Source organism: Streptomyces sp. NPDC001599 (genome assembly GCF_042893535.1).
GTDB lineage: Bacteria > Actinomycetota > Actinomycetes > Streptomycetales > Streptomycetaceae > Streptomyces.
Genome location: NZ_JBIAVA010000001.1, coordinates 1 through 54,605 on the forward strand (window position 1 = coordinate 1; position 54,605 = coordinate 54,605).

The window sequence follows — 54,605 nt, forward strand, 5'->3', positions numbered from 1 at the left end:
ATGCCGTTCCAGCCGCCGGTGCCGATCTCGGTGCGGGAGCTCTTCGAGCCGACGTTGGGTCCGTGGTAGAGCCACAGCTTCCCCGTCGACACCTCCACGGCCACGAGGTCGCCCTTGCTGTCGCCGGTGAACTCACCGGCCGTCAAAGACGTCATCCCCGGATCCGCGGGCACGACGACATCGTCGACCACGGACTTGTTGCGCACCGGCAGGAAGGTGCCGTAACCCGAGAAGTAGGGGTAGGGGATCTCGCGGTGGTGCACGCCGCTCGACGTGAACTCGTAGCCGATGTAGCTGGTGTGGGAGCTGTTCGCCCACTTCTCGAAGAGGACGACGTGGCCGTTGGCCCCACTGTTGTCGTTGAGCAGCGCGTCGCCGGCCTTCAGTTCTCCCTTGGAGATGGACTCGATGACGCCCGCACCGGCGAACGTGTCGGTGGTCAGCGAGCTGCTGAGGTGCCACGCCATCGACACGTACCCCGAGCAGTCGGTGCGGTACCCGTTGTGGCTGCCGGTCCAGCTGTAGTCGAGGCCGATGCCGACCCAGGTCTTGGCCCGGTCTATGACCTCGCTGCGGGTGATCGTGGGACCGGCCGCGGCGGCCGAGAAGGAGGACTTCATGCCCGGTACCGGCGTCACCGGGCCCTGGCCGGGGCTGGCCTGGTGCTCGGCCGAGGCGCCGGCCCCCGGCGGCACCGGTGCGGCGTTGGCGAAGCCCGTACCGACGGAGAGCAGGCCGCAGGAAAGGGATGCGGTGATGGCGAGCGAGAGGGAGACGGAGCGGACGGAACGGTGTGCGGGCATGGAGAATCCTTGGAAAGGGTGATGGATGGTGGTGATCCGTAGCGCGGAGCGGGCAGGCGTCAGTTGACTCCGGAGATGCCATATCGCTTCAGCAGGGCGGAGTTGCCCACGTCCGAGATCAGCCCAGCGGCCTGGGCGGCGGCTCGGTCGGAAGAGGCGGCCGCGATGAACAGCACGACGACGAAGCCGTCGAACGTGCGGCACACCGTGATGTGTTCGAGCTGGTGCCACGGAGCGGCGTGGGCCCACAACAGGTCCTGGAGGGCATGGTCGTCACCGTGGCCCGGAGGCAGGTCCGTTGTCGTGGTCAGGTGCAGATGAACGAGGAACATGTCGCGTCGGTCTGCGTCGGCGTTCCCGCGGTGGCCCGGTCGGACCCGGGGCTGTCCCAGCCGATGTTGTCCAGCGGCATGGCGTCCCAGCCGATGCTGACACCGGCGAGGCCGGTGAGGCGTCCGGACGACAGGGTTTCAAGCGCCGCTCCCGTTGTCTCGTGACCGTGCGACACCGCGCCTGCTGAGAAGCCGCCCATCAGCAGAGCGGCGGCGGCCACGCTGAACACTGCAGCGCGGGAGACCTGAGCGGTGCGAGACATGACTACTCCTGTCGGCATGGATGCGGATGCCGTCCGCAGCGGTCTCATGGCCCCTCGCTGCTCCGGCGAACATCACTCTGCCCGGCTCGTGAGGCCGAGGGCAGGGGTACGCGCTGTCACCATCTGGCCTGGCATCTTGGTGCAACTTCCGCCGCTCAGACCCTTCCTCGACCGGCGACCCACGGTTGCGCGAATGTGGAGCCGATGCGAAGATCATGTGCCTGTAGTGCGGAACTCGGGGGCGTTCAGCTGCACTTGGGGGACACATGCTCGAAATGCTGGGGTTGGACTCAGAAGCGGAAACGGTTTACCAGCTCATGCTCTCCAGGCCTGGACTGGGAGTCCTGGACCTGTGCCGGGAACTGGAGCTGCCCGAGCCGGAAGTGCGCGCATGTCTCGACCGGTTGGCGGAACTCACGCTGCTGCGGGAGTCCCGGGAGGAGCCCGGCCGGCTGCGCGTCCTCAGTCTGGAAGTCGCCCTCGACGTGATGCTCCGAAGACAGGAGCAGGACGTGCTGAGGCAGCAGCAGCGTCTGACGGCCGCGAAGCTCGAAGCCGCCCGTGTGATAGCCGAGCGGGCCGAACGCCGCCCCCGGGACGACGGAACACCCGGCGCCGACGTGATGCTCGGACTCGACGCCATCCAGGAGCGCCTGGAACTGCTCGCGAAGGACCTGCGGGGCGAGTGTCTGGCCGTCATGCCGGGCGGTGCCCAGTCGCAGGCGAGTCTCGACGCCTCGCGCCCCCTGGACGAGGAGGCGATGAACCGCGGTGTCGAACTGCTGACGCTGTACCAGGACAGTGTCCGCAATGATCCGGCGACCCTGGACTACGCGCGCTGGATGTCCGAGGCGGGCGGCCAGGTACGCACCGCGCCTCTCCTGCCGCCCCGCTTCCTGGTCTTCGACCGCCGGATCGCCGTGGTGCCGCTGGATCCCGAGAACACCCGCCGCGGAGCCCTGTGCACGCGTGAGCCGGCGGTCGTCGCGACGTTGTGCGCACTGTTCTTCCAGGCCTGGGAGACCGCCGTCCCTCTGGGGAACGGACGCACCGGGTGCGGACTCACCACGAGTGAGAAACTGCTGCTGAAGTTGCTGGCGGGCGGCCTGACGGACGACGCCGCCGCCAAGAGGCTGGGTGTCTCGCTGCGTACGGTGCGACGGCAGATGTCCTCACTGATGGAGAGGCTCAACGCCAGAAGCCGGTTCGAGGCCGGCCTCAAGGCGGCGCAGATGGGGTGGATCTAGGGGGGCGCCGTTCGGATCTTGCCGGGGTCGCGTCAGCCGCGAGGCACCGTAGGCTGCGGCCGGCCTGATCCGAACGACACCCCTGGAGCGGCATCCGCGGCATCCGGAAAGGGCGGGACGGGGCCGCGAGACGACTGTCTCGGGGTTCGGGACGAGTCGTGGGCGCCCCCACCCGGCCCATTACGCTTCCCCCATGACCACGCTCTCGCCGTACGACTCGATGTCACCCGTCACCCGGGCCGCCTACCGGGCCAAGTCCGCCGCGGCCGACCTCGCGCCGCTGCCGCGGGCCGCCAAGGACGACGCGCTGCTCGCCGTCGCGGACGCGCTGGAGGTCCGTACGAGCGAGATCGTCGAGGCCAACGCCCAGGACGTGGCCAAGGCCCGCGCCGCCGGGACCAGCGAGGCCATCGTCGACCGGCTCACCCTGACCCCGGAGCGGGTCCGCGCCATCGCCTCCGACGTGCGCGACGTGGTCGCGCTGCCCGACCCGGTCGGCGAGGTCGTGCGCGGCTCCACCCTCCCCAACGGCATCGACCTGCGCCAGGTGCGGGTGCCGCTCGGCGTGGTCGGCATCATCTACGAGGGCCGGCCCAACGTGACGGTCGACGCCGCCGCCCTGTGCCTGAAGTCCGGCAACGCGGTGCTGCTGCGCGGCTCCTCCTCCGCCTACCGGTCGAACACCGCCCTGGTCCGGGTGGTCCGCGACGCCGTGGGCGGGGCCGGGCTGCCCGCCGACGCCGTGCAGCTGGTGCCCGGCGAGAGCCGGGAGAGCGTGCGCGAGCTGATGCGGGCCCGCGGCCTGGTCGACGTGCTCATCCCGCGCGGCGGCGCCTCGCTGATCAACACGGTCGTCCAGGAGTCCACCGTCCCCGTCATCGAGACCGGCACCGGCAACTGCCACGTCTACGTCGACGCGCACGCCGACCTCGACATGGCCGTCGACATCCTGATCAACTCCAAGGCACAGCGCGTCAGCGTCTGCAACGCCGCCGAGACCCTCCTGGTCCACCAGGACGTCGCCGCCGAGTTCCTGCCCCGCGCGCTGGCCGCGCTCGCCGAGGCCGGGGTCACCGTGCACGCCGACGAGCGGGTGATGGCCCACGCCAAGGACTCCGGCGCGAACGTCGTCGAGGCGACCCCCGAGGACTGGGAGACGGAGTACCTGTCGTACGACATCGCGGCCGCCGTCGTGGACTCCCTGGACCGGGCCGTCGAGCACATCCGGCTGTGGACCTCCGGTCACACCGAGGCCATCGTGACCACCTCGCAGCAGGCCGCCCGCCGCTTCACCCAGCTGGTCGACTCCACCACCGTCGCGGTGAACACCTCCACCCGCTTCACCGACGGCGGCCAGTTCGGCTTCGGCGCCGAGATCGGCATCTCCACGCAGAAGCTGCACGCCCGGGGCCCCATGGGGCTGCCGGAGCTGACCAGCACGAAGTACATCGTCACCGGCGACGGGCACGTACGGCGCTGACGCGGGCGCGCCGCGGGCCGCCCGCACGCGGCCCGCGGGGAGCACCGATCGGGGCATCTCACCCACCGGATGAATTTCCCCGCCGTCTGCCCAAAACGACCTCCCAGGTCTACTCTGGAGCCGTGCCGGAGGACGTGGGGGGCACGCCGTTCCCGGACGGCTGGGAGCCCGACGACGACCACGACCGCGGGGTGTCGGACGAAGAGTTCGCCTCCGTGGTCTTCGACGAGGCCTTCGTGACGGCGGCCGCGGTGCACGAGCCGACCGCCGTCGAGCGCCTCCTGGCCGCCGCGCAGGCCAGAGCCGAGGCCACCGAGGCCGAGGCCGCCCGCCGCGGCCGCAGCAGGGCCGATCGCTACGACGACGGGTACGGCGATTTCGGCCATGATCCCGACCTCGACGACCCGGACGACGACCGCGACCTCCTCGACCGCCCGTACGGCGCTCCCGCGGCCTACGGCAAGCAGGTCCGCTGGCACCGCCCCGTCGCCTGGCTGCTCGCCCTCGCCATGGGCATCGGCATGGTCGCACTGGCCTTCGTGGCCGTCTACCGGGGCGCGTCCTCCGGCGGCGGCCCGCAGCAGGTGCCGCCCCCCGCCTCCACCGGCCCGGAGCAGGGCGGCACCGTGACCCCCTCGGCCTCCGCCGACTACTCCCAGCCGGCCGTGTCGGTGATCCCGCGCAGTCCCTGAGCTGCCCCCGGAGGCGCCGGCAGGCTGTCCCAACTTGACCTGTGGCGGCGCGTTTACGCGACCTTCCGCAGACCCACTCTGAAGGTATGGCAGGGCTTGGCGGTCCGCCCGGAGGAACGCCCGAGGGCGCCCCCGGAGGCGGAGAGGACGAGTACCGATCCGTCGTCTTCGACGAGTCGTTCGTGCGCGCTGCCCGGCTCCAGGAGTTCTCCGCCCAGGAGCGCATCACCGACCACGCGCCCGCCGTACGCCGCCGCCCGCCCCTGCGCCGGGCCGGACTGTCCCGGCAGGCGCTGATCCTCGTCCTGCTCATCGTCGTCGCCTTCGGCACCGCCGTCTACATGGGCGTACGGCACCCCTACCAGAGCCCCGCCGGGCAGCGGGCGGCCGAGCCGGTGCGGATGACCGTCGTCCCGCTCGCCCCGCGGGAGAGGGTGCCCGGCGCCGACGACGCCGCGTTCCTGTACGCGCACAGCCCCGCCGCGCACTTCAGGACCGCGGCCCAGGGCATCCCGCTGCCGGGGGCCCGGCGCACGGCGCACTTCTCCGAGGACCAGGTGTTCAACGCGCTCACCACGGCCAAGAACTACATCGTCCGCTCGGCGCTCGACCCGGAGGTGCTCGGCGGCGAGGAGGTGCGCTCGGTGCGGGTGCTGCTGGACCCGGACCAGCTCCACCAGTTCGACGAGAGCTTCGAGAAACCCGCCTCGGACGGCCGGCACGCCCCCACGGGGTGGCTGGTCCGCTTCGACCCGGCCCGGGCCGAGCTGGCCGACCCCGGGATCCGGGTGGACGGGAGCCTGCGGGTCGTGGAGAGCGACACGTCCACCCTGGAGGTCACCGCCGACCACACCATGGTCTACGCGCTGCGGCCGGCCGACGACACCCGGGGCGAGGTGTCGCTGTTCACCCTCCGGCGCGAGCTGCAGTTCCGCTTCGACCGGGACGACCTGCGGCTGCACCAGACCCAGCTCGTGGCCTCCTACGTCCAGGCCGGGCCGCTCTCCTGCGCCGATGACGCGGCGAACCACCTCCGCCCGCTGCTGGCCGGCCAGGAGGCCGGGGCCGGCGTCCCCGTCGGCACCGACCCGTACACCTCGGACAACGCCACGGCGCTGTGCGGCAGCCTCGCGGAGAAGGCCCGGCCGAAGGTGTGAGCGGGGGCCGGGGTCAGGCGCCGTCGCGCGGGGAGCCGTCTCGCGGAGACTCCGGGCCGTCGCCACCGGACCCCTGGGGCCCCTCGGGTGCCTCGGGCCCCTCAGGGCCTGGCTGCCCCTCGGCCGAGCCGCCCCCGTCCCCGTCCTTGGGCGGCCTCGGCTGCGAGCCCGTGAAGCCGCCGAAGCCCCGGCGCATCCGGTCGCCGAGGTCGCCGGCACCGCCCGCGATGTCGTTGACCAGCTTCATCAGCGGGTCCTTGGAGCTGCGCACATGCGTGGCGTAGTGCGACGCCGACTCCCGGAAGGAGTCCCGCACCGAGGTGTCCTTGTCCTCGTCGCGGCGCGGGTAGTGGCCGTCCATGATCCGCTGGTAGTCCCGGGAGGCCGCCCACTTCTTCAGCTCGGCGGCCCGGACCGTGGTGAACGGGTGCGAGCGGGGCAGCACGTTCAGGATCTTCAGCACCGAGTCGCGCAGGTCGCCGCCCGCCTCGTACTCCTCGGCCTGCTCCAGGAACGCGTCCACGTTCATCTCGTGCAGGTGGTTGCCGCCCGCGATCTTCATCAGGCCCCGCATGGAGGCCTGGAGGTCCTGGCCGACCAGCAGTCCCGCGCGGTCGGCGGACAGCTCCGACTTGCGGAACCACTCGCGCAGGGCGGTCACGATCGCCATGATCGCTACGTTCCCCAGGGGGATCCAGGCGACCCGGACGGCGAGGGAGGTCAGGAAGAGCAGGATGGTCCGGTAGACCGCGTGCCCGGACAGGGCGTGCCCGACCTCGTGCCCGACGACCGCCCGCATCTCCTCCTCGTCGAGCAGCTCGACCAGACCCGTGGTGACGACGATGATCGGCTCGTCCAGGCCGATGCACATCGCGTTCGGAGTCGGGTCCTGGTTGACGTACATCGGCGGGACCTTCTCCAGGTCCAGGATGTAGCAGGCGTCGCGCAGCATGACGTTCAGATGGGCGAACTGCCGGTCCGAGACGCGCACCGAGTCGGACAGGAAGAGCAGCCTGAGGCTCCGCTCGGGCAGCAGACCGCTCAGCGCCTTGAAGACCGTGTCGAAACCGCTCAGCTTGCGCAGCGCCACCAGGGCACTGCGGTCGGCCGGATGCTCGTACGCCCGCGAGGAGATCCCGGGGAAGCGCCTGCGCTGCCTGCTCGGCACGTGCTCGTGCCCGTTGTGGTGGCCGTCGGACATCTCTTCCCCCATGCGCGTATGTGTGACCTGGACGTACGTATGGTCTTTGCGAACCCTTGTGCGGCCCTTTGCGCCCCCGGAGCCGGGCCCAGCCTAGGCGGAGATACCGTGGACGGGCAGTACGTCGAAGGAGTCCACGCCATGCAGCACATCCCCCACGCCGACTGGCTCGCCGGGGCCGCGACCGCCGCCGAGCAGCAGGGGCCGGGGAATCTGCTCCGGATCGTCCTGATCGTCATGGTGGTGGGCTGTGTGCTGACCGCGTGGTTCCTGCTGCGGGGGTACAAGCAGAAGGACGACTGAGGTGATCCGAAGGTTCCCCGGTCGCCCCGGTTCCCGCGCGCCCGCATACGATGAGCGGACGTCTTGTCCCGCCCACACCGGATAGGTCCTGCCGAAGATGAGCCTTCCCCTCAGCGCCGCCCAGTTCGTCACCCTCGCCGCCGAGGGCGGCGAGGAGCACGGTGGCAACCACGAGAGCCTCAGCCCGTACGTCACCGGCATCGGCGCGTTCGTCATCCTGCTGCTCCTGCTGTGGATCACCACCCGGTTCAACCGCGACCGCTGAGCCCGCGGCTCCGTGGGCGCGACCGGGTCACTCCGGGCGGGCCGGTAGGGTCTGCTCGCATGGGAGAGCACGACACGCCTACCGGCCCGGCGCACGCGCCGGCGCGCGGCACGCAGAACGCGGTGCCCGCCCGCGCCACCGGCCCGGTCAACGGTCCGGGCGACGGCCCGTCGGCGGGCAAGCGACGCCTGGGCGTCATGGGCGGCACCTTCGACCCGATCCACCACGGCCACCTCGTGGCCGCCAGCGAGGTCGCCGCGCAGTTCCAGCTCGACGAGGTGGTGTTCGTGCCGACCGGGCAGCCGTGGCAGAAGAGCCACCGCGCGGTCTCCGCGGCCGAGGACCGCTATCTGATGACGGTCGTCGCGACCGTCGAGAACCCGCAGTTCTCCGTCAGCCGCATCGACATCGACCGCGGCGGCCCCACCTACACCGTCGACACCCTGCGCGACCTGCGCGCCCTCAACCCGGACGCGGACCTGTTCTTCATCACCGGCGCCGACGCCCTCGCCCAGATCCTCACCTGGCGCGACAGCGAGGAACTGTTCTCCCTCGCCCACTTCATCGGCGTCACCCGGCCCGGCCACACCCTCACGGACGCCGGACTCCCCAAGGGTGGCGTCTCGCTCGTCGAGGTCCCCGCCCTCGCCATCTCCTCCACGGACTGCCGTGCGAGAGTCGCCAAGGGCGATCCCGTCTGGTACCTGGTGCCCGACGGAGTCGTGCGCTATATCGACAAACGCCACCTGTACCGCGGCGAGTGAGCCGAGAGGGGCACCGGTGAACGACGGATACGACGCGGGATACGGCGACGACCAGTACGAACTCGTCGGCTACGACGAGTACGGCCGCCCCGTGTACCGCCAGGCCCAGGGACAGGCTCAGGGGCAGGGGCAGCCTCCGGGGCAGGGCCACGCCCAGCCCGGCCACCAGCAGCAGTACGACCCCTATGCGCAGCAGCAGGGGCAGCAGTACGAACAACAGGGGCAGCAATACGGACAACCGGGGCAGCAGTACGGGCAGCCGGGGCAGCAGCAGTACGGCCGGCAGGGCTACGGCTACGACCCGTACGCCACCGGCACCCAACAGCCCGTCCAGCCGCCCTACGACCCCTACGGCTCCCAGGGCGGCTACGACACCGGTCAGCAGCCGGTCCAGCCGTCGTACGACCCGTACGGCCGGGCCGCGACCAGTGGCCACCAGCCCCGGGTCGCCGAGCAGACCGCCCACATCCCGCAGCAGGCGGGCCCGCCCGAGGAGCGGGAGCGCACGGACCCCGCCGAGGCGGCCGAACCCGGCGGGGACTACCGCACCGAGCAGTTCGCCTTCGTCGAGGAACCGGCCGGCGACTCCGAGGACGTCATCGACTGGATGAAGTTCACGGAGAACCGCACCGAGCGCCGCGAGGAGGCCCGCAGGCGCGCCCGCTCGCGCGTCGTCGCCCTGGTCGTCGTCCTGGCGCTGGTCGCGGTCGGCGGCGTCGGCTACCTCTGGTACGCCGGAAAGCTGCCCGGCCTGTCCTCCTCCGACGACAAGACCGGCGGCACCACGACGGCCGGCGCCCAGAAGCGAGACGTGATCGCCGTCCACCTGCACGACACCAAGGGCGGCGGCACCTCCACCGCGCTGCTCGTGAACAACACCACCACCAAGCAGGGCACCGCCGTGCTGGTTCCCAACGCGCTCGCCCTGACCGGTGACGACGGCAGCACCACCACCCTCGCCAAGTCCGTCGGCGACGAGGGCCCCGACGCCACCCGCACCGCCCTCGACTCCGCCCTCGGCACCGACATAGAGGGCACCTGGCGGCTGGACACGCCCTACCTCCAGATCCTCGTCGACCTGGTCGGCAACATCGACGTCGACACCGACGCCGACGTCCCCGACCCGGAGTCCAAGGACAAGGGCGCGGCCCCGCTCGTGCGCAAGGGCGAGGGCCAGACCCTCAGCGGCAAGATGGCCGTCGCCTACGCCACCTACAGCGCCAAGGGCGAGGAGGCGAACGCCCAGCTCCAGCGCTTCGGGCAGGTCATGCAGGGAGTACTGCGCAAGCTGTCCTCCGACCCGCAGGCCGCGACGACCACCGTCCAGACCCTGGGCATGATCCTCGACCCGCCGCTGACCGAGAAGGACCTCGGCACCTTCCTCGCCGGGCTCTCCGACCGCGCCAAGGGCGGCGACTTCAAGACCGCGCTGCTGCCCGTCCAGGACGGCGGCGGGCTCAGCGCCGAGGCCAGTGACAGCGTCGTCAAGGACGTCCTCGGCGGCACCGCCAAGAGCCCCGACAAGGACGCCGCCGTCAGCGTCTCCGTGCGCAACGCCACCGGCCAGGAGGACCGCACCGGCAAGGCCCGCGTCGTCCTCCTCAACGGCGGCTTCACCTTCGTGTCCGGCGGCACCGCCTCCGGCACCGAGGCCGCCTCGGAGGTCGTCTACGCCGAGGCCGCCGACAAGGAGAACGCCGTCCAGGTCGCCAAGACCCTGGGCCTGCCCACCGACGCCGTCTCCCAGGGGAAGGTCTCCGCGAACGCGCGGGTCTCGGTGGTGCTCGGCCAGGACTACAAGCCGGCGTCGTAGGGGGCGGAGCAAGTCGGCGCTGTAGGGGGCGGAGCGCGGCGGACGGTTTTCCGCGTGGGCCCGTGTCGGCGGTCGTGAGACCCTTGAGGTCAACCGACCGCCGACCCGAAAGCCAGGCAGTGACCGCGACCGACCGCTCCATCGAACTCATCAACGCCGCCGCCCAGGCGGCGGCCGACAAGCTCGCGCACGACATCATCGCCTACGACGTCAGCGACGTGCTGTCGATCACGGACGCCTTCCTGCTGGCGTCCGCGCCCAACGACCGCCAGGTCAAGTCGATCGTCGACGAGATCGAGGAGCGGCTGAACAAGGAGCTGGGCGCCAAGCCGGTGCGCCGCGAGGGCGACCGCGAGGCCCGCTGGGTCCTGCTCGACTACGTCGACATCGTCGTCCACGTCCAGCACAGCGAGGAGCGCGTCTTCTACGCCCTGGAGCGGCTGTGGAAGGACTGCCCCGAGCTGGAGCTGCCCGCCGACGCCAAGGAGACCCGCGGCAAGGCGGAGGAGCACGCGAAGCTCCAGGCCGCCGAGGAGGCGACGCGCACCGACGAGGACTGGCGATGAGCGCCACCGGCGAGGTGACGGCGGGCAGGCCGGGCCGCGGCCGCCGCGTCATCCTGTGGCGGCACGGCCAGACCGCGTGGAACGTGGAGCGCCGCTTCCAGGGCAGCACGGACGTCGAGCTGACCGAGACCGGCGTGAAGCAGGCCCGCCGCGCGGCCGGGCTGCTCCTGCACCTGAGGCCCGACGCGATCGTCGCCTCCGACCTCGCGCGCGCCGCGGACACGGCCGCCGAGCTGTCCGTGCTCACCGGCCTCGAGGTGACCCTGGAGGAGGGCCTGCGGGAGACCTACGCGGGCGTCTGGCAGGGGCTGACCCACGAGGAGATCATCGCCAGGTACGGCGACGAGTACGCGGCCTGGAAGCGCGGCGAGCCCGTGCGCCGCGGCGGCGGCGAGCTGGAGACCGAGGTCGCCGACCGCGCCGCCCCCGTGGTGCTCCGGCACGCCGAGAAGCTCCCCGAGGACGGCACCCTCGTCGTGGTCAGCCACGGCGGCACGATCCGCACCACGATCGGCCGCCTGCTCGGCCTGGAACCGCACAGCTGGGAGAGCCTCGGCGGCCTGACCAACTGCTGCTGGTCCGTGCTGGGCGAGGGCGCCCGCGGCTGGCGCCTGCTGGAGCACAACGCCGGCACCCTGCCGGAACCGGTGATCGGCGACGACGTCTGAACGGCGATTTCACTTTCCGGCAGGTCGCAGGCTAAAGTTCTTCTTGTTCGCCCCGCCGAGCGGAGCGGACGAGGAGCAGGACCATGCGGCTCGCGTCGCGTGGCACCAGGGGCTATAGCTCAGTTGGTAGAGCGCCTGCATGGCATGCAGGAGGTCAGGAGTTCAATTCTCCTTAGCTCCACAACCCACGGACGAATCCCGTCCCCTTCGGGGGGCGGGATTTTTCGTCTCCGCCCGCTTGAGCAACATGCGTCCCACGGGCGTATACGTCGGTGGGACTCCGTGTCCGGACCGGTACTGAGGCGTCGCTGACCGGGTCGGCCCGGCCGTGGCAGAATCAAACGGCCGGAAGGGGACCGCAGCCCGACGGGAGGGAGTGGCGATGCCTGGGAGCATCCTCGAGGAGGTCGGTCACCTCCTCGGCGGAGCGATGGCAAGGAACACGGTCACCCGCCTCAGCTGTCCTTCCTGCGGTTCCGGGCATGTGGCCCAAGTCCTCGGCGACAACGGCGGAATCTCTTACGTGTGCACGGCCTGCGGCCACAGCTGGAGCTGATCGATGGGTGCACACAGGCGGAAGTGCGATTGGTGCGGCAGCGGCACGCCCATCGTGCGCGACATGGAGCCGGTCAACCCCGACTACCAGTACTGGTGCGAGGAATGCGCGCGGGCGCTGATCATAAAGGGCGACCCCATCGAGACGTACCGTGAACTCGAGGGCGAGCCGATCTACGGCCGGCTGCTGGAGGAGCACTGCACGCTCAAACGCTTCTACTCGTTCGTGACGGCATAGGGTGAACCGGACGGAACGGAAACGATTTGGTGTTCGCCCCGGTGGACCGTGTAATGTTGGCGTCGCCGCCAGGGAGACCGGGCGGATGAAGGGCAAGGGGCTATAGCTCAGTTGGTAGAGCGCCTGCATGGCATGCAGGAGGTCAGGAGTTCAATTCTCCTTAGCTCCACAGTTCGATGGAACCCCCCGGATCACTGATCCGGGGGGTTCCATCGTGTGTCAGCGGCCGAGCGCCCGGCGGCCCCGGCCCTGGGACAGCACCGGAAGGTTGGTGCGCGAGGACGGCGCCTGCCCGCGGGTGTCCTCCTCGATGCGCAGCGCCAGCGCCGGACAGCGACGCACCGCACGCACCGCCTTGGCCTCCGCGAAGCGCGGCACCTCGGCCTGCGCGACGGTCGGGAAGCCGTCGGCGCCGAGCTGGAAGACCTCCGGGAGGATGTCCGCGCACAGCCCGTGTCCCCGGCACAGCGTCCAGTCGACGAAGATCTTCTGGCGGCTCGGGCCGTTCTCCTCCCCGCCGCCGGGGACGCCGGTCGGGGCCCTGCCCCCCTCGAAGAGCGGCAGAACGCCCTCCACGGGCCGGCCGCAGCCGTTGCCGAGGACGTGGGCGGCCAGGTCGTCCGTGAACGCCTTGACGGTCGACTCCAGGAACATCGCCGAGCCGTCCGGGTGCGAGCAGGCACCGCGCCGCTTCACGTTCTTCGCGACCTGCTTGACCGCCTCCAGGGCGGCCGGACCGCCGCCGTTCAGGATGTCCTCCAGTCCCCGCGCGGCGGCCGGCAGGCCCAGGTAGCAGGGGCCGCACTGGCCGGCGCTCTCCTCGGCCAGCCACTGCGCCACCCGCAGGGACTCGCCGAGCGGGCAGGTGTCCTGACCGATCGGCAGGATCGCGCCCGCGCCGAGCGAGCCGCCCACCTGCTGGAGCGAGTTGCGGGAGACGATCGCCTCGTCCACGGTCGCCGCGTCGATCCACTTGCCGTGGTAGCCGCCGGTCAGCACGCCCTGCGGCACCGGCGGAGCGCCGGCCAGTTGGAGGACGTAGCGCAGCGGCACGCCCGTCGGCACCTCGATCACCATCGGCCGGGCCACCGCGCCGGAGACGGTGAGCATCACGGTGCCCGGCTCGTCGTACAGGCCGGTGTTGCCGTAGCGCTCCGGGCCGATGCGGGCGGCGATGGCCAGCTGGGCGAAGGTCTCGGCGTTGGACAGCAGGGTCGGCGCGCCGCCCACGCCGCTCTTGGAGGCGCTCACCTTGCGGCCGGGCGGGATCGCCGGGCCGCCGTCGATGGAGCGGATCAGCGAGGCCGCCGCACCGGTCACCATGCGCACCGGATTGCGCTGCACGCGCGCGCGGAGGGCGGACCGGCGGCCGTTGCTCAGTCCGCGCTCGGCGAGGGCGGCCTCCATGGAGCGCTGCGTGGACTCGCGGGTGACCCCGATGACGAGGGTGCGGGCGCCCATCGCCTCGGCGCACAGCAGCGCGCCGTCCAGGATCAGGTGCGGGGCACGGTTGATCAGCACCGTGTCCTTGCGGCAGGCCGGTTCGTCCTCGCTGCCGTTGACGACCACGACCGGACGTACGCCGCGCTTGATGGCCGCCTCGGCGACCGAGCGCAGCTTCTTGTGGAAGGGGAAGCCCGCGCCGCCGCGGCCCTTCAGGTTGATGCGTTCGGAGAGCTGCGCGAGCTGCTCCCCGCCCATCGGTTCGAGCGGGCCGTGCACCTTGAGGTGCATCGGCAGATCAAGCCGCTCGACAAGGTCGAAGCCCGACGTGAGCTGGGGAAGCCCGACCACGCGGACCTCCGGGACGTCGGGCAGGGCCTCGTTCAATTCAAGCCTCCGGAAGGCGTGTTCCAAGGTTCACCGGAACCCGGTGCGTCGAAGTCGTGGGACGGCGACGGCGCACCGGGGGTTGGTTCGGGGGCGGGACCGCTGTTGTACGTGTCGCTGGGGTAGTACGTGTCGTAGACCGCGTTCGTCTCACGGGTGTCGTACACGTCACTCGAGCCGTAGCCCGAGGCGGGGGGCGCGGAGTACTGCGCGGAGTAGGCCGCGGAGTGGTCCGCCGCCTGTGTGGTGCCGTAGACCGGGATGGTGTGTCCGGTGTCGTTGAGCGGGTCGTAGACCGACGGGGGTGCCTCGCCGACCGGGGGCGGCGACGGTATCGGCCAGCTGCCTGAGGTGCTGCCGCCGCCGTCCACGACCGGCATCGCCTCGGTCGGCCGCAGGTCGGAGGGCAGCTGGGCGGAGGCGGCCGGGTCGGCCGTCAGCGGTGGCCGGCCCGCGCCCGAGGGGGCGGACACGGCACGGTAGGCCGCCGCGAAGCCGCTCGGGGGCTCCGGCGCGGTGAGGCGCTCCGCGGGCTCGTACAGCGGGGCGGACGGGGACGCGCCGCGCGACCGGGACCGCCCGGCGCGCCCGTAGCCGGGCAGGGCGGCGGTGGCCCTCGGCCGGCTCTCCGCCTCCTCCTCGTCCTCCTCGCGGGCGGGCCGCTCCCCGGTCCCGAGGAGACCGGCGATCCGGTCGGCGACCTTGCGCTTGACCGGGCGGGGCGCCGCGCGCAGCGCCAGGGCCGCCATGACGCCGACCACGGACAGGGCGTACAGGACCACGAAGACCGGCTTCGCGGCGCGACCCGCGTAGAGCCCGTGCAGCAGGGCCAGGCACCACGCCGGATAGGCCAGCATGTGCATGGCCCGCCAGCGGGCCGCCACGGGGGCGGGGGAGGCGAAGCGGTTGCGCAGGGCTCCGGTGACTCCCACGAAGATCATGAGCATGCTGGCCAGGGTGCCGAAGCCGATGAGGACGGCCCGGCCGCCGAACGCCTCGTCCTCCGTGGCCAGGAGCCCGAACGGGAGGACCGCGGCGACCCAGGTGGTGTGGTCCAGGACCAGCTTGACCACGATGTGCACCAGCAGGAAGACGACCGAGGCGACTGCGGTGGCCCGGTGCACCGCCTGGGCCAGGATCCGCTGCCGGGTGTCGAGGACGATCCGGTCCTGGGCGAGCAGACCCCAGATCACCGAGCAGCTGAGGAAGACGAGGGAGAGGACGCCGGCGCCGAAGTTCAGGAACTGGGCGAAGGTGTCGTCCACCGTGCTGTCGTTCGTCACCACGACGGGCCTCCCCACGTCAGGGACGTGAGGGAAGGCGGCGGACTGGTGTGGCGAGGGTGGATCGGGGGAGGGTTCATGGGGGCAACTCCGGAGCGGTTCGGGAAAGCGGTCCCGCTGCCGCACTCTAAGTGGCGCCATACCCGTGGGTAGGGGGTTTGAGTTATTGCGTTGTTATCAAATGACAGCGCGCTCGTGCTGGTGTCCCTTAGCGGTCGTTACGCGAAGTAACCTTTGACCTTGGTTCAGGTCCGCCTCCGTTTTCCGGTTGCCGGGCCCCGGATTCCGGTCGGCCGCGCGTGGCGCGGAAGCCCGTCGCGGCCCGATCGGTGACTGCGGTACCCTGACGCCATGCGTGCCGTACGCCTTCTGCTTAGCGAGCCGCGCTGATCAGTCCCGACCCCGGTCGTAGTCCGGTGGCCGGAATCGGCGCGGCGTCCCCTCCTGTGCGAGGGGATTTTTCATTTCCCGGCCTTCGCAGCCGCTGGTCATGAAGGTCGCAGCCGCTGGCAGAGACGATCGATGGAGCTTTGAGGATCATGAGCGAGACGAACCCCGCGGCGAGTGCCCCTGTGCCGGCGGATGCCGCGCCGCACCGCTACACGGCTGCCATGGCCGCCGAGATCGAGGCACGCTGGCAGGACTTCTGGGACGCCGAGGGGACGTACGCCGCGCCGAACCCCAAGGGTGACCTGGCGGGCGACCCGGAGCTGGTCGCCAAGCCCAAGAAGTTCATCATGGACATGTTCCCGTACCCCTCGGGTGCGGGCCTGCACGTCGGCCACCCCCTGGGGTACATCGCCACCGACGTCTTCGCCCGCTTCCAGCGGATGACCGGCCACAACGTCCTGCACACCCTGGGCTTCGACGCCTTCGGCCTGCCCGCCGAGCAGTACGCCGTGCAGACCGGCACGCACCCGCGCGTGTCGACCGAGACCAACATGAAGAACATGCAGAGCCAGCTGCGCCGGCTGGGTCTGGGCCACGACAGGCGCCGGTCGTTCGCCACGATCGACCCCGAGTACTACAAGTGGACCCAGTGGATCTTCCTGCAGATCTTCAACTCCTGGTACGACGACGAGGCGGGGAAGGCCCGCCCGATCGCCGAGCTCGTCGCGCAGTTCGAGTCCGGTGAGCGGGAGGTCCCGGGCCACGCGGGCCGGGCGTGGAGCAGCCTGAGCGAGGCCGAGCGCGCCGACGTGCTCGGCGAGTACCGCCTGGCCTACGCCTCCGACGCGCCGGTCAACTGGTGCCCCGGACTGGGCACCGTGCTGGCCAACGAGGAGGTCACCGCCGACGGCCGCTCCGAGCGCGGCAACTTCCCCGTCTTCAAGTCCAAGCTGCGCCAGTGGAACATGCGCATCACCGCCTACGCGGACCGGCTGCTGGACGACCTGGACCAGCTGGACTGGCCCGAGGCCATCAAGCTGCAGCAGCGCAACTGGATCGGCCGTTCCGAGGGCGCCCGCGTCGACTTCCCCGTGGACGGCGAGCGCATCACGGTCTTCACCACCCGCCCCGACACCCTGTTCGGCGCGACCTACATGGTGCTGGCGCCCGAGCACCCGCTGGTCGAGAAGTTCACCCCGGACGCCTGGCCCGAGGGCACCCGCGACGCGTGGACCGGCGGCCACGCCACCCCGACCGAGGCCGTCGCCGCGTACCGCGCGCAGGCCGCCTCCAAGTCCGATGTCGAGCGGCAGGCCGAGGCCAAGGACAAGACCGGCGTCTTCATCGGCGCGTACGCCACCAACCCGGTCAACGGCGAGCAGGTCCCGGTCTTCATCGCCGACTACGTGCTGATGGGCTACGGCACCGGCGCGATCATGGCCGTCCCGGCGCACGACTCCCGCGACTTCGAGTTCGCGCGGGCCTTCGAGCTGCCCGTCCGGTGCGTCGTCGAGCCGACGGACGGCCGCGGTACCGACACGTCGACGTGGGACGAGGCCTTCGCCTCCTACGACGCGAAGATCGTGAACTCCTCCGGTACGGACGTCTCCCTGGACGGTCTGGGTGTCGTCGAGGCCAAGGAGCGCGTCACCGAGTGGCTGGAGCGGGCCGGCGCCGGTGCGGGCACCGTCAACTTCCGCCTGCGCGACTGGCTGTTCAGCCGCCAGCGCTACTGGGGCGAACCCTTCCCGATCGTCTACGACGAGGACGGCATCGCCCACCCCCTGCCCGCCTCGATGCTGCCGCTGGAGCTGCCCGAGGTCGAGGACTACTCCCCGCGCACCTTCGACCCGGACGACGCCGACACCAGGCCCGAGACCCCGCTGTCGCGCAACGAGGACTGGGTCAACGTCACCCTGGACCTGGGCGACGGCCCGAAGAAGTACCGCCGCGAGACCAACACCATGCCCAACTGGGCCGGCTCCTGCTGGTACGAGCTGCGCTACCTGGACCCGCACAACGGCGAGCAGCTGGTCGACCCCGAGATCGAGCAGTACTGGATGGGTCCGCGCGAGGGCCTGCCGCACGGCGGCGTCGACCTGTACGTCGGCGGCGCCGAGCACGCCGTGCTGCACCTGCTGTACGCGCGCTTCTGGTCCAAGGTGCTGTTCGACCTGGGGCACGTGTCCTCGGCCGAGCCGTTCCACAAGCTGTTCAACCAGGGCATGATCCAGGCGTACGTCTACCGTGACGCGCGCGGGATCGCCGTACCGGCCGCCGAGGTGGAGGAGCGCGACGGCGCCTACCACTACCAGGGCGAGAAGGTCTCCCGGCTGCTGGGCAAGATGGGCAAGTCCCTGAAGAACGCGGTCACCCCCGACGAGATCTGCGCCGAGTACGGCGCCGACACGCTGCGCCTGTACGAGATGGCGATGGGCCCGCTGGACGTGTCCCGGCCGTGGGACACCCGCGCGGTGGTCGGCCAGTTCCGGCTGCTGCAGCGGCTGTGGCGCAACGTCGTCGACGAGGACACCGGTGAGCTGTCCGTGGCGGACGTCGCGGAGAGCGACATCGACGCCGGCACCCTGCGCGCCCTGCACAAGGCCGTCGACGGCGTACGGCAGGACCTGGAGGGCATGCGGTTCAACACCGCCATCGCCAAGGTCACCGAGCTGAACAACCACCTGACCAAGGCCCAGGGCCCGGTACCGCGGTCGGTCGCCGAGCGTCTGGTGCTGCTGGTCGCGCCGCTGGCCCCGCACGTGGCCGAGGAGCTGTGGCGCAAGCTGGGGCACGAGTCCTCAGTCGTCCACCAGGACTTCCCGGTCGCCGACCCGGCCCACGTCGTCGACGAGACCGTGACCTGCGTCGTCCAGATCAAGGGCAAGGTCAAGGCACGGCTGGAGGTCGCCCCCTCCATCTCCGAGGACGACCTGGAGAAGGCCGCGCTGGCCGACGAGAAGGTCGTGGCCGCGCTGGGCGGGGCCGGGATCCGCAAGGTGATCGTGCGGGCACCGAAACTGGTGAACATCGTCCCGGCGTAGGCGGTGACCGGGGCGCCTTTGACGCCCCCTACGGGTCGGGTGCGGGCAGGTTCGGGGTTCTTGCGGAACCCTGGGCCTGCCCGTTGCGTTTACCGTGGAAGAGCGGCACGACGGGTGCCGCGCCGTGGCCGGCCGGCCCGCGGGCCGGACGCTCGGAGGAGGAGCCCAGTGGAAGCAGCGCTCACCGTGTTCGCCCTGCTCTTCCTGCTCGCCGTGGTGCTGGGCGTCTACGCCACGGTGAAGGCCGTCGGCGCCGCCAAGCGCAGCGTGGACCGCGGCATCACCCAGGCCCGCCGCACCGTCGAGGACCACACCCTGCGGGCCAAGTCCCTCGTCCAGGTGGGCCCGGCGGCCGAGCTGGCACAGCTGCGGCTGACGCTGCGCACCTCCATGCGGGCCACCCAGGACGCGCTGCACGCGCGCGTGGCCGAGGACGAATCCCTCAAGGAGTCCCTCGCCCTCTTCGAGCGGCTCAGCGCCCACGGCTACGAGCTGGACGGCGAGCTGCGGCGACTGGAGTCCGAGCCGGACCGCGCCACCCTCGCCGAGCGTCTGCCCGGACTGCGCGAGCGCACCGAGCGCATCACCCGGTCGGCGGACGCCCTGCGCTGGGCGGCCCGGGACCGTGCCCACCGTTTCGCGGACGACGACCTGGACACGCTGAGCGCCCAGATCGATGTGGAGGCCGGTGCCCTGCGGCACTGGACGGAGACGAAGACGCAGGCGGAGGCGGCGGCCGGGACCGGCCCGGGGGAGGCACCGCCCGCCGCGCCGCCGTCCTGGCCCGAGGCCCCGCCCGCCGACGCCGCGTCCGCCCGGCAGACCTGGCCGGACTCCCCGGCGCAGGAGCCCGCGGAGAAGAACTCCGCGCGTCCCGCCATCACCCCGCCCGCCGCGAGCCCCGTGTACCCCTGGCAGAAGAAGGCCCGCCCGGAGAGCACGACCTGACCGACCCCGCCGGCCCGGTCGCGCCCCTGTGAACGCCCGGTCGCCGGGGCCGGACTGCCGCACGGACACTACGCCAGGTAACCTCCAGCTCATGTCCCGCCATGTCGCTATCGTCACGGATTCAACGGCCTACCTCCCGGCCCGGGCGATGGAGCGGCACGGCATCACCGCGGTACCCCTGACCGTCGTCCTGGGCGACCGGGCCCTGGAGGAGGGCACCGAGATCTCGACCCGCTCCCTGGCCCAGGCACTGCAGAAACGGCGGCCGGTCACCACCTCCCGCCCCGGCCCCGAGCTCTTCGCCGAGACCTACCGCAGAATCGCCGAGTCCGGCGCCGACGGCATCGTCTCCCTGCACCTGTCCGCCGAACTCTCCGGCACCCACGACGCGGCCGTCGTCGCGGCGCGTGAGGCGCCCGTCCCGGTCAGTGTCGTGGACACCGGGATGATCGCGATGGCCCTGGGGTTCTGCGCGCTCGCCGCCGCGGAGACGGCGGAGGCGGGCGGCACGGTGGACGAGGCCGTCACGGCCGCGGAGAAGCGCGCCGCGGGCACCTCCGCCTACTTCTACGTCGACACCCTCGACTATCTGCGCCGCGGCGGCCGGATCGGCGCGGCCCAGGCCCTGTTCGGCTCCGCCCTCGCCGTCAAACCCCTGCTGCAACTGGCGGGCGGCCGCATCGAACCCCTGGAGAAGGTCCGGACGGCGTCCAAGGCCATCGCCCGGCTGGAGGAGATCGCCGCCGACCGGGCCGGCGGCGCGCCCGTCGACATCGCCGTCCACCATCTCGCCGCCCCGGACCGGGCGTCGGCCCTGGCGGACCGCCTGCGGGACCGGGTTCCCGGCTTGGCCGACCTGCACGTGAGCGAGGTCGGCGCGGTGATCGGCGCGCACACGGGGCCGGGGCTGTTGGGGGTCGTGGTCTCGTCGCGGTGAGGGCCGGCCGGGTCACCCGTGTGAGGGCCGGAGTTGTCCACAACCCGGGAGTAGTCCCCGGGAATTGACCATGATCATCGCGAGGGCGTCCAGGTGCCCGATCCTCGTCGCATGGCTCTTCGATCACGCTCACGCACCACGTCCGCGACCAGTGGCCCGGGCCGCGCCCCGGCCTCGGACGGCCGCCTCGTACACCGCCGCGCACCCGGCTCCCGCTCCCACGCCCGCCCCCGCATCCGCCCCGGCTCCCACGCCCGGCACGGCTGCCGGCACGCGCCGCCGGAGGAACTGCGGCGGAGGGCGGAGGCGCTGTTCGGGGAGCCTGTCGAGGAATTCGACCGGGCTGGACACGAGAGGGCGCAGGGGGAGGCGGGAAAGGGACCGCCGTTGCCGGGCCCCGAGACCCCCGGCGAAGCGGACACCGGTGACTCCTGCGGTGCCACGCCGACCTGGCGGGAGCGGACCGGGCAGGCGCTGCGGGAGCGGATGCCGCTGTGGCTGCAGACCCGATGCGGCCTGGAGCGGCGCAGCGTCGCCGCGCTCACGGTGCTGCTCGTCGTCGCGGCGGTCTTCGCGGTGCAGCACTTCTGGTCCGGCCGCACCCAGTCGGTGGCGGCACCCGAGGTGGTGCGGGAGGCGGCGGCATACGGGGCCGGGAAACCGGGGCCGACGGCCGCAGACCGCGCGACGACGGGCGAGCCCGGCTCCAAGGCCGCGCCGACGGCCGTGGCCGGGCCCGAGATCGTGGTGGACGTCGGCGGCAAGGTCCGCAAACCGGGCATCCACCGCCTCCCGGCCGGGTCCCGCGTCGCCGACGCCCTGCGAGCCGCCGGGGGCGTGCGGCCCGGCACGAAGACCGACGGGCTGAACCGTGCCCGCTTCCTGGTGGACGGCGAACAGGTGATCGTCGGAGCGCCCGCGCCACCCGCCGGATCGGGGGCCGCCCCAGGCGGGCCCGCGGGGGCCGCCCCCGCGGCACCGGTCTCCCTCAGCACGGCCACCACCGACCAGCTCGACACCCTCCCGGGCGTCGGCCCGGTCCTCGCCCAGCACATCATCGACTACCGCACCCAGCACGGCGGTTTCCGCTCGGTCGACGAACTGCGCGAGGTCAACGGCATCGGCGAGCGCCGCTTCGCCGACCTGCGGGATCTCGTACGGCCATGAGCAGGCACGTGACCGGAGCGGGCCGGCCGGACGGGCTCACCGGGTCCGATCAGCCCCCTGCGAGGCCCCCGCGCGCCGCCGTGCACGCGGCCTCTGGCCACCGGCTGGGCGCGGCCCACCCCCGGCAGGAGGGCCCCGCCGACCTGCGCCTGGTACCGCCCGCCCTCGCGGCGTGGGCGACGGCGGCACTGGTGCTGGACGTGCCGGCCGGCTGGGCGGTGGGCGTGGTGACGGGCGCTCTCCTCCTGGCCGGGGCGCTGCTGCTGGGGCCGGTGCGCGAACGGCCCCACGCACCGGCGGCCGCCGCCCTCTTCCTCTGCGTCGCCGCGTCCGCCACCTCGGCCGCACTGCACGGCGCGGACCTGCGCCGCGGGCCCGTCCCCGAGGCTGCCCGGCACTACGCCACCGTCACCGCGGAGGTGGAGGTCACGGCCGACCCCCGCCTCACCCGGCCGCGCGTCCGGGGCAACCGCGCGGTGCCGCCCACGGTGCTCATCGAGGCCGACGTGCGGCGGGTGAGCGAGGCGTCCGGGACGACGGTGACGACCCGGACGCCGGTGCTCGTCCTCGTCGACGTCGGCGAGGGAGACGAGCGGTCCCGCACACGGCCCGCACCCGCCCGCTGGCTGACCCTGCTGCCGACCACACGGCTCCGCGTCACCGCACGGCTTGCGCCCCCGAGAGAGCGCGGCGACCGGATCGCCGCGGTGCTGCGGGTACGCGCGGTTCGACGGCCCCCCGACGTACTTGCGGGGCCGTCGGCGGCGCAGCGCCTGGCGGGACGGTTGCGGGAGGGCCTGCGCGAGGCGACCGAGGACCTGCCGACGGACGCGAGAGCGCTGCTGCCGGGCCTGGTCGTCGGCGACACCTCACGCGTCACACCGGAGCTGGAGGAGGCGTTCAGGGAGACCGACCTGACACACACCCTGGCCGTTTCGGGCGCCAACTTCACGATCGTGCTCGCGCTGCTCCTCGGCCCGCCGGGCCTGGCCCAGCGCAGTGAGCGCCGAGGACTGGCCCCCCGCCTCGGCCTGCGTCTGAGGACGACCGCCCTGCTCGGCGGGCTGCTCGCGTCGGCCTTCGTCGTCGTGTGCCGGCCCGACCCGAGCGTGCTGCGGGCGGCGGCCTGCGGGTCCGTCGCCCTGCTCGCCCTGGCCACCGGACGCCGCAGATCACTCCTGCCGGCCCTGGCGACGGCGGTCCTGCTCCTGGTGCTCTACGACCCCTGGCTGGCCCGCAGTTACGGCTTCCTGCTCTCCGTGCTGGCCACGGGGGCGCTCCTCACGCTCGCTCCCCGGTGGAGCGCGGCGTTGCGCCGGCGCCGGGTCCCGCCCCGGCTCGCGGAGGCGCTGGCCGCCGCGGGTGCCGCGCAGGCCCTGTGCGCGCCGGTGGTCGCGGTGCTGTCGGCGCGGGTGAGCCTGGTGGGGGTGCCGTGCAACCTGCTGGCGGAGTTCGCGGTGGCCCCGGCCACCGTGCTCGGCTTCGCTGCCCTGGCGACGGCACCGGCGGCGATGCCCCTGGCCAAGAGCCTGGCCTGGTGCGGGGGCTGGCCGGCCGAGTGGATCGCGGGGGTCGCCCGCACCGGGGCCGCGCTGCCCGGCGCGGGGGTGGACTGGCCGGGCAGTTGGGCCGGGGCGGCGCTGCTCGCCCTCGTCACGGTGGGCGTGCTGCTGGCAGGCCGACGCCTGTTGCGGCACCCCTGGTGGTGCGCCCTCTGCGCCCTGCTCCTGATCCTCGTGGTGCTGCAACCGCCCCCGCTGGCCCGGGTGATCAAGAGTTGGCCCCCACCCGGCTGGCGGATGGTGATGTGCGACGTGGGCCAGGGCGACGCGCTGGTCCTCGCGGCGGGAGAGGGGACGGCTGTGGTCGTGGACGCGGGCCCCGACCCCACCCTCGTCGACCACTGCCTGCGCTCCCTCGGCATCACCCGCGTCCCCCTCGTCCTGCTGACCCACTTCCACGCCGACCACGTGGCCGGGCTGCCCGGGGTGCTGCGGGGCCGCTCGGTGGGCGCGATCGAGACGACCGCCCGCGAAGAGCCCGCGGACCAGGCCGAGTTCGTCCGCAGACAGGCGAGAGCCCGGCGCATCCCCGTGCGGCAGGCGGCCACCGGTGAGCAGCGACGCTCCGGCCCGCTGTCCTGGCAGGTGGTCTGGCCCCCGCCGAGCCCGCCGTCCACCACCGCACCGGGCACGGAGGGCGGCCCCAACGACGCCAGCGTCACCCTCCTGGTCCGGACGGCGGGCCTGCGCCTGCTCCTGCTCGGCGACCTGGAGCCCCCGGCCCAGCGGGAGCTGGCCCGGTCCCCGGCGGCAGCGGCGCTCAACGGCGTCGACGTGCTGAAGGTGGCCCACCACGGGTTCACTCGAACGTATCTACTTGAGGGTTTCCGATGCCAACATTCGAGATCGACGACGCTCAACGAGTGTGTCCGCTCAGACTGATTCTCCACCGACAGGGGAGGGACGCGAGAGCGTGAAGAAGATTCTCACGATCAAGCTGGAGATCGAAGTCAACGAGCAGGTGACCCGGTTCCCTCGGCTCGACGACACGTACACCGAAGTGGTCAGGGTTGCTGCTGAGGCAGCTCGTGAGTACATGCCCGAGGACAGCATCGAGCAGATCACCACGTACGCGACGTGGGAGTACCGCCACTGGGACCCTGACCCGATCGTCTACCCCAGGGGCGTGGTCCCAGAGCCGGATCTGTTCACGGACGAGGACTTCGAAGACTAGCCGTCGTCGATGTGGGAGGGCTCGACACCGACCACAGAGAATGAGGGTTTGCGGACGAGGGTATCGGGAGCCGTTGTGTGCCATCTGGATATGCTCGAACATCCCTCAGAATTATGAATGCGAGCAGGGTGGACGGCTGCACGTCTTCTATGGTTCGACACATGTCGACGTCGAATTCCACAGGTATCACGCCGCTCCCTGATCGCCCTCCAGAGCCCCCGGAAAAGCCGGGACTCTGGGGGGCGCTGTCCACTACCGCGAAGGTCGGCGTCCTTGCTCTGGGCATCGCCGCAGTCGGGGCTGTAGGAGGAGTCACCGCAGCTCAGTCGGGCGGTGACGGTGCTCCGACCTCCGTCTCAGGGGACGACAAGGCCGAGGTTGTGGATCCGGAGGACGAGTCTCTCCAGGCGTGCGTGAGTAGCTGGAACGGCAGCAACACGAACAAGGCGAGCGTCGCCTCAATTGCCACCGCTGCGCAGGCTGAAAACCCGACCGCCTATGTGCATGTCGGGTTCAGTTCGGTATTCCCGGACAGGTGCCTGATCACGGTAGCCAACCCATCCACGATGTATGCCCAGCAATACGTTCAGGAGAGCGAATCTGCTTGGCCTATTGCGCCCGCGTGGACGGGCTCGGTCAACGACCTCGACGGCTCGAATCTCCCCTGGAACGCGAGGATGACTCAGGACGGGACGATCGACCTTCCCTGACGCAGAGGCCCCGGCCGCACGGACGACCGGGGCTCCGCTCACCTCACGAGGTCTGGGGGAGCCGCTCGGGCATGACCCCGTGAGGGAGTGCAGGGGCTGGAGAGTGCTGGTCCACCAGGACGTCCAGGGCGTGGAGGAAGGCCGTGTGGGTCCCGGCGTCCTGAGCCGCTCGGATCACCTGATCCAGGAACTCGTACGCCTCCTCATCGGTCAGCTCGCGCAGCCAGGGGAAGGCGCTGCTGTGCAGGCGCCCAGGCTCCGAGAGCAGGTCGTCCCACGCGAAGGCCGGAGGGTTCCACCGCAGGGTCACGCCGTGCTCCGAGCAGTAGGCCCCGGTCTCGTCCTCGAACGGAAAGTCGTGCTCACCGCTGATGCATTGCGTCATTGCGCGCCTCCCTTACGGCCCGGCGCAGAGCGGCTCCCTCGGCGCAGTTCTCTGGGCAGTCCCGGCACTCCAGTGCGTGGTCGTAGAGGGCCTTGTACGCCTTCTCATACTCATCAGTCATCGGGCCGGCTCGCTCATCAGCTCCGCCCAGACCTGCTTGCCCCAGCGGTGGACGTCGGTGCCCCATCGCTCGGCCAGGGCGTCAACGAGAAGGAGACCCCGACCGCTCGTGAGGAGGTCCTCGTCGGGCTTGACCAGTTCCGGGAGCACGCGGGCCTTGTCGACCACCCCGATACGTACGAACCGTTCACTCGGCCGCGTGACGATGACGCGGATCACGCGGCTGTTGGTGTGCTTGACGGCGTTCGCCACCAGCTCCGAGACGAGCAGTGTCGCCGTATCCGTCAGGTCGTCTAGGTACCAGACCGCCAGGGCCGTCCGTACAAGCTGGCGGGCCTCCTCGGCGCTCTCTTCCAGGCCTGGAAGAGTCTCGGAGTATCCGGGGTGCCCGGTGTGGTGCGGCATCGCTGGCAGGATCATCTGGGCCTCGTCCGCTTTCGAACGGTCAGGGAGGACTGCCGACTTCGCGTGCCAGGGGCCTGGGGCGGCGGGATTCCTTGGAAGCGTGTCGGTTGCTGTGACCGTAGGGAAGGCGTAAGAGGGGCCTCAACTATCTTCTACAGTTTTCTATGCTCTCTACCTGAGGTGGGCGATTGCCGCGGTGATCAGCTCGCGGGCCCTGGCCCCGTAGACGGCCGAACGGCTCAGCGTTTTGCAGGCCTTGACGTACTGTTCGACCTCGCTCGGAGCCGTGATCTTGACCGCTGCCGAGAGCAGTTCCACGTGCACACGGGAGTCGTCGAAGACGTTGAAGGTCTCCAGGGGCCATGCTGGATGCTGTGAGGAGAAGGGGATCACGCCGAGGCTGACGGACGGTAGGGACATCAGCGTGAGCAGGTAGCCCAGTTGCCCGGCCATGGCCGCCGAATCACCGATGCGGTACCGCAGCACCGACTCCTCCACCAGGACCGAGAAGCGGTTCCCCGGCGTGAAGAGGACTCGGGACCGGTTCATCCGCGCCTCCACGGCCTCAGCGACGTCGTTCGGGGTGTTGTGGAAGCGGGCGATCGACTCCAGAAGCGCGGTGGCGTAGGCGGGCGTCTGGAGCAGCCCGGGAATGACGGTGGAGCAGTACACCCGGAACAGGCGCGTGCGCTCGTACAGCTCGACACGGGACTCCTGGAGGTGCCTCAGTCCGGTGCGCTGGAGGCGACGCCACTCCATGTACATCGAGTCCGCGGACTGCGCCGAGGCCACCAGGTCCTCCACGGCTTGGTCGGCTCCGCATGCCGCGCACCAGGCCCTGATGTCCGCTATCGCAGGGGGAGTGCGGGCGTTCTCGATGCGGGAAACCTTGGAGGGGTACCAGTCCAGCCGCCGGGCAAGCTCCGTGGCCGTCAGCCCCGCCTCCGTGCGGATCTCCCGCAGGCGGGTGGCGAGCTGGCGTCGGGCAGCTTGAACGGCGGCTGTCGGTGACTCGGTCATACCTCGGTACTCAGATGCTGTAGCGGTCGTGCGGAAGCGCTCGGCTCCAGACGGCCTCGAACGCCTCAGCCACGTTCTTGATCACGTCGGGGTCGTCGCAGAGGGTGTGCTCGACGAAGGCCCCGTCACCCGAGAACAGCCCGAACCTGATCAGTTCGTTGTCGAAGAGCCAGAAGTCGTTGCCGGGGATCAACAGGTCGGAGGCCAGGCGTCGCGGCAACCACCGGACCTCTTCGCCGGCTGCCAGATTCTGCGGCGTGCACGAGTGCTCGTAGCGGATGTACTCGGTCACCGGCTCGGAGACGATGCGAGCGCGATGAACGGCTACTCCGCGGCTCACGGCCTGGTCCACGGAGTCGAGGAAGCCGTTCCACCACGACGCGCGGTCGGCGATGTCGTACCGCTTGCCCGTGCGCCAGGCCGCGAAGTCCTCGTCCTCCTCCGGCACGCCGTAGACGTCACGGGTCTCCAGATGCACTGCCCTGTGGCGGCAGCGCGCCAGTAGATCAGCGAACGGAGGCACCGTCTGCGACATCACACGCCTCCCTGATCGCGGCCATCATGCGGGCGGGGAGTCGGACCACCGCTTCCGTGTCGGGAATGCCTCCGGTCTCCAGGCACTCCCGCTCCGTCTCGTTGTCCACCTTCCAGCCCTGGACGACCAGGTCATTCGTCTTCTCATCCACCCAGACCGTCGGGCAGTTGTCGCCGTTGGTGTTCGGGTCTTTCGCGATGAACCGTAGCGTCATGGCTCTCCCCTACTCGCCTGGCTTCTACAGACTTCTATGACCGTCACCCATCGGGACGTTCACGGTCAACACCGTACGGCTGGGCGCGGGCATTACCTGTCCGGAATCTACCGTTCAGGTTGAGAAGTAGGTGGCGGCTAGCTTGCGCGGTGTCCGACCACGGTGGACTTCGTCATCGACTTGGAGGACTGACAACCGGCTCGGGGTTGCCGTCGTCTTCCAGGGCACGGCGGGCGGCAGCGGCAAAGTTCTGCATCGGACCCACGATGTCGGTGTGTTCAGCGTGGTCATCGCGTCCGTGGCGGATCAACGCCAGAGTGAATGCATGCAAGGCAGCCTCGGCGGCTTCAGCCACCGCGTCTGGACCGACTACGGCGACTGTGGCGGCCCGCTGGCTCAGCTCTGACCAGAGGTGCTTGTGCGTAGACCATTCCGGCATGTTCTCGAAGAGGTCTTGGATTCGATGCCCGACGTCGATGAACTCCTCATACGCCTTCTGTCGCGGTACTCGGCGTTCCTGAAGAGCTTCGAAGCGGCGCTGGCGCGCTGCTTCAGACTCCTGTGAGGTCACCTGAAGGCGAGCGACCCGCAGAGCGAACCAGCCCGTCCCGATCGCCGTCAGTCCCGCCAGGCCTCCCCCGATGGCCGCACCCAGGACAGCCGCAACTCCCGCATCCACGGGGGCATTCTGCCCGGGAAACGACGAAGACGCCCCCGATCTCCACGAGGGAGACCGGGGGCGTCAGTGTTCTCGCCAGAGAGACACCACGAGCAGAGTACGAGAGTCAGACGTTCGGGACCTTGAGCTTTGCCCACGAGGTCGGGCCGGGAGGCCACTTGGCATCCGATCCGGTGAATCCCAGCTTGCGCTGGAACTTCTCGTAACTGGCGACGTCGGCCTGGCCCAGGACAGGACCCGGACCGACCCTGTACAAGCCGCAGCCTTCCGCGACCAGCCGCTTGCCCATCGCCGTGAAGACGGGCGAGGACTTCCCCAGGGCGGGCTTCGAGCCCTTCATGAAGAACGCGGAGCCGGGGAACGGCTCGTACGTCGGGTGAGCCGGCTGGGTCGCCCCGCCCTCCTTGGCCAGCTCCAGGATGCGGGCGAAGTCCAGGGCACCGGGATCGCCGTGAAGGTTCTCGCTGACGTGCTGGTGGCCGCACACGCCCTTGAAGGAGTTCCACTGGGCGAAGGACATCCGGACGCCGTTGCCCGAGCCGTAGGAGGCCGGGTACGCCTTCCAGGTCTTCGGGCCGGCGAGCGGGACGCCGTGGTGCTGGTGGGCCCAGGCCAGCAGATCGGCCACGCCTTGGAGGGCCCACTCGGGCGCCTCGGGCCAGTAGATGTACGTATACCCGGCCTTCTTCCACTTCGCGTGGGTCGCCGGGTCGCAGGTGCCCACCAGCTCGACCTGGGTGACGTTGCAGGTGTTCGTCTCCACGCCGCCCCGGAGGTTCACCAGGGCCCGCGAGGAGCGGTCGAAGTCGAAGTGCTGGTAGGCCTTCAGCCGCTTGGCCTTGAAGTCCGGCACCAGCGTGAGGTTGGGGGCCGAGGCGCCGCCGTCGTACGAGGGGAGGTTCGTCCCCTCCGTGGTGTGGAGGACGACGACGTTGACCTCCTGGAGGTCGCCGCCGAAACGGTTCTGGTACCAGTACGCGGTGCTGGCGCCGGGGTAGCGCTGAGGGCCAGTGGACACGGGGGCTCCTTGCACGAGGGCATGCGAAAGCCCCCTCCGGTGCCGTGACGCGTTACCCGGAGGGGGCTGCTGGGGAAAGGGAAAGCCCCTCCGGAGGGGGGTGTACCGGAGGGGCTGCTCTAGAGGTGGCTCAGGAGGCCGCGGAGGGCCTCTGCCCGAAGACGATGCGCTGGAGCTGCTCCTTCACCCGCCGGGTCTCACGGCACTTGGCCTCGACCTCGGGGTGGTGGGCCTTCGCCTGCTGGAGGGACTTCTCGGCGGCCCTCAGCGCGGTCTCCGACTCGGGAGACGGTTGTGCGTGGTGAAAGGCCCACATGATCAGGCGCTCCCGGGGACGCTGTGGGGCTGGTGGCCAAGCTCGTGGAGGAGCCTGGTCATCGCCTTCCCCTGTTCGGTGGCGACATCCCCGCGCTCCTCGGCCTTCGCGAGCTGCTCGCGGGTGACCTGGTGGGCCGCCCGCTCCGCTTCGAACGCCGTGCGCCAGTTGTCCTTCTCGGCCGTGAGGGCGTTCATCACGTACTTCGGGACGATGACGCCGATGATCAGCAGGACGACGATCAGGCCGACGACGCCGTACTGGGCGAACTGGCCGAGGATCTTGCCGACGTCGGGACCGCCGCCCGTCTCCTCGGCTGCGGCGAGGACCTGGATCAGCTCAGGTATCAAGAGGACCTCCTTACGGGTGCGCAGGGGGGTCCGTGCGCGAGTCTGGACATGCGAAGGCTCGGCTGGGGAGCCGGGGCGTCAAGCGCGGTCTGACGGTTCAGCCCCTGTGGGTCTCACCTAGCTGAATGTCGAAGGGCAGTTTCGACGTCGTGAAGCTGATTTGGAAGGGCAGGTACGTCTGACCTGGGTCAACTCCGGAGGCCTCGATCTCTTCGACGTTATTCAGTTCCAGACGACACAAGTGGCACTCGAAGGAATCCGGCACCATCTCGGCGTCCGACCCCGCAGTGGCGATGGGGGTGAGTGTCATAGAGCCTTTGCCTCCGCAGGCGGGGCACAGCACTCCCTTGATCCACAGGAGGACCTTCTCGTTGTTCCTCATGACGATCCGATCGAAGGCCATGGTCTCCTTGGGCCGAGGATCCTTCAGAACCTTGTCCTTGCTGCCTTCAGGCAAACCCTTGAATCGGTCTTCGAAGAGATGTTTGGCCTGCTTGATCCGGATCTCCACGTCCCGCTGAATCTCGCTGCGCTGTTTGTCGACTGCCGCCCCGATGGCGCTCGTCCAACGGCCCCAGAAAGCGTTTGTCGGCTGCTTCAGGTGCTTCAGGAGTGCTTGGACGTTCTCCGCGAGCGCAGGCAGCAGGGCCTTCGCCTCGTTGCCCACGGTGGTGTGAGCAGTGCCGTTGCGAAGCGCGATCAGCTCGTCAAGCTGCTTGTCCTGCATGAGCAGCTCCATGCTCCGGAGCCGTCCGATGGCCTCCATGGCGCCCACCGTGCGAACGCCGCTCTTCGGCTTCTGCTTCAGATCCCCGCAGAGGTACAGCAGCATGTCAGAGTTGCCGTTGCGCATCTCGACCAGGTACGCAGGGTTCTTCGAAATCAGGACCGCCTTGGCGAGCCGCTCGAAGGCGACCCCGCCGTGGAGGGCGAACTCGTCGTACTCGCCGCGTGCATGGTCGTCCATGGCCTTCTGGGCGGCCGTCCGCGCCCCCGTGAGGAAGCTCTCGAACGTGAGCGAATCGTCCATGTCAGGACGGTAACCGCCCCTGTAGTACGAGGCGATGGAATTTAAAAACCCGGCCCCTGGGGCGAACCACACCCAGGATCTCCCGGGGCCGGGGGCTTGTGTCAGGGCACGCGAGCCGGCCCTCAGGCGGGGGCTTCGTGCTCAGGGTGCAGGCGTGACATCGGTGGTGACGCGGACCACCTTCTGCATGTTCACAATGGCGGCTGGACCTCCGATGTAGGTCTCGCCGACAGTCTTGAACGCCTGCGTGATGGCGGCTTCGGCGCTGTCCCAGTCGGATCCGCCGTCCCACTCCATGTCGAGCGAGAACGTGATCATCTGGTCACTGCCGTTACCGACGAAACCGTTGTAGCTGGCCTGCGGCATGGGGACCTCCTAGGCGATCTGGTTCTTCGGGTCCACGATCCGGTGCAGATCGAGACTGATGTATGCCGGGGAGGCGGAGGGGGCTGGCGAGATGCCCATGTTCCCCGCGGAGTTCCAGTAGGCCCGCATGGCGCCGACGGAACTGTTGCTGCCAGCTCCCGGCATGACGGAAAAGTTGTGCTCAAACGACGGCGCCCAGGCACTGCCGGACCCGCCCGTGAAGGAGAACAGGGTCCCGACGGACCTGGTCCACCCAGAGATGTCGAGCTGTCCGGCCATCTCCCAGTACACGGTGCCGAGGATGGTGACCGAACGGACCCGAGGTGGCCGGTTGCCCGCAGCGGCGCCGTTCACAAAGGACCCCAGCACACTCAGCAGGGTCCAGTCCGTGTTGACCTTGAAGTTCGAGGCCGTGACGGTACCGCCGATGGTGGCGTTGCCGGTGGTCGTCAGCGAGGTGCCGCTGAGGGCCTGAACGTCTCCCACGGCGCCGATCACCAGATACGTGGTCCCCGTGGGCATCAGGGCCACGCGGTCGCCCACAGTGGCTCCGTACGAGGCCAGACAGGGGTAGTACTTGGTGCTCGTCACGGTCTCACCGTCGAACTGGACCTGCACCGCGTTGTTGGACCCCACGACCATGACGGTGGCGAGCTTCACGGGCTTGGTGGCGCTCGTCTCCGGGGCCGTCTGCTGGGTGTACCCCGCCACAGAGTTCAGGAAGTCCTGGGGCTCCATGGGCATCGTCGGAGTCCAGTCGATCACGTCGTCCACGGCGTCGCCTCCTAGCTCCCGTTGAGCTGCACGCTGCGACGGCAGGTGTGCTTCATCTTCGCGCCCGCCTCCAGGACCATGGACCACGACTGTTCGCCGTACTTCGCGGAGATGCCCAGGTCGTTGTACGTGAGCGTGTAGACGTCCGCGTTCGAGTGGATCGGCATGAGTCCGGTCGTGAAGGTGATGGACTCGTAGATCTGCGAAGCGTCGAAGGCGGCATTGCGGGCGGCCGTGTCTAGAGTCGCCTGGTCCGGCGCCGTCTGCTCCGGCATGTACTTCACGATCGTCCGGCCTCGGGAGACCGTGGACGTGATCGAGCCCGGGTCGTTGTTGACGTACGTGCTCGTCAGCGGCGGGCGGTCGGGGTCGGAGACGACCAGGGTGAAGCTGTTCGGGACGTCGAAGAGGTCGAGCGTCTGCTCAGCGTCCGGAAGGATCACGGACCGGTCGTCGGTGGCGTACGTGTGCTCGCTCTCCCGGTCGGCGGGCTGGACGTAGGGTCGGGCCACCGCGGTGCCGTACTCGTCAAAGAACAACGACTCGTAGTTGATCGCGTTCAGCAGCGCGTTGATGATCGAGAGCTTCGGAGTCCCCGGCTCCCACTCCATCGTCGTGGGCAGCTCCAGAGCGGACCGGGTGATGTTCTTGTCCACCGAGGTGCCGAGGAGCTGCTCAATCGCGTCCGTGTACTTCGAGCCGGCTGCCACCGCGTACCGGTTGGTCACGACGTCGTCCCGGTAGATCAGGAGCTGGTCGTAAGCGTCCACGTCCCTGGTGACCACTCCGGTGTCGTTGGCCTTGCGGGTCGGACTGGTGAGCAGGAAGACGCCCTGGGGCCATTCCACGTACCCGGGTCGGTCGTTGACCGCCAGGTACCGCTGTCCGGCCTCGTAGAGGTCCTGGATCTCCTGAGCGCTCAGGGCCCGATCGAAGACGGCCACTTCGTCGATGGAGCCTATGAAGGCTCCCGACAACGACGATCCGAGATAGAACACGTCCCCGTCCGTGATCGGGCCGACGGGAGCGGTGGGAGCGCCGGTGGTCCTGGCTGAATAGAGCAGACCACCCAGGGCCTGGCCGTTGACATAGACGTTGGCGTGTTGCCCAGTCACCCAGGTACCCACGACGAAGTACGACTGGTTCGGCGTCGGGTTGACCTGACCCGAATAGGTGGCCATCGTCCCACCTTCGGTGGGGATGTCGATGCCGAAGGTGTTCGAGGTCTTCCACAGGTTCAGTCCCCAGTTGGGGCTGGTGGACGAACCGACAATCCCGCAGGTGCTTTCGTCGGTCGGGGTGATCCAGGCGGCCAGGGTGATGGCATTCAGCCCGTTCAGCACGGGCCCTGCGGACCTGTTGATCATGCGGCCGGTCAGTGAGTCGCCGTCACCCATGATGGATGTCCCACCGTTCTGCATGACCTTCGGGGCACCGAAGGTCAAGGTGGTCGGCGATTGCCCAGGGGTTGTGGACTGGACCAGATCCAAGCCGTGCGGCCCACTGTCGTGGGCGATCATGTCGGCGGGTGCGGCAGGGGCCTCGTTGAGCTTGTAGCGCATGAGGAGACTCGGCTCCAGCACCGCCATGACGTCTTCGTACAACTTCGGAGGCGGGAGCACAGCGGCCCGGGACATGGACATCCGCGCCCAGGGCCGGATGCGGTCGCTCAGGAAGTTGATCGAGCCGTCGTCCAGGACTGAGAACTTGGCGGTCCGCTTGATGTCCGCGAGGAAGTTGTACTCGACCGAAGCCGACAGCACGTTGTCGATCTCTCGGATGACGCCGTTCCGGGTGTCGAGCAGCTCGTAACGGAAGGTGAACTGACGAGTGCCGGAGACGCCCTGGAGAGCTGCGAGGACTTCCTCCTGTGTGTAGCCCATGAGGGCGGTGGGCTGCACTCAGACCTCCTCGGTGTAGTCGTTCTGGAGCACCGTGAAGGAGGCCGTGGTGCCGAACTTCTCGTCACTGAACTTCACGTCCAGCACCACGCCGAAGAAGACCCGGCGTCGGGAGTCCCGGAAGCACATCGTGGTCCGCGATGACGGCAGGGTCTTCAGAAGGGCGATCTCGTCGTACCAGGTGTCCGAGAAGGGGACCTGGATCGAGATGTCGAAGGAGGCCGCCTCCGGGTCGCCGAAGTCGTACACCGGATACTTGCGGCCCGCGAACTGGAGGGCGGTGGACGTGACGCCCACCGCCTCCGTGTTGGCAGCTCCGCCGTACAGGAACTGGGTGATCGTGTCCTCGGGCGACAGGGGATCGTGCATCCACAGTCCCTGAAGCTCGGGGGCGACCGCCGTCTGGGGATCACTCGTCGTGCTCGCCATCAGGCGCTCACCCCCGTCACCCGGTAGTCGTACGAGGCGCCCGACTGGACGGCGTAGTCCCTGTAGGTGCCGTTGGGCGGGACGGAGCCGATGCGCACGTACGCGGTCGCGGGCTCCGCGGTTCTCTTCCGGTAGATGTCGTTGTGATCGACATCCGGCTCCGAGCCGGTGGCGTCCGGGTTGGTCACCACCAGCTCGATGTATGTGTCCCCGACGCTCGTGACAAGAGCCGGCTGCATCGGATTGACGAAGTCGGTCGTGAACGTGCGGTAGCCCGGGTTGGACTCGACACCGCCGGAGTCCTTGATGGCGATCGAGACGGTGTATGTGGCGCTCGGGCTCAGACCGGCCCACGTGACGGTCGTCGCGGTGCTGGAACGGTACCCGGAGTCCATGGTGGTTCCGGTGCCCGCGTCGGTGAGCTGGGACCGGTACTGGGCCTGGGTCGCCCCAGAGACCGTCCATGTGACGGCCACGGAGTCGGTGTTGATGATCGTGCCGTCGGCTGCCGGGTTGGTGATGGTCACCGTGGCTGCTGAGACGGTCGAGAAGGCGCTGTACGGGCTCCAGGCGCCTGCGGAGTCCGCCAGGTCCCACGTCATCACGCGCCACTGGTAGGCCACCGCGTTGACGAGCGTGTCAGCGGGAACTGTGCTGGAGCTGGTGGGGCTCGCGGTCTTGGCCGTGTCGTGGACCACCACACCGTCGGAGACCCGTTGAATCTGAAGCCGGTAGGCCGTCTGGGAGTCAGTGGTGTTGGCGTCGTTGAAGGCCCACGCGAATGTCTCGGGTTCCGTGGCGTTGAACGTCGGCTTGGCCACCAGAGTGGGAGGGCTCGGAGCGACGTTCAGGGAGTCGTACGTCGTGAAAGTGGTGTACGACGTGCCGTTGACGTTGGCGACGTCGACCTTGATGTGGCGCTCGTTGAGCTTTCCCCGGCTGACCCTGATCGAGGTGTTGGTGCCCGAGGTGGTGATGGCTGAGTTGACGACTACTTCGTCACCGGTGACCTGGTACGTGCTGAGCGAGAAACCCGTCCGCATCAGGCGCTGCTGGTTGGCGGAGGAGATGTAGTAGTACCAGATCCGGTTGGTGGCCCGGTCGTATACGGCATCCCAGGTGGTGATGCCGTCGTACGCCGCATCGTCCGGGGAGAGGGAGCCCAGGATCTGGTTCCAGATGTCGCCCGAGCCCAGCAGGGTGCCGTTCCAACTCCGGATCTGGATGCTCCCCTTGCCGACCAACGCCAGTCGGGCGTTGTCGATCGGGATGATCCGGAGCTTCGAGTTGCCGTCCCGGGTGAACTTGACCGTCGAGTAAGTGGTCTTGCTTCCGAAGCTGCTGAACGCGGTACCCGCTGTGACGGCCCCGGCGTTCGTCAGGGAGTACGAACCAGCCCGAGCGGTGCTGTCCGCCTGGTACGTGAAGATGACGCCCTGGTTCGCCGTGGAGGCGATGTCCAGACCGGTGCCGCTGTCGTTGGTGTACTGGCCGTATCCGGTGGGCGTGACCAGGTTCATCCAGGTCGGGTCGACCCCCGACGTGGTCAGGACGGTCCCGGAGCCCAGCAGGGCGGTCGCATTGAGGACGACGTACCCGAACTGTCCCGACGCTCCCTGACCGGCGCGATGGGAGTAGGCCAGCATGATGTGCCCGGAGCCGCTGGTGGGGTGCCAGGTGGCCGCGAAGTTGTTGACCGAGCCGTCGGCGTACGCGGGCAGAGGGACGACCCGGGCGGCCTGCTGGGTCCAGGTGAGACCCGACCCCTTGGTCAGCGCCCTGACGTAGAGGGAGTTGGTCGTACCTCCGGCCTTGCCCATGACGTACAGGTTGTCCGAGTCGTCCCGGCATAGAGCGATGTTCTGGTACGCAGGCAGCACGGACAGACTGGACGAGCTGCTGTCCGAGAAGGTGAACGTCAGGATGTCCCCAGTGGTCACCTGATCCGTGGCCATGTACCGGAGCGTGGCGCTGCTCGGGCTACTCGGGCTGTCCAGGTCCAGCCAGACGTGGGTCCCGTCCGTGAGCTGGATGCTCGCGCCGCCGACATAGTTCAGTGAGTTGATCGGAACCGTGGTGGCGATCAGAGACGACGCCTCCCCGGAGGAGACCGTGCCGAAGTAGATCCCCTTCTCGCTGGAGACCGGTGACGTCCCGGCAGTGGTGCGTGAAGACGCCCAGACCGTGGAGATGGTCGTGGGCGAGCCGGCAAAGGGGTCCTGCCGCGTCACACGCTTCACGAGCGTGTCGGAGCCCAGGTAGCTTCGGGTCTGAGCCGATCCCGTCACCACGTTGTTGACGGTGGCCAGGAGCGGCTTGGTGCTCAGAGAAGCCCCCGGAACCCACTGAGCGCTGGTCAGCGTTGTCCACGTTCCGTGGTCGCGCAGCTCCAGGTTCCACTGGACACCAGTGACTGCCCCCTGGACGGTGAAGCCGACCTTCGCCGAGACGACCTGATGCGTAGACGGGATCGACGTCAGGGCGTACCGGGTGAAGCCCTCCACGACGTCGTACTCCGGCGGGTTGCCGAACCGATTGGCAACCCAGATGTATGAGGTGTTGATGGAGGGCGTGACCGTGACGCCTGTGCCAGAGCCAGCACGAGCCTGAGCGTATGTGCCAGACGTGGTGACCGAGCGCAGGTAGCCGTTCGTGTTCGGCGTTGCGATGTTGTAGACCGCCATCGTTAGCCCCCTTCCTCTGGTTGGTCTGGGTCGTCACCGGGCGATGGCCACAGCCCTGCTGGTCTTGCCCGCGCGGGCGGTCTGCTGGATCTTGGTGAAGAAGTCGTGGATCCCCTTCATCTCCGCGATGTCCCGCGCCGGGATCGTCACGTAGATGTCGCCGTACGACGGCGCAGAGGCGGCGGAAGCACCGACCAGCGGCGCACCCGTGTCGACCCCGGCCTGGGAGCCCTGGATCGTCTGGGTGACGCCTCCGAGGGTGGTCTTCAGGCTCGGGATCTTCCCCTCGATCCCGTCCTCCAGGCCCTGCATGATGGCCTGGCCGGAGGGAGTCAACAGGCGCATGTCGACGTCCATCGGACCCTTCCAGTCCGGGATCATGTCGGTGACGCTGTTGAACTTCTCCTTCAGGCTGCCGATCATCCCGGTGACCCCGTCGATCAGGCCCTGGATGATCTTCCCGCCCGCTTCCTTCAGCCATGAGCCGGCGCCCGTGAGCGCTCCGGTTACAGCTCTCTTGATGCCGGAGACCGTGGATGAGATCCGGCCGACGGCGCTCACCACGGCATTGCGGGCGGAATCGATCGCGCCGCTGATCTTCGACCTGATCCAGTCCCAGGCGCCGGACGTGACGGACTTGATCGTGGACCAGACACCGGAGATCTTGCTCTTGACCCCGTCGACCGCGTTGGAGACGTTGGTCCGGGTGTTGTTGATCCGGCCGGTGATGAAGTCCTTCACCCAGTTCCAGGCGGAGCTGGCGGCGTTCTTGATCGAGGTCCAGACGCCCGAGATCTTGTTCTTGACCGCATCGAAGACCGTGGAGACGTTGGTCTTGATGTTGTTGATCCGGGTGCTGATGAACTCCTTGATCGCGTTCCAGGCCGAGGAGACGCCGTTCTTGACCGCCGTCCAGACGTTGTTGACCTTGGTCTTCAGGGAGTTCGCCCAGCCGGGAATGGTTTCGGTGAAGAAGCCCCCGATGGCGCTGAAGACGGCTTTGATCCCGTCCCAGGTCTCGGACAGGAAGCTCTTGATCCCGCCCCAGACGGCCTTCCAGAGCTTCTGAAACCAGTCGGTCTTGGTGGCGATCAGAACGATGGCCGCGACCAGCGCGATGATCCCGATGACGATCCAGGTCGTCGGGTTGGCCAGGAGGGCTGCCGTCCACGCCCAGGTCGAAGCGATGGTCGGGCCCAACGCCATTCCGATCATCGCGATGCTGGCGCCCATCTGGAGGCCCTGAGGACCGAAGCTCGCGACGGCCGCGCCCATCTCCCCAAAAGGGCCGGGCAGCTCCACGACCTTGGCCACGAGGCCCTCGGCCTGGCGCTTCAACTGCTCCAGCTTCGCCTGGGGCGTGTCGTGGAGCTTCTTGTTCATCTCGTCGGTGGAGCCTGCGACGTCACCGATCGAGTCCTTCGTCAGGTCGATCTCGGGAAGGATCGCGCGGACCGTGTCCTCCCACTGCGTCCCCATGAGGGCCGTACCGATCTGGTTCTGCTTGACCGGGTCCTTGACCTTCTGGAGGCCGTCGAAGACCTGCTGCATGGCCTTGGCGCCCGCTGGGCCACCGGCAGCGATCTTCTTGCGCATCTCGTCGGCGTTCAGGCCGAGGTCGTCGTACGCCTGGGTGGTCTCTTCGCCGGTGTCGATCGCCCTGAGGCCGAACTCCTTGATCGCGTCGGCCGCCGCGTCCGTGTCCCGAACGCCAGCCTTCATGAACTGGCTGATCAGGTTGAGGGCGTCGGGGCCATCGATTCCGATCTTGGCGAACTGAGGGCTGTACTCGTTCAGGGTGTCGAGCCAGTCACCCGAGGAGTCCATACCGCTCTGGAAGCCCTTGGTGATGATGTCCAGGGCCTCCTGGCCGTCCTTGGCCAGGCCGGACTTCATCAGGGCACCCGCGGCCCGCGTGGACTCGTTGACATCCACGTCGAACGCCTCGGAGATACCCAGGGCGCCCTTGGTGAGCTGGTCCAGCTCGGGCTGGGAGATCTCCTTCAGGCCCTTCATGTTCTGGCCGACGCCCTTGATGGCCCCGTTGACGTCCTCGATCGAGGCGCCGAAACCGTCGCGGTACACCGAGCCGGCTGTGTCACCGGCCTTCTTGGCCTCAGCTGTCGTCAGGCCCATCTGGGCTGAGAGCTTGGTGTTGGCAGCCTTGATGTTCAGGCCGTCGGCGATGCCCTTTGAGATGATCGCCCCGAGGCCCAGGCCACCGGCCCAGGCCGCGAGACGGCCACCCATGGCGTTGGTCTGCTGGTTGACCTCACCCTGGTCGAGCTGGGCACCGATTCGAACGAACGCCGATCCGATCTGGAACTCCGCCACGGGGTCACCCCCGTTCGGCGATCAGTTCCACTGGATGACGTCGGGGTGGCCGCCTTCGGCCCTGAACTCCCCGGGGGTGGTGCGCTGTGTGAGGGCCTGACGCGGTGGCCTGTGCGGCTTGGGGGCGGGCTGTGCGCTCCGCTGCGGGCTCTGGTGGCCCTCGGCCTCCCGGTGCTGCTTCGCAGCGATCCGAGCCGCCACGACGCCGTTGTACGCGCCCATGCGCGTGGCCTTCATCAGGAACTCCTGAGAGGGCAGGTCGTACATGTTGCGGACCCCGAAGAAGACCCGGAAGTCGCACTCCAGGTCGTCCAGGTGGTTCAGGATCCACAGAGGTAGTTCGACCTGCCCGGTCAGTTTCCCTCGTCGTCCTGGGCCTGGTTGAAGACGATCCGCATGACCCGCTGCGAGATCTCGGCGAGCTGCTCAGGCGTCAGGTCCTCGTGGTCCATCAGCACGGCCATCAGCTCGGGCCCCAGGGCCTCGGGAACGATCATCGCCTGGGCCTGCTCCTCGCCGTGCTGCTTCATCAGCCAGAGCGACTTCAGGGCCAGGTTCGCCCTGGGGCGATCGGTGATCGAGTAGGTCTTGCCCTTCAGGGTGAAGACCGGGATCTCGTCGTACTCGGCGCCGGACGGAGCGTCCAGGTCGACGGGCTCCGAGGGGAGCTGCTCCAGCTCCTTCGGACGCTGAGCCGGCTGCCGGGCCGGGCGCCTCTGCGCTTTCTTCGTGGTGGTCATGCGGCGTCCCTGGTGGGTGTGTGGGTGTGAAGGGGGACGAGGGCTGATCAGGCGGACGTGTCGTCCACGACACGCAGCGGGCTGATCGAGCTGGAGACGTAGTGCGCGCTGAACTGGACCGTGTACACGGACTGCTTGTCCTTGGAGTACGCGAAGGAGACCTTGTCCGTGGACAGCGTCTTGCGGACCACGATCCGGCGCCGCTTCGAGTTGGGCCCGAAGGCGTCGATCAGCAGCGCGTAGTAGCCGGGCTGGGTCGCCGAAGTCGCGTAGTCCAGCTCATAGGCCGTGGTGCTGTTCACCGCGTCGTTGGTGACCGTGCCGCCGTTCAGCGTGGTCTTCAGGTTGTCGAGCGTCAGCTCCGCGAGGTTGGTCTCCACCTGGATCTCGCGAGAGGTGAGCCGTCGGCCCACGACGTCCACCACCTGATCGACCTCCAGGGCGGTGTACTTCTGGTCGACGATCAGGTTGACGCCGTCTTGGGTGCCGCCACAGGTCGTCCAACCCACGCCTGGTGCGTCGTTGATGTCCGCGTCGGTGGGTTCGGTCGTACCGAAGGTGCCGGTGTAGAGGTCGCCGGGACCCAGGGCCAGGTTCGTAGCCGTAACCGGCATGATCAGCCCTCCTTCTTCTCGGGGGCCTTCGCCTTGGGCGCGGCCTTGGACTCGTTGGTCTGGTCGTCCTCGACCAGGAGGCCGTCGCGGCGGAGGTCGATCAGCTCGGCCTCGTTCACCTCGACCTCCACGTCCGGACGGAACGTGGTGCGAACCTTCATCGCAGGTCCCTTCGTTCGAGAGGCCAGCGCAGGTGAGCGAGGCCGGGGTGATCCCGGAGGCGCATGGTGTCCTCGACCGGGATGGACGGCGGGAACGGGATGACCCGGGCTCCCACCAGGAGCGCTTCGGCCTCGGCCCTGTCGCCGTGGACGAGGACCTTGCCGCCGTGGGTGAGCAGCTCGCCGCTGACGGAGCCCACGAGGGCGTACAGAGCCGTCACGGGACCCTCCAGTGGAGTTGCAGGTCGAACTGGACCCGGGCGAACCGGGCTTCGTCCGAGGGGATGCGGCGCGGCTCGGAGAGCGGGTAGGCCGACAGAACGTGCACGGGGGAGAACGGGCTCCCGGGCGTCAGGAGCGGCTGGGCCGTCTCGTAGGCCTGGGCCAGGACGAGGGAGACGAGGTGCGACGCCCGGCCCCAGGGAGGCTCCGTAGAGCCCTTGGTGGCCACCCAGGCATCGATCTGGACCACCGGCCGGCTCACGAGGAGGTACATCTCCGGGGTGCCGCCGACGACCGTGACCTGGACGAAGGCCGCGAGGTTCTTCGGCAGGTCGGTACCGACCTCGGTGTTCAGATCGGGGATGGCCTGGAGCCAGGCGGTGGCCACGAGTTCGTTCGAAGGCCTCAGCATCAGCCCGACCTCTTCCGGTACGCGGCCGGACGGAGGTAGGGCTGAGCCCGCTGGTGCTCGGTGCCCATCTCCACGGCTCCCGAGTAGTCGGCATCGGCAACCACACGGTCCTTCTCGGCCCGGATCGAGCTGCGCAGATGTCCGGTCTTCACCGGGGCCAGACGCCGGGCGTCCTCGGCGATGGCCTCACAGAGCTTGGCCACCGTGGCGTCGCTCATCTTGAGGACCTTGTCCTCCCAGCCCGAGGCCATCTGAATGCGGACGTCGTCCACCGCGGCCTCCTCTACGGGGTCTCTGGGCCCGTCTGGACGAGCCGGAGGTCCAGGCGGAGGTCCGCCCGAGCCACGGAGCTGTGGGGGCGCGTCACGGCTTCCACGAGGTACGTGAGGCCGTCCTCGGCCCTGAGCCGGTCGCGCTCCTGGATGTCCGTCTCCGGCGGCACGAGGCCGGTGAGCTTGCGGACCACCGTGGTGCGCATGTCGGCCGGGACGAAGGTGGTCTGGGACTGCTCCGTCAGCCACACCGGGACGCCTGTGAGGATCGGCGTCTCGGCGGGGATCAGGTCGCCGTACTCGTCCTGCACCGAGCCCCGCAGGACATCCACGTACGTCTCCGGCATGACGGTGCCGACGACCTCCACGTGGTGGGGGCCGCCGAAGGGCGAGGGGTACCGGGCGGGCTGCTCCAGCACTTGGAGGAGCAGCCCATCCCAGCGGATGCGGTCGTTGAACCGGACGTCGACCAAGCCGTCCACGAACACCCGGTAGGTCGGGCTGTCGTTGACCTGACCGTTGGCCGGGACGCCCGGCGTCTCCGGCTGCACGTGGGCCTGCACCGTAGTGCCCGTGTCCACGCCGTCCGGATGGGTGATCGTGACGTAGCCCGTAAGGATCGGGATCACCACGTCACCACCCAGCGGTTCAGGGCCCCCGAGACCCGGAGCGCCTGGAGGGCGGCAGGGGCGATCCGCCCCGGCTCCTGCCCCGAGGTTCCCCGGGCGTACGAGACCTCGCCGACGGTGAGGGTGCCCCACTGGCGCTGGGCGCCCGTGAGGTCCTTCGTCTCCACCAGGTACTCGGCCTGGGCCAGAGTGGCCTTCCGCAGAGCAGCCTGGACCTTCGGATCCGTCGGCATCCCGTCGGCGTCCGTGTCGTACACGGCGCCGATCAGGAGGCCGTCGATGTCGTCCGAGGCCCGATCGAGCACCTTGGCGGCGTTCGCCGGGGCCGGGTCGGGGGCCAGATAGTCGATGAGCTGCTGCTCGGTGGCGTAGGCCACGGCACACCCCCTACTGGGGCTCCGTGTCCCCGTACGCCTCGGCCAGCTCGTCGCGGGTCGCGGACTCTGCCTCGGCCTCGTCAGCGCCCTGGGAGACCGCGTAGGCCACCCAGTCCTTCTTCGAGGCGCTCTTGGCGGGCCGCTGGGGGACAGCCGGCTCGCTGGTCCCCTGGTAGGGCGACCCGTCCTGATTGACCCGGACGAGCGCACCCTCCTGCTCACGGCGGGCGTGGGCCTCACTGAGCGGGAGATTCATCTCCCACACGTGACCGCCCTCGCCCCGGAAGTACGCGGTCTCGGCCATCGTCAGGTCCCCCTGGGGACCTTGAACGCCGTGATGGCACCGGTGTGACCCGACTCGATGTCGACGTGGAGGAGGCCGCCCGCCTGCTGGAAGCGCGAGCTGGAGACCGGACCGAGCCAGACGACGCCGGTGGTGGCCGGGACCGAGACGGTCAGGTCGCCCTGGCCACCGCGCCAGGCAGGCGGGTTGGTCCCACCGGCCTTGAGCGTGACGGTGTGGGCCGAGGAGTGCGTGTTGGTGACCCGGATGACCAGCTCCTCGGAGTGCACCGTGGACAGGCTGATCGAGTGGTCGTTGGTGGCGTCCAGGGTGGTCCCGGCCGGGTCCGCGAGGGACCCGTTGCTCACCAGGTTGGAGATCGGAACGGCGGTACGCGCCATGGTGGTTACCTCTCAGGTGATCGGGACGGGCCGTCAGAGGGCCGTCTTGGAGGCCTTCAGGACGGCCAGCGCGTCCGGCCGGAGGACCTTGGCGCCGTACAGGTGCAGGCCACGCACGGCGGTGGCGAAGGTGGTCTCCAGGCGCAGGGTCTCGACGTCGTTGACCTGGTCCGCGAAGGAGATCGCGTCCTTGACGCCCGCCGTCACTGCGTAGTCGTCGCCGGTGATGACCGGGACCGCGTTGCTCTTGAGGACGAGCATGTTGTCCACCTGGCCGACTCGGCCGTTGCGGAGGCCCTCGGCGCCGCCGGAGGCATCCACGCGGACGAACTTGTCGTTGGTGAGCAGCAGGCCGTAGTACCACGGGGGGACGATGACGTACCGGCCGATGTCCGGGACGTCGGCCTCATCGAGCTTGACGCCCAGGTCGATCAGGCCGTTGTACGCCTTGTCGCCGTCAGTGATCGGCGTGGTGTCGATCACGTTGGCGGACTGGACCTGGGTGTAGAACCCGGCGATGTACTGGTCCACCTTCGCGGCCATGTTGTAGGCGGCGATGTCCATGCGCTGGGCCATCTCGTCGCCCGCCTGGGCCTTGTCGATGTCGTCGACCTTGAACGAGAACTTGTCCGACTGGTCCACCTTCAGGGTGGCCTCGGCGTCGGCGACGTCCTCATAGGTGATGGTGTCGCCGGAGTTGTACGAGCTGACCGTGACGTCGCCCAGCATCTTGATGTGGACGGTGTCACCCTTCTTCTTGATCTCGCCCTCGTAGTCGTGGTTCACGACCTGCGGCCCCGCGTACACGAGCGCCTTGCGGAGGGAGACGAGGGCCTGGGCGGACCAGACCTCGGGCTTGAAAACCACGTTGATCTCCTAGTGGTCTCAGAGGGGTATGGACGCGGCCTTGTGCACCTCGTGCGTCAGCCGGGGAATGACGAGGCCGTGTCCGCGAGGTCCGCTCGGGCCTGCGTGTGTCTCTCGTCAGGAGGCGAGGTAGTCCTTCAGGAGGCCGTCCTCGCGGGCCTTGACCAGCTCGTCGGGCGATAGCTTGGCCACCTCGGCAGCGGTGAGCTGGCGCTTGCCGCTCGTGCCGCCTGCCATGTCGACTCCGCCCCGCGAGGGCACCGGGGGAGCACCCTGGGCCTTCAGGCGGGGGTTGTTCTCCACGGCCTTCTTGATGGCCGCCTCGACGTTGGCCGCGAAGGTGTCGGCCGTGGGGTCGAGCTTGTTGATCGCCCGCTCGAACGAGGCCGAGTCGAGAAGGGCCTCCGGATCCGCACCGTGCTTGCCAGCCGTCTGGAACACCGCGAGCTTCACGGTGGCCTGGCGGGCCTGCTGGTCGGACTCCTGGGCCTTCTGGGCGATCTGCTCGGGGGTGAGCTTCTTCTCCTCGCCGCCTCCGAAGAGCTGACCGAACTTGCCCATGAACTCGGAGAACTGGGTCTCCAGGGCAGTGCGCTTGGTCTTCTCCTCGTCGACCTGGGTCCGGAGGTTCTCCACGAGGCGCGCGGCCTTCGCGGGGTCGTACTCGCCCTCGAACTTGGGGGCCTTGCCGGTACCGCCGTCACCCTGGCCCTGTGAGCCGGCCGGAGGGCCTGCCGGGGGCTGCGCGGGGTTCTGGGTCTCCGGGGCCTTGCCCGGGTCTCCAGCGGCCTGCTGGGGGTTCTGCGGTTCGGTGGGAGTGGCCATGACGTCGTCCTCCTTGTGACGCTCGTCGAAGAGCCCGGCCACGCCTTGGCGACCGGACAGGGATTCACTGGGGGAGGGGAGCGGGCTCCACGACGGGCCTTGCCGCCGGAGGCGGGATCTCCTCGGCCAAGATCGCCTGGACCTCCTGGTCCACCTGCGTCTTGGTCCACGTCGGGTGCAGGGTCTGCACCCGGAGCTTCAGGGACATGGCCTTGGCCGAGACGAGGACCGTCAAGGTCTCTGCCATCTCCTTCAGGGAGGGCTGGACGGCCGTGGGGAACGCCACGTCGATTCCGGCCTCCGGGTTGGACCGGTTGCCGAACACCTCGCGGTCGATGCCCAGGAGGGCTTGGAAGAGGCCCTGGAGCGCCGGACGCCAGTAAAGGATCTTCTGGCCCCGGGTGCTCAGGCTCTGCTCCTTACGGGCCTGGACCTCGGTGGCCGTCACGGCCGCCACGTCGCCCTTGCCGCCGAAGCTCTGCACCGAGTAGCCCGCGCTGGAGACGATCTGCTCGAACAGGGCTTCCGCCAGGGCGAGGTGTTCGTCCACGCGGATGTCGAACTGGTTCGTCGTGACCGTCGTATCCAGTCCCATGATCCCGACGAAGACCTCACGCTCCATGTCGAAGCGCGCTGCCTGGCCAGGGCCGTCGATCTCCAGAGCAGCTTCCGGGACGATGATCCGGCTCTTGCTGAGGCGCAGGTCTCGCATCAGGCTCGTGTACGTCTCGTCCAGGGCGTCCATCATCAGCTCGATACCGGCGAGGTCGGAGCGGCCGAGATTCACGGCGGCGCGACAGCCGGCCCAGATGCGGTTGGGCTTGACGTTGGGGACGTACGCGGCCGTGAGCCAGGGGAGGTTGGTCAGCAACACGCCCTGGTCGCCGTACAGCTCCGCGAGATCCGCGGTGCCCTCGAAGGCCGAGAGCGGGATCCGCTCGCCCAGCTCGGTGACGGTGCCCTTGTACAAGCCGTAGGAGATCGAGCCGCGCTCGTGCAGTTCCAGGAGCCGGAGAGTGTCCTCGTTGTCCTGATACACGATGTCCCAGAAGGTCACGCTCTGGAGGCGATCCCAGGCCCAGGAGCAGACGGCGTTCTCCGGATGCTCCGGGACGAGCCACGGGCGGTCGGCCTGGGTCTGGTCCCAGACGACCTTCAGGAAGACGCCTCCCAGGGCGGAGCAGATCTCGGCGGCCTGCTGTAGGGCGGCGTGCATCCCGTCCGTCTGGTAGGCGTCCAGCTCCTTCTGGGTCGTGCTGTCCGTGGAGGTGAACGTCGGCATCTCCGCGAAGAGGAGCTTGGCGCTCAGCTCGGCGATGTCGGCCGCCACCGGGACGTGGAGCTTGGTCCGCAGGGTCCCGGGCGTCAGGGTCTGGCCCCAGAAGGTCCTGGGCGCCGTGGTAGGGCCTGCTCCCCGAGGCTTGTCGCTCGCGAAGAACGCCTGGGCCGTCGGGTGCGTGAGCGAGCCGGCTCCGCTGTAGAAGCCCGTTAGGGCGTCCGGGTCGCCGGAGTACCAGGCGGTCCACTCGGTCAGCTTGCGGGCCACCGGGTCCAGCTCGGGCGGGGGCCAGAGAGTCTGTCCGCCGACAGGGAGAGGCATCCGGGGTCACCCCCGTCCTCAAGTCGTCAGGCGGCCCGTCGGATCTGGTGCTGCCACAGGAGACGGGTGGTTCGAAGGGCGTAGCGAAGTGCGTCCACGCCGTGGTCGTTCTGCTTCAGGGGCGCGTCCTGGCCGTCCAGGGCGGCCTTGGGGTCCCAGGTGTAGGAGTCCATCTCCTTGAGCAGCTCCCGACAGGAGCTGTGGATCATGAGCTGCTTGTTCGCCAGGAGGTTGGAGACGAGGCGGATGCCGTCGATCACCGCGTTGTCGGCTGCCGTGGGGTTCAGACCGTCCTGGCGGAGCTGGGAGATGAAGCTCGCCGCGCTGGGGTCCACCACGACGTACTGGGGCCGTATGCGGCCGTGCTGGGGCACGTTGTCCAGCCAGCCCGTGACGCGCTTGGAGGCCTCGGCCTGGGTCAGGGAGAGGCTGCCGGAGTCCTTCTTGTACCGGTACTCCGAGGCGACGTAGAGCCGCCGGTCCTCGCCCAGCCCGATCAGGACTGCGTGGGTCGGGTTCGTCGCTCCGTAGTCGATACCCACCGAGACCCAGCGGCGGATCTGCGGAAGGATGTCGACGACCTGTGTGGAGGCGTCGAACATGTCGTAGATCGCGCCCTGGGCCGCGACCCACTGACCGAGGACGAAGCGCTTGTAGAAGAGCCCGACGTTGCTGGCCTTGATGTGCGCGACGTACGCGGGGTCCAGATGAACGTTGTCGTCCAGCTCGAAGCTGAAGACCTTCATGGACGCCCGCTGAACGGTGTCGTCGATGAACTTGGCCTTCAACCAGTGCGTGGGGGCATCGGGGTTGGTCGAGCCGTAGATCCTCGCCCCGACCGCGCGCATGCGGGTCAGCAACATGTCCCAGAAGACCTCGGGGAGAAGCGTCGCCTCGTCCACGTACGCCCCTGCGCACGTCATGCCCCGGATCTTGTTCTCGGCCTTGATGTCGTTCGCGCCGATCACGTGGACCAGCCGGCCGAAGATGCGGCAGGTCGGTGCTCCCGGCGTGTACTCGACCTGAGCAGCCAGCTCCCCGAAGATCTCCGGGTTCATCAGCGGCTGGAGGACGTTGCGGTACAGGGAGTCCCGGGTCTTGCCGATCATGACCAGCTCGCCCGTGGTGGACGCCCGGGGGACGAACATCATCCAGGCCCACGCCGACGCGATGGTCTTGCCCGAGGAGACCGCGCCCTCCCAGAGGTTGATCCTCCGGTTGGCCGCCGCGATGCTGCGGATCTGCTTGGGGGAGAAGCGCTCCAGAAGGAACTGGGTGCTACGAGCCGTACTCGTCGGCATCGTCGCCCCCCAGCTCCCGGGCAGCGGACGCCATGGCGTCACTGAGGCTCTGGAGGAAGCCCGCGGCCTCTTCCCGGCCCGTGTCCCCTGCGTCGACCTGGGCGAGCTTCAGGGCCCCGTTCAGGGCCTGGACTGCTGAGGTCGTCAGGTCCTTGGTCTCCTTCGCCGGGGGCTGCTGGAGCCACTCGGCGACGCTCTCCCCGGTGTGGGTCCACCCGTGGACGAGGTACCGGTCCTGGGCCCTTTCGATGGACCTCTCCGCCAGATCCAGAAGCTGTCCCTGGAGCCGCTGACGCCTGTCCTTCAGATCGACCTGACGGGCGTCAGTGGCGGCCCTGGTGGCCTCCCGGTCGAAGGCGAGCCCGAGGCGGTTCGCGTGGTTGGTGATGGTCGCGACGGACCACTCCAACCGACGGGCGATCTCGTTGCGGGAGAGGTTCTCCCCATGCAGACGCCGGAGAGCCTCCTCGTCCTCGGCGGAGAAGGTGCGTGCCACAGCCGGCTCACCCCCTCATGTGCGTGCGGTGACGGGTTACCGGTCGGAAAATGACGCCCGTCATGTCCGTGGGTGTCCGTACGCTCCGGTCATGACAGATGACGAGATGCCGGAGGGCGAGGGGATCCGCCCGTTCGCCGTACCGATCAACGACGGCTTCGCGCGGGAAGCGGTCGAGACGCTGCGGGGCTACCGCGAGTTGGTCGAGAAGTGCCTCGGTGAGGCCGAAGGTCCGTCGGAGGGGGCACCCGTGAGGACTGAAGTGGCTTGGATCGCTGCCACTCCGGACCCGGTTGGGACGTCCCGCAGTTCTCTGCGTGGCATGTTGCTTGAGGTTGGCGGCATGTCGTGGGAGACCGCTGTCGATCATGTGCGAGCACTGGAACACGACATAGTGCGGAAGCCCCCGCCGGTGTGGTCACCGCTGGTCATCGCGCGTGCCGTGCTGGAGAGCTGTCTCGTCTTCGACTACCTCTTCGATCCATCGATCTCTGGAGCCCTCAGGCTGGCCAGGTGCGTGGGGCTCTGGCGCAAGGACTCGGAGCACTCGGCCAAGCTCGCGAAGCTCCTGGATCAGGATGAACAGGCGGCAGAGCTGAGCGCGGAGATCACGCGCGCACTTGCCGACTGCGACATCAGCGAGAGGCGGAGTGCCAGCGGGAAGGTGACGGGTCACGTGGTCGACGGCGAGGTGTCAAACCTCGACTACGTCATCACTGAGCGAGTTCGGGACCGCCTGCCTACGTGGATCCCGATGCCCTACGGCCTTCTGTCAGGCGCTGCCCACGGTCGCCCCTGGATGACGGACCGAGCACGACGGATCGGCGATGAGGGCGGAGGCCTCGTAGGGGAGGCGGCGACCGTCATGACCGCGATCATGGTGGTCATGGCCTCATTGGAGATGGGCCTCAGAACGTGGCAGGAATACTTCGGATTCGATTTCGGAAGTGACCTTGCCGAGTTGGACGAGTACCGCCAGGCCATGACGCTGCGTCTGATGGGGTTCGCGCACGCTACGGAGTAGCTGGCTCAGGCTGCTGGGACCAGTACCCGCTTGGCCTTGGCCCTGGTGGCCTTCTCGACCCTCGCGACGTCCAGGTGACGGAAGAGCTTCTGGCCTCGGTGATCGAGGCCCTCGACTTTCAGGTGGCCTCGGCGGACCCACGAGTAGACCGTCACCAGGCTGACGCCACAGTGTTCGGCGGCCTCGCGGGCCGTCAGCCAGAGTTCGTCCTCCACTGAAGCCCTCCCGCACATGCGAAAGGCCCCAGTCCGCCAACGGCGTCGGGGCCTGCACGAGGACGTACGTGTCCTGCTGCGTTCGATTATGCGGTCGTTCGTTAGGGAAAGCAAGTATCAATTACGGTGGACGTCATGACGGGTCCGGATAGTGCTCCCAGACGTACTTGGGGAAGGTTTGACGGCGAAGGACGGTGCCCATCACGGTCCGGATGTCCGAGGAGATGATGACGTACCTCGGGGGCCAGGGCTCGGGGTCTGCCACGAACTCCGGCCGAACATACATCTCAGCGTGGCAGCGCTCCAGAAAGTCCCGGACGGCCTTGTCGTGGAACCGCAACGCCTGCTCCTCAACGGCCCGACACAGCTCCTCACCCGTGGAGACCCACTGGAAGTACGCGCTGTTGTTCCGTTCCGGCACGGCCTCGGCGAAGTGCTTGTGGAGCGCATAGCTGATCTTGATGCACTCGTTGGCAGCCGCCTCGGCGAGGCCGAGCAGATGTGTCCGCTCTGCCTCGTGAGCGGTCTTCCGCTGCTGCCAGATCACGGCCCCTGTGGACACCGCCGCACCCACGAGAGCACCGCCTAGACCAAACAGCCCCGCCACCATCTCGGGTCCCATGGTCCGTCTCCTAACCCGCTGACGGCGAGGACGTGTCGTCCTCCTCGCGGGGATCGACGTTCGCGGGGTCGGGGTCTTCCATCAACTCGAAGCGGCGTCGCTGGGCCAGCTCGTGCTGAATGGCCCGTTGCTGCTTCGCCCCCGTCCGCTCGGAGAGGGGCGGGAGAGGGTCGGAACGGATATAGGCCGACAGGAGGTCGGTCAGCTCGTCCGCCAGTTCCGCCAGCCAGCTCACCGCGAACAGGTGCCGTACCCCGGCGGCCCTGAACTTTCGCATGACGAGGAGGAGGGTCCTCACGCGGTCGCGGAGTTCCGGGTCCGGGATGCGGGCGACGGCCCGCTGGACCCTCTCCATGTGGCCGAACACGGTGTCCAGGTATTCGGCGCTCTCGTCCGTGCGCATCGTGGCAACTTCGCCCCTGACCGCCTCCAAGAACTCTCCGAGCGAGATCAGCTCGTTCAGAGCCGTGTCCGCCGCTTCCTGGCCTATCTCCGCGAGGCGGGCTTCCCGGGCCAGTTTCCTCTGGTGGGACAGGGTGAGCCACACGCCTCCGAAGGATGCGGCACCACCCACGAGGGCACCACCGAAACCGATGAGACCAGAGAGCACTTCAGGTTGCATGCCGATCATCATGCCGACGGGACCAGTCCGATGGGGCTGATCCCGTCAAGTCCTAGGTGGCCGGCTCTCGGGGAGCGGGGCCTATCCGAAGGGGTTACCGCCCTGCGCTTGTACCCCGGCCGTAGCCGCCGCCAGGTATGCGGCGTATGTCTCTCGCTGATTCCACGTGAAAATCACAGTGCGGGAGTTGTTCGCGATGGCCTTCTGAGCCTCAGCGGTCGCGATCCGGAGCTGCCCGCGATCCTGTTCGGTGGCGAGCTGGACGTACCCGTTCGCGAGGCGAGTGGGCTCCTTGGACTGCACCTTGATGACGTCGCCGAGGGGGATCACGGAGTCCCTGGCGCCGGTCACCTTCCCCATGAGCTTGCGCTTGATCTCGGCGCGATCCGCGTAGAGCGTCACCGTCGCGACGTAGCCCTTGAAGACCTGTGCTTCAGGCTGGGGTGCAGGCGCACCCTTGGAGAGGTCGTATGCCATCGGATCAGTGTGCCGCTGTCACTTGGCCCCGACCATAGTTCCCCAACCCTTCGCCTCGGCCTGCCTCACGATGCCGTCAGGCGGGCGGCAGGGCCTTCAGAGCCGGCTCCTTCGCCTCCACCCGCTTGCGCGCTTCCCGGCAAGTCCCGTCAGAGCAGGGGAGGCCCGCGGCCTTCAGGGCGTCACGGATGTGCCCGGTCCCCGGACGCTTGCCGCCGAGGGAGTCGTAGAGCCTACGAACGATCACGTCGGCCGTGGGCTTCTGCGGGCTCTGAGCGGCCCTTTCCGGCTCTGGGCTGACGCGGGCCGTAACCACCTCCGGGCGGGGCACCGGAGCAGGACTGACGGCCTTGACGGCAGGCGGCTGTAGGGCCGGAGACCACTTGGGCGTGGCGGGCTTCCATGGGGGAGTACCAGCCCGGCTGACGTTCACCGTCGACTCCGGTGGGACGACGACGGACCTCCCGATCCCGGCGAGGGCGTGGACCCGCCAGATCACCACGGGTGCCACGAGGCTGACGGCGGCCACCAAGGCGACCGAGGAGCCGATGTGGTCAGTCGAGAGCAGGTGAGCTGCTACCTGGGCTCCGGCCATCATCACCAGGGCAGCGGCGATGTCTCGGCCCTGGCCCGCTCGTACGGCCGCGATCACGTAGGTGTCGATTACGACGGCCAGCAGGGGTGCGACCACGGGAGAGATCCCGACCTGGCGGGCCAGCTCCCACTCGCCGGCTGCCGTCACGGCGATTCCGGCGACGAGGGCGAGAGCCAGGAGGATCTGGTCGGTCCGGCTGACGGAAGACGGGGAAGGCCCCGCGCCCTTGGTGGGCGTGGGGCTCTTGCGGAGGCGCACGAGCGTCAGTCCTCCCCGGGCGTGCTGACGGCCTGGGCCTGGGCGGTGACGAGCTGGCCGTACTCTCGGGCGCTCAAGCGGACAGCCGGGCAGTACCGGCACTCGGCCGCCCACCCGCTGCCCTCCTCCCGGATCATCGTGCGCAGATCACACGTGGGGCAGGTGACGGGCAGCAGCATCCTGACGGGCTCGATGCCCGAGACCCGTCGGAGGGTCTTTGTGAGGCGCTCCAGCTCCTGCGCGAAGTCGGCCACCCACACCTGGCGACAGGCCCACTCGACGTGGTCCAGCAGGAACTGCGTCAGGGCGCTGACGGTGCGGCTGACGGGCTTCTGACGGATCTGCTCGGCCACGAGGTCCGCCCAGGCGCTCAGGACGCCGATGACGGGCACGGGGCCCTCCTGGTCCTCGCCCGACAGCACCCCGTCAGCGGAGGGACCGAGCAGGTTCAGCACGTCCTCTCGCAGCGGGATCGGGGCGGACTTTGAGGTCTGGACCCGATCGCTGCTCGTGCCCCTCTGCACGGGGTTCCGGGCCATCCAGCACTGGACGACCAACTCCGGGAGGCTGAGGAGAAGCCCGCGGACCCTGTTCCGGCACGGACGGCAGGTCCGGGGGAGGTCGCTGTCCTTGCAGCAGACGGCGCACTCGGTCACCGGGCCCTCCGCATGTCGCGGATGACCATGACGATCCAGCCGATGACGATCAGCGCGGCGAGGGCGTGGAAGGCGTGCCCGAGGCTGTGAGGGTTCATCTGCATCGTCAGCCCTGCGCCTTCCGGTACTCGCGGACGACGTCGCTGAAGTGGAACAGCACGTCCGGCATGAAGCAGCCCCTGGACGGGTCGAGAAGTTCGATCTCCACCGGCGGGATCTGCGGGTCCGGAACGGGCTCGTCGTCCGCGTACATCCCCGTGAGCGTGCTGGCCTGGTGACCCATCAGCAGGGGCTCGTTGCAGACGCCGTACCCGTGGTCGGCCATGCAGGTCCACAGCTCCGGCACAGCGCCCGTACCGAGTTCGAGGACGCGGCCGTCACCGCTCTTGACGGGCATGACACGGTGATCGCGCCAGGCGTCCTCGGCGATCTCGGCGAGCCGGGTCTGGATCAGGTGGTCGAGGGTGATGGTCGGGCTGGTCATCGGCTGTTCTCCCCGTTGATGTTGTTCTGGTGGTCGCCCTGGGCCCAGAAGTCGGTCATGGCCTGCTGGGCGTCCTCGCCGTGCAGCTCCACCAGCCCGTCGTCGGTCTTCTCCCAGACCCGGTAGGGCTTCACGGTGACGGTCTCTACGAGGTCGAGGCCGTCGATGTGCTCGCGGACCTGGATCTGCTGGACCTTGGTCGAGTCGTAGGCGACGATGTAGCGCGCCCACGGGTCGTATTCGGTGATGCTCATCGGCCCTCCTCCTTCGGGGTGAGGCTCTGCGCGATCCAGGTGCCGTTCAGACGGCGGACCAGCCCGCGCTCGCGCATTACGCCCATGCAGCCGGAGACGGTGTTCGTGGCCATCCCCAGAGCGGCGGCCAGAGACCTGCCGTTCTGCGGCTGATCGGCGACGACCAAGTACGTCCAGATCAGACGGGCGTGGACGGTCAGCTCCTGGTCCGTCAGGACCGCGCTGATCTGCTGGGTGCTCGGCAGT

General features: G+C 69.1%; 66 protein-coding genes and 2 tRNA genes (1 of these 68 running past the window's edge). 21 read left to right on the plus strand and 47 right to left on the minus strand.

From position 1 onward, the window contains the following. The 3 genes from ACFYZ3_RS00005 to ACFYZ3_RS00015 form a co-directional block, all read right to left on the minus strand. On the minus strand, positions 1-803 hold an 803-nt coding region (locus ACFYZ3_RS00005), incomplete at its 3' end, for an NlpC/P60 family protein (RefSeq protein ID WP_388512660.1). Between the two features lie 59 nt (positions 804-862). Then, positions 863-1,135, minus strand: coding sequence for a hypothetical protein (locus ACFYZ3_RS00010; RefSeq protein WP_388512663.1), 273 nt, complete (start codon positions 1,133-1,135; stop codon positions 863-865). Further along, positions 1,111-1,398, minus strand: a complete 288-nt coding sequence (locus tag ACFYZ3_RS00015) for a hypothetical protein (protein ID WP_388512665.1) — start codon at positions 1,396-1,398, stop codon at positions 1,111-1,113. The genes ACFYZ3_RS00010 and ACFYZ3_RS00015 overlap by 25 nt, the downstream gene beginning before the upstream one ends. 317 nt (positions 1,399-1,715) lie before the next feature. On the opposite strand from ACFYZ3_RS00015, the gene ACFYZ3_RS00020 reads away from it, so the two are divergent. From ACFYZ3_RS00020 to ACFYZ3_RS00035, 4 genes are all read left to right on the plus strand, one after another. Continuing rightward, the gene (locus ACFYZ3_RS00020) at positions 1,716-2,645 is read left to right on the plus strand and encodes a LuxR C-terminal-related transcriptional regulator (protein ID WP_388512668.1); all 930 of its coding nucleotides are present in this window, start codon (positions 1,716-1,718) and stop codon (positions 2,643-2,645) included. A gap of 193 nt (positions 2,646-2,838) precedes the next feature. Beyond that, entirely contained in the window at positions 2,839-4,125 is a 1,287-nt protein-coding gene (locus tag ACFYZ3_RS00025; protein ID WP_388512670.1) for a glutamate-5-semialdehyde dehydrogenase, read from the plus strand. 122 nt (positions 4,126-4,247) lie between these two features. Then, a complete protein-coding gene (locus ACFYZ3_RS00030; RefSeq protein WP_388512672.1) occupies positions 4,248-4,817 on the plus strand; it encodes a hypothetical protein in 570 nt (189 codons plus the stop codon). Between the two features lie 86 nt (positions 4,818-4,903). Next, positions 4,904-5,974 carry a hypothetical protein gene (locus tag ACFYZ3_RS00035; RefSeq protein ID WP_388512673.1) on the plus strand — a complete coding sequence of 357 codons (1,071 nt, stop codon included), beginning with the start codon at positions 4,904-4,906 and terminating at the stop codon, positions 5,972-5,974. Positions 5,975-5,987: 13 nt separating this feature from the next. Here ACFYZ3_RS00035 and ACFYZ3_RS00040 read toward each other — a convergent pair whose 3' ends face one another. Next, positions 5,988-7,175, minus strand: coding sequence for a M48 family metalloprotease (locus tag ACFYZ3_RS00040; protein ID WP_388513948.1), 1,188 nt, complete (start codon positions 7,173-7,175; stop codon positions 5,988-5,990). A 141-nt stretch (positions 7,176-7,316) separates the two neighbouring features. Here ACFYZ3_RS00040 and ACFYZ3_RS00045 point away from each other — a divergent pair, with 141 nt between their 5' ends. The 9 genes from ACFYZ3_RS00045 (at position 7,317) to ACFYZ3_RS00085 (ending at position 12,516) form a co-directional block, all read left to right on the plus strand. Then, a complete protein-coding gene (locus ACFYZ3_RS00045; RefSeq protein ID WP_205350983.1) occupies positions 7,317-7,478 on the plus strand; it encodes a hypothetical protein in 162 nt (53 codons plus the stop codon). A gap of 97 nt (positions 7,479-7,575) precedes the next feature. Continuing rightward, entirely contained in the window at positions 7,576-7,743 is a 168-nt protein-coding gene (locus ACFYZ3_RS00050; protein ID WP_003976223.1) for a hypothetical protein, read from the plus strand. 59 nt (positions 7,744-7,802) lie between these two features. After that, positions 7,803-8,507 (plus strand): nicotinate-nucleotide adenylyltransferase, encoded by a 705-nt coding sequence (gene nadD / locus ACFYZ3_RS00055; protein WP_052838173.1) that lies wholly within the window; start codon positions 7,803-7,805, stop codon positions 8,505-8,507. Between the two features lie 16 nt (positions 8,508-8,523). Then, entirely contained in the window at positions 8,524-10,320 is a 1,797-nt protein-coding gene (gene pdtA, locus ACFYZ3_RS00060; protein ID WP_388512677.1) for a polydiglycosylphosphate transferase PdtA, read from the plus strand. Between the two features lie 119 nt (positions 10,321-10,439). Next, positions 10,440-10,886: a ribosome silencing factor gene (gene rsfS / locus ACFYZ3_RS00065; RefSeq protein ID WP_052838175.1), complete on the plus strand. Its 447-nt coding sequence runs from the start codon at positions 10,440-10,442 to the stop codon at positions 10,884-10,886. Further along, positions 10,883-11,554, plus strand: a complete 672-nt coding sequence (locus tag ACFYZ3_RS00070) for a histidine phosphatase family protein (protein WP_388512679.1) — start codon at positions 10,883-10,885, stop codon at positions 11,552-11,554. Before rsfS ends, ACFYZ3_RS00070 begins: the two co-directional genes overlap by 4 nt. A 108-nt stretch (positions 11,555-11,662) precedes the next feature. After that, a tRNA-Ala gene (locus ACFYZ3_RS00075) sits at positions 11,663-11,735 on the plus strand. A gap of 378 nt (positions 11,736-12,113) precedes the next feature. Continuing rightward, complete coding sequence (locus tag ACFYZ3_RS00080) at positions 12,114-12,347, plus strand: hypothetical protein (RefSeq protein ID WP_003976229.1); 234 nt, start codon at positions 12,114-12,116, stop codon at positions 12,345-12,347. 96 nt (positions 12,348-12,443) lie between these two features. Next, positions 12,444-12,516, plus strand: a tRNA-Ala gene (locus ACFYZ3_RS00085). Positions 12,517-12,566: 50 nt separating this feature from the next. Here the strand turns inward: ACFYZ3_RS00085 and ACFYZ3_RS00090 are convergent. Both ACFYZ3_RS00090 and ACFYZ3_RS00095 read right to left on the minus strand, forming a co-directional pair. Then, positions 12,567-14,177, minus strand: a complete 1,611-nt coding sequence (locus ACFYZ3_RS00090) for an NADH-ubiquinone oxidoreductase-F iron-sulfur binding region domain-containing protein (protein ID WP_388512682.1) — start codon at positions 14,175-14,177, stop codon at positions 12,567-12,569. Further along, positions 14,174-15,463, minus strand: a complete 1,290-nt coding sequence (locus ACFYZ3_RS00095; protein ID WP_388512684.1) for a cytochrome b/b6 domain-containing protein — start codon at positions 15,461-15,463, stop codon at positions 14,174-14,176. The genes ACFYZ3_RS00090 and ACFYZ3_RS00095 overlap by 4 nt, the downstream gene beginning before the upstream one ends. Before the next feature lie 536 nt (positions 15,464-15,999). On the opposite strand from ACFYZ3_RS00095, the gene leuS reads away from it, so the two are divergent. The 7 genes from leuS to ACFYZ3_RS00130 all read left to right on the plus strand — a co-directional run bounded on the left by leuS (position 16,000) and on the right by ACFYZ3_RS00130 (position 25,392). After that, positions 16,000-18,894, plus strand: coding sequence for a leucine--tRNA ligase (gene leuS / locus ACFYZ3_RS00100; RefSeq protein ID WP_388512686.1), 2,895 nt, complete (start codon positions 16,000-16,002; stop codon positions 18,892-18,894). 168 nt (positions 18,895-19,062) lie between these two features. Continuing rightward, positions 19,063-19,842 (plus strand): hypothetical protein, encoded by a 780-nt coding sequence (locus tag ACFYZ3_RS00105; RefSeq protein ID WP_388512689.1) that lies wholly within the window; start codon positions 19,063-19,065, stop codon positions 19,840-19,842. A gap of 91 nt (positions 19,843-19,933) precedes the next feature. Further along, positions 19,934-20,779 (plus strand): DegV family protein, encoded by an 846-nt coding sequence (locus tag ACFYZ3_RS00110; RefSeq protein WP_388512691.1) that lies wholly within the window; start codon positions 19,934-19,936, stop codon positions 20,777-20,779. A gap of 111 nt (positions 20,780-20,890) precedes the next feature. Then, positions 20,891-21,946: a helix-hairpin-helix domain-containing protein gene (locus tag ACFYZ3_RS00115; protein WP_388512694.1), complete on the plus strand. Its 1,056-nt coding sequence runs from the start codon at positions 20,891-20,893 to the stop codon at positions 21,944-21,946. Then, on the plus strand, positions 21,943-24,390 hold the full coding sequence (locus tag ACFYZ3_RS00120) for a ComEC/Rec2 family competence protein (RefSeq protein WP_388512696.1): 2,448 nt from the start codon (positions 21,943-21,945) through the stop codon (positions 24,388-24,390). The genes ACFYZ3_RS00115 and ACFYZ3_RS00120 overlap by 4 nt, the downstream gene beginning before the upstream one ends. A 31-nt stretch (positions 24,391-24,421) precedes the next feature. After that, positions 24,422-24,682: a hypothetical protein gene (locus ACFYZ3_RS00125; RefSeq protein WP_388512699.1), complete on the plus strand. Its 261-nt coding sequence runs from the start codon at positions 24,422-24,424 to the stop codon at positions 24,680-24,682. Between the two features lie 161 nt (positions 24,683-24,843). Further along, positions 24,844-25,392 carry a hypothetical protein gene (locus tag ACFYZ3_RS00130; protein WP_388512702.1) on the plus strand — a complete coding sequence of 183 codons (549 nt, stop codon included), beginning with the start codon at positions 24,844-24,846 and terminating at the stop codon, positions 25,390-25,392. A gap of 43 nt (positions 25,393-25,435) precedes the next feature. Here the strand turns inward: ACFYZ3_RS00130 and ACFYZ3_RS00135 are convergent, their stop codons facing one another. The 32 genes from ACFYZ3_RS00135 to ACFYZ3_RS00290 all read right to left on the minus strand — a co-directional run bounded on the left by ACFYZ3_RS00135 (position 25,436) and on the right by ACFYZ3_RS00290 (position 49,152). Then, a complete protein-coding gene (locus ACFYZ3_RS00135) occupies positions 25,436-25,777 on the minus strand; it encodes a hypothetical protein (RefSeq protein ID WP_388512704.1) in 342 nt (113 codons plus the stop codon). Positions 25,778-25,894: 117 nt separating this feature from the next. After that, entirely contained in the window at positions 25,895-26,302 is a 408-nt protein-coding gene (locus ACFYZ3_RS00140; protein ID WP_388512707.1) for an ATP-binding protein, read from the minus strand. A gap of 171 nt (positions 26,303-26,473) precedes the next feature. Beyond that, positions 26,474-27,322: a helix-turn-helix domain-containing protein gene (locus tag ACFYZ3_RS00145; protein ID WP_388512709.1), complete on the minus strand. Its 849-nt coding sequence runs from the start codon at positions 27,320-27,322 to the stop codon at positions 26,474-26,476. 10 nt (positions 27,323-27,332) lie between these two features. Continuing rightward, the gene (locus ACFYZ3_RS00150; RefSeq protein ID WP_210917818.1) at positions 27,333-27,857 is read right to left on the minus strand and encodes a DUF6879 family protein; all 525 of its coding nucleotides are present in this window, start codon (positions 27,855-27,857) and stop codon (positions 27,333-27,335) included. Beyond that, positions 27,829-28,071 (minus strand): hypothetical protein, encoded by a 243-nt coding sequence (locus ACFYZ3_RS00155; RefSeq protein WP_388512712.1) that lies wholly within the window; start codon positions 28,069-28,071, stop codon positions 27,829-27,831. Before ACFYZ3_RS00155 ends, ACFYZ3_RS00150 begins: the two co-directional genes overlap by 29 nt. A 172-nt stretch (positions 28,072-28,243) precedes the next feature. Then, a complete protein-coding gene (locus tag ACFYZ3_RS00160) occupies positions 28,244-28,750 on the minus strand; it encodes a hypothetical protein (RefSeq protein WP_250759318.1) in 507 nt (168 codons plus the stop codon). Positions 28,751-28,856: 106 nt separating this feature from the next. Next, the gene (locus ACFYZ3_RS00165) at positions 28,857-29,768 is read right to left on the minus strand and encodes a peptidoglycan-binding protein (RefSeq protein WP_388512714.1); all 912 of its coding nucleotides are present in this window, start codon (positions 29,766-29,768) and stop codon (positions 28,857-28,859) included. Positions 29,769-29,898: 130 nt separating this feature from the next. After that, positions 29,899-30,084, minus strand: a complete 186-nt coding sequence (locus tag ACFYZ3_RS00170) for a hypothetical protein (protein ID WP_388512716.1) — start codon at positions 30,082-30,084, stop codon at positions 29,899-29,901. A gap of 2 nt (positions 30,085-30,086) precedes the next feature. After that, complete coding sequence (locus ACFYZ3_RS00175; protein ID WP_388512719.1) at positions 30,087-30,434, minus strand: hypothetical protein; 348 nt, start codon at positions 30,432-30,434, stop codon at positions 30,087-30,089. Between the two features lie 97 nt (positions 30,435-30,531). Next, positions 30,532-31,464 carry a hypothetical protein gene (locus ACFYZ3_RS00180; RefSeq protein WP_388512720.1) on the minus strand — a complete coding sequence of 311 codons (933 nt, stop codon included), beginning with the start codon at positions 31,462-31,464 and terminating at the stop codon, positions 30,532-30,534. Between the two features lie 141 nt (positions 31,465-31,605). After that, complete coding sequence (locus ACFYZ3_RS00185) at positions 31,606-31,830, minus strand: hypothetical protein (RefSeq protein WP_388512722.1); 225 nt, start codon at positions 31,828-31,830, stop codon at positions 31,606-31,608. 9 nt (positions 31,831-31,839) lie between these two features. Beyond that, positions 31,840-32,604: a hypothetical protein gene (locus ACFYZ3_RS00190; RefSeq protein WP_388512723.1), complete on the minus strand. Its 765-nt coding sequence runs from the start codon at positions 32,602-32,604 to the stop codon at positions 31,840-31,842. Positions 32,605-32,615: 11 nt separating this feature from the next. Continuing rightward, on the minus strand, positions 32,616-34,505 hold the full coding sequence (locus ACFYZ3_RS00195) for a LamG domain-containing protein (RefSeq protein ID WP_388512724.1): 1,890 nt from the start codon (positions 34,503-34,505) through the stop codon (positions 32,616-32,618). Next, the gene (locus ACFYZ3_RS00200; RefSeq protein WP_388512725.1) at positions 34,506-34,934 is read right to left on the minus strand and encodes a hypothetical protein; all 429 of its coding nucleotides are present in this window, start codon (positions 34,932-34,934) and stop codon (positions 34,506-34,508) included. Further along, the gene (locus ACFYZ3_RS00205; protein ID WP_388512728.1) at positions 34,934-37,438 is read right to left on the minus strand and encodes a hypothetical protein; all 2,505 of its coding nucleotides are present in this window, start codon (positions 37,436-37,438) and stop codon (positions 34,934-34,936) included. Before ACFYZ3_RS00205 ends, ACFYZ3_RS00200 begins: the two co-directional genes overlap by 1 nt. 213 nt (positions 37,439-37,651) lie before the next feature. Continuing rightward, positions 37,652-39,952 (minus strand): phage tail tape measure protein, encoded by a 2,301-nt coding sequence (locus tag ACFYZ3_RS00210; protein ID WP_388512730.1) that lies wholly within the window; start codon positions 39,950-39,952, stop codon positions 37,652-37,654. Positions 39,953-39,973: 21 nt separating this feature from the next. Beyond that, positions 39,974-40,189 (minus strand): hypothetical protein, encoded by a 216-nt coding sequence (locus ACFYZ3_RS00215; protein ID WP_388512733.1) that lies wholly within the window; start codon positions 40,187-40,189, stop codon positions 39,974-39,976. 116 nt (positions 40,190-40,305) lie between these two features. Next, positions 40,306-40,692, minus strand: coding sequence for a hypothetical protein (locus ACFYZ3_RS00220; protein WP_388512734.1), 387 nt, complete (start codon positions 40,690-40,692; stop codon positions 40,306-40,308). A gap of 47 nt (positions 40,693-40,739) precedes the next feature. Beyond that, complete coding sequence (locus ACFYZ3_RS00225) at positions 40,740-41,306, minus strand: hypothetical protein (protein ID WP_388512735.1); 567 nt, start codon at positions 41,304-41,306, stop codon at positions 40,740-40,742. A 2-nt stretch (positions 41,307-41,308) separates the two neighbouring features. Next, positions 41,309-41,467 (minus strand): hypothetical protein, encoded by a 159-nt coding sequence (locus tag ACFYZ3_RS00230; protein WP_388512737.1) that lies wholly within the window; start codon positions 41,465-41,467, stop codon positions 41,309-41,311. Beyond that, positions 41,464-41,688, minus strand: coding sequence for a hypothetical protein (locus ACFYZ3_RS00235; RefSeq protein ID WP_388512738.1), 225 nt, complete (start codon positions 41,686-41,688; stop codon positions 41,464-41,466). Before ACFYZ3_RS00235 ends, ACFYZ3_RS00230 begins: the two co-directional genes overlap by 4 nt. Further along, on the minus strand, positions 41,685-42,101 hold the full coding sequence (locus ACFYZ3_RS00240; RefSeq protein ID WP_388512741.1) for a hypothetical protein: 417 nt from the start codon (positions 42,099-42,101) through the stop codon (positions 41,685-41,687). The genes ACFYZ3_RS00235 and ACFYZ3_RS00240 overlap by 4 nt, the downstream gene beginning before the upstream one ends. Beyond that, complete coding sequence (locus tag ACFYZ3_RS00245; protein ID WP_388512743.1) at positions 42,101-42,373, minus strand: HK97-gp10 family putative phage morphogenesis protein; 273 nt, start codon at positions 42,371-42,373, stop codon at positions 42,101-42,103. The genes ACFYZ3_RS00240 and ACFYZ3_RS00245 overlap by 1 nt, the downstream gene beginning before the upstream one ends. Positions 42,374-42,384: 11 nt before the next feature. After that, positions 42,385-43,002, minus strand: a complete 618-nt coding sequence (locus ACFYZ3_RS00250; protein WP_388512746.1) for a hypothetical protein — start codon at positions 43,000-43,002, stop codon at positions 42,385-42,387. Further along, positions 42,999-43,379, minus strand: coding sequence for a hypothetical protein (locus ACFYZ3_RS00255; RefSeq protein ID WP_388512748.1), 381 nt, complete (start codon positions 43,377-43,379; stop codon positions 42,999-43,001). The genes ACFYZ3_RS00250 and ACFYZ3_RS00255 overlap by 4 nt, the downstream gene beginning before the upstream one ends. Positions 43,380-43,389: 10 nt before the next feature. Further along, the gene (locus tag ACFYZ3_RS00260; protein WP_388512749.1) at positions 43,390-43,683 is read right to left on the minus strand and encodes a hypothetical protein; all 294 of its coding nucleotides are present in this window, start codon (positions 43,681-43,683) and stop codon (positions 43,390-43,392) included. Between the two features lie 2 nt (positions 43,684-43,685). Continuing rightward, on the minus strand, positions 43,686-44,063 hold the full coding sequence (locus ACFYZ3_RS00265; protein ID WP_388512751.1) for a hypothetical protein: 378 nt from the start codon (positions 44,061-44,063) through the stop codon (positions 43,686-43,688). Positions 44,064-44,096: 33 nt separating this feature from the next. After that, positions 44,097-44,930 carry a P22 phage major capsid protein family protein gene (locus ACFYZ3_RS00270; protein WP_250759338.1) on the minus strand — a complete coding sequence of 278 codons (834 nt, stop codon included), beginning with the start codon at positions 44,928-44,930 and terminating at the stop codon, positions 44,097-44,099. Between the two features lie 117 nt (positions 44,931-45,047). Beyond that, the gene (locus ACFYZ3_RS00275; protein WP_388512753.1) at positions 45,048-45,755 is read right to left on the minus strand and encodes a hypothetical protein; all 708 of its coding nucleotides are present in this window, start codon (positions 45,753-45,755) and stop codon (positions 45,048-45,050) included. A gap of 64 nt (positions 45,756-45,819) precedes the next feature. Continuing rightward, positions 45,820-47,355: a phage portal protein gene (locus ACFYZ3_RS00280; RefSeq protein WP_388512755.1), complete on the minus strand. Its 1,536-nt coding sequence runs from the start codon at positions 47,353-47,355 to the stop codon at positions 45,820-45,822. Positions 47,356-47,381: 26 nt separating this feature from the next. Further along, positions 47,382-48,656 (minus strand): PBSX family phage terminase large subunit, encoded by a 1,275-nt coding sequence (locus ACFYZ3_RS00285; protein ID WP_388512757.1) that lies wholly within the window; start codon positions 48,654-48,656, stop codon positions 47,382-47,384. Continuing rightward, the gene (locus ACFYZ3_RS00290; RefSeq protein WP_388512759.1) at positions 48,634-49,152 is read right to left on the minus strand and encodes a hypothetical protein; all 519 of its coding nucleotides are present in this window, start codon (positions 49,150-49,152) and stop codon (positions 48,634-48,636) included. Before ACFYZ3_RS00290 ends, ACFYZ3_RS00285 begins: the two co-directional genes overlap by 23 nt. 91 nt (positions 49,153-49,243) lie before the next feature. Here ACFYZ3_RS00290 and ACFYZ3_RS00295 point away from each other — a divergent pair, with 91 nt between their 5' ends. Further along, positions 49,244-50,176: a hypothetical protein gene (locus ACFYZ3_RS00295; protein WP_388512760.1), complete on the plus strand. Its 933-nt coding sequence runs from the start codon at positions 49,244-49,246 to the stop codon at positions 50,174-50,176. A gap of 5 nt (positions 50,177-50,181) precedes the next feature. Here the strand turns inward: ACFYZ3_RS00295 and ACFYZ3_RS00300 are convergent, their stop codons facing one another. From ACFYZ3_RS00300 to ACFYZ3_RS00340, 9 genes are all read right to left on the minus strand, one after another. Next, positions 50,182-50,391, minus strand: coding sequence for a helix-turn-helix domain-containing protein (locus ACFYZ3_RS00300; RefSeq protein WP_388512763.1), 210 nt, complete (start codon positions 50,389-50,391; stop codon positions 50,182-50,184). Between the two features lie 133 nt (positions 50,392-50,524). Next, complete coding sequence (locus tag ACFYZ3_RS00305) at positions 50,525-51,013, minus strand: hypothetical protein (RefSeq protein WP_388512766.1); 489 nt, start codon at positions 51,011-51,013, stop codon at positions 50,525-50,527. Between the two features lie 10 nt (positions 51,014-51,023). Further along, complete coding sequence (locus ACFYZ3_RS00310) at positions 51,024-51,635, minus strand: hypothetical protein (RefSeq protein WP_388512768.1); 612 nt, start codon at positions 51,633-51,635, stop codon at positions 51,024-51,026. Positions 51,636-51,716: 81 nt separating this feature from the next. Next, entirely contained in the window at positions 51,717-52,112 is a 396-nt protein-coding gene (locus ACFYZ3_RS00315) for a hypothetical protein (RefSeq protein WP_388512771.1), read from the minus strand. A gap of 76 nt (positions 52,113-52,188) precedes the next feature. Beyond that, entirely contained in the window at positions 52,189-52,965 is a 777-nt protein-coding gene (locus tag ACFYZ3_RS00320; protein ID WP_388512772.1) for a hypothetical protein, read from the minus strand. Positions 52,966-52,970: 5 nt separating this feature from the next. Beyond that, entirely contained in the window at positions 52,971-53,420 is a 450-nt protein-coding gene (locus ACFYZ3_RS00325) for a hypothetical protein (protein WP_388512774.1), read from the minus strand. 307 nt (positions 53,421-53,727) lie between these two features. Continuing rightward, complete coding sequence (locus ACFYZ3_RS00330; protein WP_388512777.1) at positions 53,728-54,105, minus strand: hypothetical protein; 378 nt, start codon at positions 54,103-54,105, stop codon at positions 53,728-53,730. Then, positions 54,102-54,359, minus strand: a complete 258-nt coding sequence (locus ACFYZ3_RS00335; RefSeq protein WP_388512779.1) for a hypothetical protein — start codon at positions 54,357-54,359, stop codon at positions 54,102-54,104. The genes ACFYZ3_RS00330 and ACFYZ3_RS00335 overlap by 4 nt, the downstream gene beginning before the upstream one ends. After that, a protein-coding gene (locus ACFYZ3_RS00340) for a hypothetical protein (protein WP_388512781.1) crosses the window boundary here: on the minus strand, positions 54,356-54,605 show its 3' portion. The gene runs 14 nt beyond the window's last position; the window shows 250 of its 264 coding nt (coding positions 15-264); its start codon lies beyond the right edge, outside the window; it ends in the stop codon at positions 54,356-54,358. Before ACFYZ3_RS00340 ends, ACFYZ3_RS00335 begins: the two co-directional genes overlap by 4 nt.

Coding starts and splice junctions, on each gene's coding strand:
- ACFYZ3_RS00335 (WP_388512779.1), bottom strand. CDS start 54,359: ATGAGCATCACCGAATACGACCCGTGGGCGCGCTACATCGTCGCCTAC.
- ACFYZ3_RS00200 (WP_388512725.1), bottom strand. CDS start 34,934: ATGGCGAGCACGACGAGTGATCCCCAGACGGCGGTCGCCCCCGAGCTT.
- ACFYZ3_RS00305 (WP_388512766.1), bottom strand. CDS start 51,013: ATGGGACCCGAGATGGTGGCGGGGCTGTTTGGTCTAGGCGGTGCTCTC.
- ACFYZ3_RS00135 (WP_388512704.1), bottom strand. CDS start 25,777: ATGACGCAATGCATCAGCGGTGAGCACGACTTTCCGTTCGAGGACGAG.
- ACFYZ3_RS00275 (WP_388512753.1), bottom strand. CDS start 45,755: ATGGCCACTCCCACCGAACCGCAGAACCCCCAGCAGGCCGCTGGAGAC.
- ACFYZ3_RS00310 (WP_388512768.1), bottom strand. CDS start 51,635: ATGCAACCTGAAGTGCTCTCTGGTCTCATCGGTTTCGGTGGTGCCCTC.
- ACFYZ3_RS00220 (WP_388512734.1), bottom strand. CDS start 40,692: ATGACCACCACGAAGAAAGCGCAGAGGCGCCCGGCCCGGCAGCCGGCT.
- ACFYZ3_RS00295 (WP_388512760.1), top strand. CDS start 49,244: ATGACAGATGACGAGATGCCGGAGGGCGAGGGGATCCGCCCGTTCGCC.
- nadD (WP_052838173.1), top strand. CDS start 7,803: ATGGGAGAGCACGACACGCCTACCGGCCCGGCGCACGCGCCGGCGCGC.
- ACFYZ3_RS00330 (WP_388512777.1), bottom strand. CDS start 54,105: ATGACCAGCCCGACCATCACCCTCGACCACCTGATCCAGACCCGGCTC.
- ACFYZ3_RS00040 (WP_388513948.1), bottom strand. CDS start 7,175: ATGTCCGACGGCCACCACAACGGGCACGAGCACGTGCCGAGCAGGCAG.
- ACFYZ3_RS00315 (WP_388512771.1), bottom strand. CDS start 52,112: ATGGCATACGACCTCTCCAAGGGTGCGCCTGCACCCCAGCCTGAAGCA.
- ACFYZ3_RS00035 (WP_388512673.1), top strand. CDS start 4,904: ATGGCAGGGCTTGGCGGTCCGCCCGGAGGAACGCCCGAGGGCGCCCCC.
- ACFYZ3_RS00045 (WP_205350983.1), top strand. CDS start 7,317: ATGCAGCACATCCCCCACGCCGACTGGCTCGCCGGGGCCGCGACCGCC.
- ACFYZ3_RS00015 (WP_388512665.1), bottom strand. CDS start 1,398: ATGTCTCGCACCGCTCAGGTCTCCCGCGCTGCAGTGTTCAGCGTGGCC.
- ACFYZ3_RS00260 (WP_388512749.1), bottom strand. CDS start 43,683: ATGGCCGAGACCGCGTACTTCCGGGGCGAGGGCGGTCACGTGTGGGAG.
- ACFYZ3_RS00070 (WP_388512679.1), top strand. CDS start 10,883: ATGAGCGCCACCGGCGAGGTGACGGCGGGCAGGCCGGGCCGCGGCCGC.
- ACFYZ3_RS00265 (WP_388512751.1), bottom strand. CDS start 44,063: ATGGCGCGTACCGCCGTTCCGATCTCCAACCTGGTGAGCAACGGGTCC.
- ACFYZ3_RS00280 (WP_388512755.1), bottom strand. CDS start 47,355: ATGCCTCTCCCTGTCGGCGGACAGACTCTCTGGCCCCCGCCCGAGCTG.
- ACFYZ3_RS00240 (WP_388512741.1), bottom strand. CDS start 42,101: ATGCTGAGGCCTTCGAACGAACTCGTGGCCACCGCCTGGCTCCAGGCC.
- ACFYZ3_RS00150 (WP_210917818.1), bottom strand. CDS start 27,857: ATGTCGCAGACGGTGCCTCCGTTCGCTGATCTACTGGCGCGCTGCCGC.
- ACFYZ3_RS00110 (WP_388512691.1), top strand. CDS start 19,934: ATGTCCCGCCATGTCGCTATCGTCACGGATTCAACGGCCTACCTCCCG.
- ACFYZ3_RS00025 (WP_388512670.1), top strand. CDS start 2,839: ATGACCACGCTCTCGCCGTACGACTCGATGTCACCCGTCACCCGGGCC.
- leuS (WP_388512686.1), top strand. CDS start 16,000: ATGAGCGAGACGAACCCCGCGGCGAGTGCCCCTGTGCCGGCGGATGCC.
- ACFYZ3_RS00155 (WP_388512712.1), bottom strand. CDS start 28,071: ATGACGCTACGGTTCATCGCGAAAGACCCGAACACCAACGGCGACAAC.
- ACFYZ3_RS00185 (WP_388512722.1), bottom strand. CDS start 31,830: ATGCCGCAGGCCAGCTACAACGGTTTCGTCGGTAACGGCAGTGACCAG.
- ACFYZ3_RS00050 (WP_003976223.1), top strand. CDS start 7,576: ATGAGCCTTCCCCTCAGCGCCGCCCAGTTCGTCACCCTCGCCGCCGAG.
- ACFYZ3_RS00225 (WP_388512735.1), bottom strand. CDS start 41,306: ATGCCGGTTACGGCTACGAACCTGGCCCTGGGTCCCGGCGACCTCTAC.
- ACFYZ3_RS00130 (WP_388512702.1), top strand. CDS start 24,844: ATGTCGACGTCGAATTCCACAGGTATCACGCCGCTCCCTGATCGCCCT.
- ACFYZ3_RS00285 (WP_388512757.1), bottom strand. CDS start 48,656: ATGCCGACGAGTACGGCTCGTAGCACCCAGTTCCTTCTGGAGCGCTTC.
- ACFYZ3_RS00145 (WP_388512709.1), bottom strand. CDS start 27,322: ATGACCGAGTCACCGACAGCCGCCGTTCAAGCTGCCCGACGCCAGCTC.
- ACFYZ3_RS00080 (WP_003976229.1), top strand. CDS start 12,114: ATGGGTGCACACAGGCGGAAGTGCGATTGGTGCGGCAGCGGCACGCCC.
- ACFYZ3_RS00010 (WP_388512663.1), bottom strand. CDS start 1,135: ATGTTCCTCGTTCATCTGCACCTGACCACGACAACGGACCTGCCTCCG.
- ACFYZ3_RS00180 (WP_388512720.1), bottom strand. CDS start 31,464: ATGGACGATTCGCTCACGTTCGAGAGCTTCCTCACGGGGGCGCGGACG.
- ACFYZ3_RS00020 (WP_388512668.1), top strand. CDS start 1,716: ATGCTCTCCAGGCCTGGACTGGGAGTCCTGGACCTGTGCCGGGAACTG.
- ACFYZ3_RS00170 (WP_388512716.1), bottom strand. CDS start 30,084: ATGTGGGCCTTTCACCACGCACAACCGTCTCCCGAGTCGGAGACCGCG.
- ACFYZ3_RS00230 (WP_388512737.1), bottom strand. CDS start 41,467: ATGAAGGTTCGCACCACGTTCCGTCCGGACGTGGAGGTCGAGGTGAAC.
- ACFYZ3_RS00215 (WP_388512733.1), bottom strand. CDS start 40,189: ATGAAGGCCACGCGCATGGGCGCGTACAACGGCGTCGTGGCGGCTCGG.
- ACFYZ3_RS00140 (WP_388512707.1), bottom strand. CDS start 26,302: ATGCCGCACCACACCGGGCACCCCGGATACTCCGAGACTCTTCCAGGC.
- ACFYZ3_RS00115 (WP_388512694.1), top strand. CDS start 20,891: ATGGCTCTTCGATCACGCTCACGCACCACGTCCGCGACCAGTGGCCCG.
- ACFYZ3_RS00120 (WP_388512696.1), top strand. CDS start 21,943: ATGAGCAGGCACGTGACCGGAGCGGGCCGGCCGGACGGGCTCACCGGG.